Annotated in this window: 49 protein-coding genes, 2 tRNA genes and 1 pseudogene (2 of these 52 cut by a window edge); 28 read left to right on the top strand and 24 right to left on the bottom strand. The window is 66.0% G+C overall.

What is annotated here, in order from left to right; all coding sequences use genetic code 11:
• The 3 genes in view from cysS to D7T59_RS05260 are tightly spaced (at most 54 nt apart) and all read left to right on the top strand, a layout consistent with a single transcriptional unit that may run on beyond the window.
• On the top strand, window positions 1–171 hold the 3' portion of the coding sequence (gene cysS / locus D7T59_RS05270; protein ID WP_164135929.1) for a cysteine--tRNA ligase. It extends 1206 nt beyond the left edge of the window; 171 of the gene's 1377 nt are visible here — the last part of the coding sequence; the start codon falls outside the window, past its left edge; it ends in the stop codon at window positions 169–171.
• A gap of 54 nt (window positions 172–225) precedes the next feature.
• The gene (locus D7T59_RS05265) at window positions 226–678 is read left to right on the top strand and encodes a SufE family protein (RefSeq protein WP_005410372.1); all 453 of its coding nucleotides are present in this window, start codon (window positions 226–228) and stop codon (window positions 676–678) included.
• Complete coding sequence (locus D7T59_RS05260; protein ID WP_164135928.1) at window positions 675–1922, top strand: MFS transporter; 1248 nt, start codon at window positions 675–677, stop codon at window positions 1920–1922. The genes D7T59_RS05265 and D7T59_RS05260 overlap by 4 nt, the downstream gene beginning before the upstream one ends.
• A gap of 539 nt (window positions 1923–2461) precedes the next feature.
• On the opposite strand, the gene dksA is transcribed toward D7T59_RS05260, so the two are convergent.
• Entirely contained in the window at window positions 2462–3691 is a 1230-nt protein-coding gene (gene dksA, locus D7T59_RS05255; RefSeq protein ID WP_180853098.1) for an RNA polymerase-binding protein DksA, read from the bottom strand.
• A gap of 271 nt (window positions 3692–3962) precedes the next feature.
• Here dksA and yidD point away from each other — a divergent pair, with 271 nt between their 5' ends.
• The 4 genes from yidD to D7T59_RS05235 all read left to right on the top strand — a co-directional run bounded on the left by yidD (window position 3963) and on the right by D7T59_RS05235 (window position 8046).
• Entirely contained in the window at window positions 3963–4217 is a 255-nt protein-coding gene (gene yidD / locus D7T59_RS05250; RefSeq protein ID WP_005417723.1) for a membrane protein insertion efficiency factor YidD, read from the top strand.
• 1 nt (window position 4218) lies between these two features.
• Window positions 4219–5565, top strand: coding sequence for a dihydroorotase (locus D7T59_RS05245; RefSeq protein ID WP_164135926.1), 1347 nt, complete (start codon window positions 4219–4221; stop codon window positions 5563–5565).
• Window positions 5565–6413, top strand: coding sequence for a M23 family metallopeptidase (locus D7T59_RS05240; RefSeq protein ID WP_180853099.1), 849 nt, complete (start codon window positions 5565–5567; stop codon window positions 6411–6413). Before D7T59_RS05245 ends, D7T59_RS05240 begins: the two co-directional genes overlap by 1 nt.
• A gap of 112 nt (window positions 6414–6525) precedes the next feature.
• Window positions 6526–8046, top strand: coding sequence for a gliding motility protein (locus D7T59_RS05235; RefSeq protein ID WP_180853100.1), 1521 nt, complete (start codon window positions 6526–6528; stop codon window positions 8044–8046).
• Between the two features lie 100 nt (window positions 8047–8146).
• Here D7T59_RS05235 and D7T59_RS05230 read toward each other — a convergent pair whose 3' ends face one another.
• The 5 genes from D7T59_RS05230 to efp all read right to left on the bottom strand — a co-directional run bounded on the left by D7T59_RS05230 (window position 8147) and on the right by efp (window position 12409).
• Window positions 8147–8851, bottom strand: coding sequence for a squalene/phytoene synthase family protein (locus D7T59_RS05230; protein ID WP_106551228.1), 705 nt, complete (start codon window positions 8849–8851; stop codon window positions 8147–8149).
• Window positions 8852–8862: 11 nt separating this feature from the next.
• Window positions 8863–9558 carry a phosphoglycolate phosphatase gene (locus tag D7T59_RS05225; RefSeq protein ID WP_180853101.1) on the bottom strand — a complete coding sequence of 232 codons (696 nt, stop codon included), beginning with the start codon at window positions 9556–9558 and terminating at the stop codon, window positions 8863–8865.
• Window positions 9555–10271, bottom strand: a complete 717-nt coding sequence (ubiG, locus tag D7T59_RS05220; RefSeq protein WP_180853102.1) for a bifunctional 2-polyprenyl-6-hydroxyphenol methylase/3-demethylubiquinol 3-O-methyltransferase UbiG — start codon at window positions 10269–10271, stop codon at window positions 9555–9557. Before ubiG ends, D7T59_RS05225 begins: the two co-directional genes overlap by 4 nt.
• A 25-nt stretch (window positions 10272–10296) precedes the next feature.
• Window positions 10297–11640 (bottom strand): TRZ/ATZ family hydrolase, encoded by a 1344-nt coding sequence (locus tag D7T59_RS05215; RefSeq protein WP_053460913.1) that lies wholly within the window; start codon window positions 11638–11640, stop codon window positions 10297–10299.
• Window positions 11641–11842: 202 nt separating this feature from the next.
• On the bottom strand, window positions 11843–12409 hold the full coding sequence (gene efp, locus D7T59_RS05210; RefSeq protein WP_006457340.1) for an elongation factor P: 567 nt from the start codon (window positions 12407–12409) through the stop codon (window positions 11843–11845).
• Window positions 12410–12529: 120 nt separating this feature from the next.
• On the opposite strand from efp, the gene epmB reads away from it, so the two are divergent.
• The gene (gene epmB, locus D7T59_RS05205) at window positions 12530–13546 is read left to right on the top strand and encodes an EF-P beta-lysylation protein EpmB (RefSeq protein ID WP_180853103.1); all 1017 of its coding nucleotides are present in this window, start codon (window positions 12530–12532) and stop codon (window positions 13544–13546) included.
• Window positions 13547–13614: 68 nt separating this feature from the next.
• On the opposite strand, the gene D7T59_RS05200 is transcribed toward epmB, so the two are convergent.
• Genes D7T59_RS05200 through D7T59_RS05190 form a run of 3 tightly spaced genes read right to left on the bottom strand, consistent with a single transcriptional unit; the run spans window position 13615 to window position 17487 of the window.
• The gene (locus D7T59_RS05200) at window positions 13615–15741 is read right to left on the bottom strand and encodes a putative bifunctional diguanylate cyclase/phosphodiesterase (protein WP_164135921.1); all 2127 of its coding nucleotides are present in this window, start codon (window positions 15739–15741) and stop codon (window positions 13615–13617) included.
• A complete protein-coding gene (locus D7T59_RS05195; protein ID WP_142806410.1) occupies window positions 15738–16670 on the bottom strand; it encodes a phosphate/phosphite/phosphonate ABC transporter substrate-binding protein in 933 nt (310 codons plus the stop codon). The genes D7T59_RS05200 and D7T59_RS05195 overlap by 4 nt, the downstream gene beginning before the upstream one ends.
• A 46-nt stretch (window positions 16671–16716) precedes the next feature.
• Window positions 16717–17487 carry an RNA methyltransferase gene (locus D7T59_RS05190; RefSeq protein WP_180852053.1) on the bottom strand — a complete coding sequence of 257 codons (771 nt, stop codon included), beginning with the start codon at window positions 17485–17487 and terminating at the stop codon, window positions 16717–16719.
• Window positions 17488–17607: 120 nt separating this feature from the next.
• Between D7T59_RS05190 and D7T59_RS05185 the strand changes: the two genes are divergently transcribed.
• On the top strand, window positions 17608–18435 hold the full coding sequence (locus D7T59_RS05185) for an inositol monophosphatase family protein (RefSeq protein WP_005417749.1): 828 nt from the start codon (window positions 17608–17610) through the stop codon (window positions 18433–18435).
• A gap of 693 nt (window positions 18436–19128) precedes the next feature.
• Here the strand turns inward: D7T59_RS05185 and htpX are convergent.
• Complete coding sequence (htpX, locus tag D7T59_RS05180) at window positions 19129–19995, bottom strand: protease HtpX (protein WP_106551375.1); 867 nt, start codon at window positions 19993–19995, stop codon at window positions 19129–19131.
• Between the two features lie 93 nt (window positions 19996–20088).
• Between htpX and gluQRS the strand changes: the two genes are divergently transcribed.
• The 3 genes from gluQRS to phaR all read left to right on the top strand — a co-directional run bounded on the left by gluQRS (window position 20089) and on the right by phaR (window position 22504).
• On the top strand, window positions 20089–21009 hold the full coding sequence (gene gluQRS, locus D7T59_RS05175; RefSeq protein ID WP_180852054.1) for a tRNA glutamyl-Q(34) synthetase GluQRS: 921 nt from the start codon (window positions 20089–20091) through the stop codon (window positions 21007–21009).
• 17 nt (window positions 21010–21026) lie between these two features.
• The gene (phbB, locus tag D7T59_RS05170) at window positions 21027–21767 is read left to right on the top strand and encodes an acetoacetyl-CoA reductase (RefSeq protein WP_180852056.1); all 741 of its coding nucleotides are present in this window, start codon (window positions 21027–21029) and stop codon (window positions 21765–21767) included.
• 185 nt (window positions 21768–21952) lie between these two features.
• Window positions 21953–22504, top strand: coding sequence for a polyhydroxyalkanoate synthesis repressor PhaR (phaR, locus tag D7T59_RS05165; RefSeq protein WP_164135916.1), 552 nt, complete (start codon window positions 21953–21955; stop codon window positions 22502–22504).
• 73 nt (window positions 22505–22577) lie between these two features.
• Here the strand turns inward: phaR and D7T59_RS05160 are convergent, their stop codons facing one another.
• The 6 genes from D7T59_RS05160 to D7T59_RS05135 form a co-directional block, all read right to left on the bottom strand.
• Window positions 22578–23534, bottom strand: coding sequence for a TraB/GumN family protein (locus D7T59_RS05160; protein WP_180852058.1), 957 nt, complete (start codon window positions 23532–23534; stop codon window positions 22578–22580).
• Window position 23535: 1 nt separating this feature from the next.
• Window positions 23536–24465 (bottom strand): DUF1684 domain-containing protein, encoded by a 930-nt coding sequence (locus tag D7T59_RS05155; RefSeq protein ID WP_180852060.1) that lies wholly within the window; start codon window positions 24463–24465, stop codon window positions 23536–23538.
• A gap of 11 nt (window positions 24466–24476) precedes the next feature.
• Entirely contained in the window at window positions 24477–26381 is a 1905-nt protein-coding gene (gene mutL / locus D7T59_RS05150; protein WP_180852062.1) for a DNA mismatch repair endonuclease MutL, read from the bottom strand.
• A gap of 217 nt (window positions 26382–26598) precedes the next feature.
• Window positions 26599–28161 carry an N-acetylmuramoyl-L-alanine amidase gene (locus tag D7T59_RS05145; protein WP_180852064.1) on the bottom strand — a complete coding sequence of 521 codons (1563 nt, stop codon included), beginning with the start codon at window positions 28159–28161 and terminating at the stop codon, window positions 26599–26601.
• An 82-nt stretch (window positions 28162–28243) separates the two neighbouring features.
• Window positions 28244–28726 carry a tRNA (adenosine(37)-N6)-threonylcarbamoyltransferase complex ATPase subunit type 1 TsaE gene (gene tsaE / locus D7T59_RS05140; protein WP_164135911.1) on the bottom strand — a complete coding sequence of 161 codons (483 nt, stop codon included), beginning with the start codon at window positions 28724–28726 and terminating at the stop codon, window positions 28244–28246.
• Window positions 28723–30207: an NAD(P)H-hydrate dehydratase gene (locus tag D7T59_RS05135; protein ID WP_180852066.1), complete on the bottom strand. Its 1485-nt coding sequence runs from the start codon at window positions 30205–30207 to the stop codon at window positions 28723–28725. Before D7T59_RS05135 ends, tsaE begins: the two co-directional genes overlap by 4 nt.
• Window positions 30208–30230: 23 nt before the next feature.
• On the opposite strand from D7T59_RS05135, the gene queG reads away from it, so the two are divergent.
• Both queG and xseA read left to right on the top strand, forming a co-directional pair.
• Complete coding sequence (gene queG / locus D7T59_RS05130) at window positions 30231–31301, top strand: tRNA epoxyqueuosine(34) reductase QueG (RefSeq protein ID WP_180852068.1); 1071 nt, start codon at window positions 30231–30233, stop codon at window positions 31299–31301.
• Between the two features lie 44 nt (window positions 31302–31345).
• Window positions 31346–32677 (top strand): exodeoxyribonuclease VII large subunit, encoded by a 1332-nt coding sequence (gene xseA / locus D7T59_RS05125; protein WP_180852070.1) that lies wholly within the window; start codon window positions 31346–31348, stop codon window positions 32675–32677.
• Between the two features lie 618 nt (window positions 32678–33295).
• Here xseA and D7T59_RS05120 read toward each other — a convergent pair.
• Both D7T59_RS05120 and D7T59_RS05115 read right to left on the bottom strand, forming a co-directional pair.
• Window positions 33296–34192 (bottom strand): M48 family metallopeptidase, encoded by an 897-nt coding sequence (locus D7T59_RS05120; protein ID WP_100443791.1) that lies wholly within the window; start codon window positions 34190–34192, stop codon window positions 33296–33298.
• 89 nt (window positions 34193–34281) lie between these two features.
• The gene (locus D7T59_RS05115) at window positions 34282–36174 is read right to left on the bottom strand and encodes a formylglycine-generating enzyme family protein (protein WP_164138812.1); all 1893 of its coding nucleotides are present in this window, start codon (window positions 36172–36174) and stop codon (window positions 34282–34284) included.
• Window positions 36175–36258: 84 nt separating this feature from the next.
• On the opposite strand from D7T59_RS05115, the gene rnd reads away from it, so the two are divergent.
• Window positions 36259–37338 (top strand): ribonuclease D, encoded by a 1080-nt coding sequence (gene rnd / locus D7T59_RS05110; protein WP_180852072.1) that lies wholly within the window; start codon window positions 36259–36261, stop codon window positions 37336–37338.
• A gap of 150 nt (window positions 37339–37488) precedes the next feature.
• Window positions 37489–39528, top strand: coding sequence for a DUF4034 domain-containing protein (locus D7T59_RS05105; RefSeq protein ID WP_258013048.1), 2040 nt, complete (start codon window positions 37489–37491; stop codon window positions 39526–39528).
• A gap of 88 nt (window positions 39529–39616) precedes the next feature.
• Here the strand turns inward: D7T59_RS05105 and D7T59_RS05100 are convergent, their stop codons facing one another.
• The gene (locus D7T59_RS05100; RefSeq protein WP_164138816.1) at window positions 39617–41947 is read right to left on the bottom strand and encodes a TonB-dependent receptor; all 2331 of its coding nucleotides are present in this window, start codon (window positions 41945–41947) and stop codon (window positions 39617–39619) included.
• A gap of 208 nt (window positions 41948–42155) precedes the next feature.
• Window positions 42156–42737 carry a TetR/AcrR family transcriptional regulator gene (locus D7T59_RS05095; RefSeq protein ID WP_164138818.1) on the bottom strand — a complete coding sequence of 194 codons (582 nt, stop codon included), beginning with the start codon at window positions 42735–42737 and terminating at the stop codon, window positions 42156–42158.
• A 101-nt stretch (window positions 42738–42838) separates the two neighbouring features.
• Between D7T59_RS05095 and D7T59_RS05090 the strand changes: the two genes are divergently transcribed.
• The 7 genes from D7T59_RS05090 to D7T59_RS05060 all read left to right on the top strand — a co-directional run bounded on the left by D7T59_RS05090 (window position 42839) and on the right by D7T59_RS05060 (window position 49828).
• Complete coding sequence (locus D7T59_RS05090; RefSeq protein WP_180852075.1) at window positions 42839–43894, top strand: sugar phosphate isomerase/epimerase family protein; 1056 nt, start codon at window positions 42839–42841, stop codon at window positions 43892–43894.
• A gap of 21 nt (window positions 43895–43915) precedes the next feature.
• Window positions 43916–44809, top strand: a complete 894-nt coding sequence (locus D7T59_RS05085) for an alpha/beta fold hydrolase (protein ID WP_164138822.1) — start codon at window positions 43916–43918, stop codon at window positions 44807–44809.
• Complete coding sequence (locus D7T59_RS05080) at window positions 44799–45725, top strand: alpha/beta hydrolase (RefSeq protein ID WP_180852077.1); 927 nt, start codon at window positions 44799–44801, stop codon at window positions 45723–45725. Before D7T59_RS05085 ends, D7T59_RS05080 begins: the two co-directional genes overlap by 11 nt.
• A gap of 94 nt (window positions 45726–45819) precedes the next feature.
• Window positions 45820–45895, top strand: a tRNA-Ala gene (locus tag D7T59_RS05075).
• 152 nt (window positions 45896–46047) lie between these two features.
• Entirely contained in the window at window positions 46048–47307 is a 1260-nt protein-coding gene (locus D7T59_RS05070; RefSeq protein WP_128988779.1) for a tyrosine-type recombinase/integrase, read from the top strand.
• A gap of 263 nt (window positions 47308–47570) precedes the next feature.
• Window positions 47571–48845, top strand: coding sequence for an HAD-IA family hydrolase (locus D7T59_RS05065; RefSeq protein WP_180852079.1), 1275 nt, complete (start codon window positions 47571–47573; stop codon window positions 48843–48845).
• A complete protein-coding gene (locus D7T59_RS05060; protein WP_180852082.1) occupies window positions 48842–49828 on the top strand; it encodes a DNA-processing protein DprA in 987 nt (328 codons plus the stop codon). Before D7T59_RS05065 ends, D7T59_RS05060 begins: the two co-directional genes overlap by 4 nt.
• 138 nt (window positions 49829–49966) lie before the next feature.
• Here the strand turns inward: D7T59_RS05060 and D7T59_RS05055 are convergent, their stop codons facing one another.
• Window positions 49967–50296 (bottom strand): helix-turn-helix domain-containing protein, encoded by a 330-nt coding sequence (locus tag D7T59_RS05055; protein WP_235647110.1) that lies wholly within the window; start codon window positions 50294–50296, stop codon window positions 49967–49969.
• A 2321-nt stretch (window positions 50297–52617) separates the two neighbouring features.
• Between D7T59_RS05055 and D7T59_RS05050 the strand changes: the two genes are divergently transcribed.
• The 3 genes from D7T59_RS05050 to D7T59_RS05040 all read left to right on the top strand — a co-directional run bounded on the left by D7T59_RS05050 (window position 52618) and on the right by D7T59_RS05040 (window position 54069).
• Complete coding sequence (locus D7T59_RS05050) at window positions 52618–53214, top strand: hypothetical protein (protein ID WP_128988783.1); 597 nt, start codon at window positions 52618–52620, stop codon at window positions 53212–53214.
• 142 nt (window positions 53215–53356) lie between these two features.
• A complete protein-coding gene (locus tag D7T59_RS05045) occupies window positions 53357–53833 on the top strand; it encodes a hypothetical protein (RefSeq protein WP_128988785.1) in 477 nt (158 codons plus the stop codon).
• Window positions 53834–53993: 160 nt separating this feature from the next.
• Window positions 53994–54069 (top strand) — tRNA-Ala (locus D7T59_RS05040).
• A gap of 61 nt (window positions 54070–54130) precedes the next feature.
• On the opposite strand, the gene D7T59_RS05035 is transcribed toward D7T59_RS05040, so the two are convergent.
• Window positions 54131–54304, bottom strand: a complete 174-nt coding sequence (locus D7T59_RS05035) for a hypothetical protein (RefSeq protein WP_180852084.1) — start codon at window positions 54302–54304, stop codon at window positions 54131–54133.
• 139 nt (window positions 54305–54443) lie between these two features.
• Here D7T59_RS05035 and D7T59_RS05030 point away from each other — a divergent pair.
• Window positions 54444–54665: pseudogene (locus D7T59_RS05030) on the top strand (hypothetical protein); the annotation flags it as partial.
• Window positions 54666–54671: 6 nt separating this feature from the next.
• Here D7T59_RS05030 and D7T59_RS05025 read toward each other — a convergent pair.
• Complete coding sequence (locus D7T59_RS05025) at window positions 54672–55433, bottom strand: SDR family oxidoreductase (RefSeq protein ID WP_180852086.1); 762 nt, start codon at window positions 55431–55433, stop codon at window positions 54672–54674.
• Between the two features lie 132 nt (window positions 55434–55565).
• Between D7T59_RS05025 and D7T59_RS05020 the strand changes: the two genes are divergently transcribed.
• A complete protein-coding gene (locus D7T59_RS05020) occupies window positions 55566–56408 on the top strand; it encodes a bifunctional transcriptional activator/DNA repair enzyme AdaA (protein WP_164138828.1) in 843 nt (280 codons plus the stop codon).
• A 61-nt stretch (window positions 56409–56469) separates the two neighbouring features.
• On the opposite strand, the gene D7T59_RS05015 is transcribed toward D7T59_RS05020, so the two are convergent.
• A protein-coding gene (locus D7T59_RS05015) for an NADP-dependent oxidoreductase (RefSeq protein ID WP_180852088.1) crosses the window boundary here: on the bottom strand, window positions 56470–57311 show its 3' portion. The gene runs 184 nt beyond the window's last position; the window shows 842 of its 1026 coding nt (coding positions 185–1026); its start codon lies off the right edge, out of view; the stop codon is at window positions 56470–56472.

Raw genomic sequence — 57311 nt, 5'->3', positions numbered from 1 at the left:
GGCGATGACGCTGACGATGCGCGCATCCAGGGCCTGATCGACGAGCGCGCTGCGGCCAAGAAGGCGCGTGACTTCGCCCGTGCCGACACCATCCGCGACCAGCTGGCCGCCGAAGGCATCGTGCTGGATGACACCCCGCAGGGCGTCCGCTGGTCGCGCAAGCGCGGCTGACCTGCCCTGCCCCGTGGCCGGCCCGCCGGCCMCGCCCCCACTGTAGAGACTGTTGTGACCGACTCCCCGTTCCCGCTTGAACCCACCGCCGCCGAGGCCCAGACCGCCATCGCCGAGGAATTCGGCTTCTTCGGCGACTGGTCCGAGCGCTACCAGTACCTGATCGACCTCGGCCGCAAGCTGCCCGCCTTCCCGGACGAATGGAAGACCGAAGAGCATCGCCTGCTCGGCTGCCAGTCGATGGTCTGGATCGTGCCGGAAGGCAATGCGCAGTCACTGCGCTTCCACGCCATCAGTGATTCGGCCATCGTTTCCGGCTTGATCTTCCTGGCCCTGCGCGTGTACTCCGGGCGCTCGGCGCAGGAGATCCTGGATACCGAGCCCAGCTACATCCAGGACATCGGCCTGGCCCGCCACCTCTCCCCCACCCGCAGCAACGGCGTGGCGGCGATGCTGGCGTTCATCCGCGAGACCGCTCAGGCCCAGCTGCAGCGCGACCCGTCGTGAGCGAGCCTGCCACAGCCGAGGACACCGCGCTGGGCCTGCTGTCCCGGCCAGGTTTCGCCAAGCTGCTGGCCTACCGCATCTTCGCGATGCTGTCCTACCAGGTGGTCGCGGTCACTGTCGGCTGGCACATCTACGAAGTCACCCGCAATCCGTTCTCGCTGGGCCTGGTTGGCCTGGCCGAGGTGCTGCCGTTCTTCTGCGTGGCGCCGTTCGCCGGCTATCTGGTTGATCACCTGCCACGGCGCCGGCTGGGCATGGTGGCCTGTTCCGGGCTGATCGCCACGGCGCTGGTGCTGACCGGCGTCGCCACGGGTTGGCTTCCGTTTGAAGGGGTATGGCCGATCTATGCGGCCATCGCCCTGACCGGCATGGTCCGTGCCTTCCTGTCGCCGATCTACAACGCACTGTTCGCGCGCGTGCTGGCGCGCGATCAGTTCGCGCGCGGTGCCGGGCTCGGCGCGGTGGTGTTCCAGGCCGGCATGGTCGCCGGCCCGGCGCTGGGCGGCGTGCTGGTCGGCTTCGGCGGCAAGGGCCTGTCCTATGCCGTTGCCACCGGCTTCGCACTGGTGGCGATGGCCTGCCTGGCCACGCTGAAAGTGGAAGAGCCAGTGCACACCGGTCCGGCCGCACCGATCTTCAAGAGCATCGCCGAAGGTGCGCGCTTCGTGGTCGGCAACCGGATCATGGTCGGCGCGATGGCGCTGGACATGTTCTCGGTGCTGCTGGGCGGCGTGGTGGCGATGCTGCCTGCGTTCCTGCACGAAATCCTGCATCACGGCCCGGAAGGCCTGGGCATCCTGCGCGCGATGCCGGCGCTGGGTTCGGTGTGCGTGGGCCTGTGGCTGGCCCGCCACCCGCTGCACCGCAATGCCGGTCGCGTGCTGCTGTTCGCGGTGGCCGGGTTCGGCCTGTGCGTGATCAGCTTCGGGCTGTCGCAGCACTTCTGGCTGTCGGCGCTGATCCTGCTGTTCTACGGGGCCTTCGACGGCGTCTCGGTGGTGATCCGCTCGACCATCCTGCAGCTGGCCACGCCGGAAGAAATGCGCGGGCGGGTATCGTCGATCAACGGCATCTTCATCAGCTCGTCCAACGAGCTGGGCGCGTTCTATGCCGGCACCATGGCGCGTCTGCTCGGTCTGGTACCGGCCGTGGTGCTGGGTGGGTTCGCGGTGCTGAGCGTGGCCGGGATCACGGCGTGGAAGAACCCGACGCTGCGGGAACTGAATTTGCGTGATCTGCAGTGACCCCGCGGAGAGCGCGTTCGGCGGCGCCGGGCGTTTGCCTGGCCACGTCACTTTCCCTCGATGAACGGGTTTGTCACTTTCTTTTCGCGAAAAGAAAGTAACCAAAGAAACGCTCCGCCATCCGCGAGCCGGCGCTGCGCGCCGGTGCCCTGTGCTCCTCGGTGAATCAGGGGGCGGCGCCGAACTCGCTGCGCTCAAACAGCGGCGCCTCTTCGCCCCTGATTCCCCTGCGGTGCTCGGCTCGCTACAAGGCGGACCCAACAGCCGCGAGCGCACGCATGACCGCCCTTGGTAGAGCCAAGCCATGCTTGGCTGCTTTTGCTTTTGCTTTTGCTTTTGCTTTTGCTCTTCCTTGCCCTCCGGCTTCGGCCTGAGCCGAGCATGGGCTCGGCTTTACAGCAACCGCGCACGCAGGAAACCGTCGAGAGCCTGCGGGTGGGTCCGATACCCGGAAGGCGCCGTTCTACCCAGCCAACCACCTCCCAACAAAAAACCCGGCCGAGGCCGGGTTTTTCGCATGACCATACAACGATCAGGAATCAGTCGCCCTGCTGCTTCTGCAGGTGCTCCCAACGCTCCTGGGCGTCGATGGTGCGCTCGGCGGTCAAGCGCGCTTCCAGGCGCTCCAGGCCGATTTCTTCGCCGGTGTCGACGCAGTAGCCGTAGTCGCCTGCTTCCAGGCGCTTGAGGGTGCTGTCGATCTTGCCGATCAGCTTGCGGTAGCGGTCGCGGGTACGCAGTTCCAGCGAGTTCTCGGTCTCGCGGGTCGCGCGCTCGGCTTCGTCGCCGATGTCACGCACTTCCTCGCGCAGGTTCTCGATGGTCTGCTTGGACTCTTCCACCAGGTCAGCGCGCCAGTTCTGCAGGCGCTGGCGGAAGTACTCCTGCTGCAGCGAGCTCATGTATTCCTCTTCCGAGGACGGCTTGTAGCCAGCCGGCAGGATCGGGCGGCCGGTGGCCTCGTCGGTCTTGTACTCGACCACCTTGTACTTGCTGCGCGGGGCCGGTGCCGCCGAGCGGGCGGCGACGGCCACGGCAACCTTGCCGACAGGGCGCGACACGGTCTTCGGGGCGGAATCGGATTTCACGGCGGTTTTGGCAGGCGATTTCGAAACGGGCACGGGATTCTTGGATTGCGGGGCCGTCGAAGCGACAGGAGCGGCGGCCGGGGCCGGCTTGGAGGCCGGTTGGGCTGCCGCCACTGCCACGGTCTTGGCCGGGACAGGCTTGGCCGGAGCCGGCTTGGCAGCAGGCTTCGGTGCGGACTTCACTACTGGGGCCGGGGTCGGCTTTGCGGCCGGCGCGGCAACATTCTTGGCAACCTTCTTTACAGCGGCAGGCGTGGCGACCGGTTTGGCCGCAGCGACCTTCCTGGCCGCCGGTTTGGCGACGGGCTTGGCTGCAGCCTTCTTCACCACCGCCTTCGGCGCCGGCTTGGCTGCTGCCTTCTTCGCCGCCGGCTTGGCGGCGGCCTTCTTGACCGGCGCGGCCTTGCTGGCGGCCTTCTTCACCACCGGCGCCTTCTTGCTGGCAGCGGCGGGCTTGGCCTTGGCAGGCGCAGCGGCCTTCTTCGCCACCGGCTTGGTTGCCTTGACCGGCGTTTTCTTTGCGGTGGCCTTCCTGGCCGCCGGTTGCGAGGACGCTGCCTTGGTCGCCGGCTTGCTGGCCGGTTTCCTGGCAACGGGCTTTGCCGCCAACTTCTTCACAACAGGCTTGGCGGTTTTCTTGGCGGCCGTTGCGGCCTTCTTTGCAGTTTTTTTAGCAGCCACGAAACGCTCTTCCTTGGATTCCCCGGGGCCCGGGAAAGCGGGCCTTTATAGCCTACCCGACCCGCAGCAGCAACCTCGGCACCCTGCTCCATTCAGTCCTGGAGTCAAGGTGCCCAAGGGGCAGTCCGACGAACACGGACCGCCTTGCGCGGTACGGAACCTGGCCAGCACCCGAAGGTGCTGGTACCGGTCGCAGGCCATCGGCGACATGCGACCAACGGCCCATCCTGCACAAATGCGGCCTTCATGCCAACTGGCATAAGATGACTGGGTGATCTCGCGCCTGCTCATTGCCCTGCTGCGCTTCTACAAGCGCTTCATCAGCCCCCTGCTGGGGCCGCGTTGCCGTTTCGTGCCGAGCTGTTCTGAATACGCGATGGACGCCATCTCCCGACACGGTCCGCTGCGCGGCAGCTGGCTGGCTGCGCGCCGGCTGGGCCGCTGCCACCCGTTCCATCCCGGCGGCTTCGACCCGGTGCCCGAATCCACCCACGCCCCCTCTTGCCGTTGCACAGGAAAACACTGACATGTCCTCCACCCTCATCACCAACGCCCGGATGGTCAACGAAGGCCGCACCTTCGACGGCGACCTGCGCATCGAGAACGGCCGCATCGCGCAGATCGGCAGCGGCCTGACGCCGCGCGACGGCGAGCAGGTGGTGGACGCGGCCGGGCGCTGGCTGCTGCCCGGCATGATCGACGACCAGGTGCATTTCCGCGAACCGGGCCTGACCCACAAGGGTGACATCGCCAGCGAATCGGCGGCCGCCGTGGCCGGCGGCCTGACCAGCTTCATGGACATGCCCAACACCAACCCGCCGACCCTGGATTCCACCATCCTGGAAGCCAAGTACGAACTGGCGCGCGGCCGCGCCTGGGCCAACTACGGCTTCTACCACGGCGCCAGCAATGACAACCTGGACGCGATCCGTGCGCTGGACCCGAAGAAGGCCCCGGGCGTGAAGGTGTTCATGGGGGCCTCCACCGGCAACATGCTGGTGGACAACCCGGAAACGCTGGACGCGATCTTCCGCGAATGCCCGACCCCGATCATCACGCACTGCGAAGACACACCGATGATCGATGCCAACCTGAAGGCCTTCCAGGAAAAGTACGGTGATGCGCTGACGCCGGACATGCACCCGGACATCCGCTCGCGCGAAGCGTGCATCAAGTCGACCCGCCTGGCGATGTCGCTGGCACGCAAGCACGGCACCCGCCTGCACGTGCTGCACATCTCCACCGCCGATGAGCTGGCGCTGTTCGAGAAGGGCCCGCTGATCCGCGCCGACGGCAGCCGCAAGCAGATCACCGCCGAGACCTGCGTGCACTTCCTGCACTTCGCGCGCCCGGATTACGCGACCAAGGGCAACCTGATCAAGTGCAACCCGGCGATCAAGGAAGTGTCCGACCGCGAGGCGATCACCGCCGCGCTGGCCGACGACGTGCTGGACGTGCTGGCCACCGACCATGCGCCGCACACCTGGGAAGAGAAGCAGAAGCCCTACGCGCAGGCGCCGTCGGGACTGCCGCTGGTGCAGTACGCGCTGGTGGCCGCGCTGGAGCGCGTGCACGAAGGCAAGCTGACCCGCGAACAGGTGGTGCAGAAGTTCGCACACGCGCCGGCACAGCTGTTCGACGTGGAAGAGCGCGGCTTCCTGCGCGAGGGTTACTTCGCCGACCTGGTGCTGGTGGAAGACGTGCCGTTCACGGTCAAGCGCGAGGACGTCCTGTCCAAGTGCGGCTGGTCGCCGTTCGAAGGCACCACCTTCCGTTCGCGCATCGCCTCCACCTGGGTCAACGGCCAGCAGGTGTGGGACGGCAGCAAGCTGGTGGGTGAACCCGCCGGCCAGCGCATGACCTACGACCGCTGATGCGTCCGGCACTTCTGTTCGGGGCGCTGCTGCTGGCCGCGCCCCTGTTTTCCTCATCCCCGGCGCAGGCGCAGGACGGCATCGGCAGCCTGATCGACAGCCGCGTGGTGTTCCCGGCCAGCGCGTCGCAGGGCGCCCTGGTGATCGGCAAGGTACCCGCTGGCAGCCGCGTGCAGTACGCCGGCCGCCAGCTGCGGGTGAGCAACTACGGCAGCGTAGTGTTCGGCATCGGCCGCGACGAGAAGGGCCCGTTGCGCGTGCAGGTGCAGCGCGCCGACGGCGGCAGTGAAACCGTGACCATCGCGGTGACGCCGCGCGACTGGCCCACCGAGCGGGTCAACGGCGTGCCGCCGAAGACGGTCAATCCGCCGCCGGCGATTGCCGAGCGGATCAAGCGCGAGCAGGCGCAGGTGACCGCCGCGCGTGCCCGCGATGACGACCGTACCGATTTCACGCAGACCTTCATCTGGCCGGTGCAGGGCCGCATCAGCGGTCGCTTCGGCAATGCGCGCGTGTACAACGGGCAGCCCGGCGCCGGTCATTCCGGCATGGACATCGCGGTGCCGACCGGCACGCCGGTCAAGGCACCGGCCGCCGGCATCGTCACCTTCGCCGGCCCCGACCTGTACCTGACCGGCGGCACGCTGCTGCTCGACCACGGTTTCGGGGTCAGCTCCAACTTCCTGCACCTTTCGCGCATCGACGTGAAGGTGGGTGACCGTGTCGAGCAGGGCCAGGTGATTGCGGCGGTCGGCGCCACCGGCCGCGCCACCGGCCCGCACCTGCACTGGGGCATGAACTGGTTCGACACCCGCATCGATCCGTTGCTGGTGCTGGAGCGGAAGTAACGGCAGTGCCGGCCGCGGGCCGGCAATACCATGATCTTCGCGGCGAATCTGGATGCCGGCCAGCGGCCGGCGCTACCGCGATGTTTCGACGCATGGAAACAAGGAGCGTTGCATGCCCGTCGCGGGTGAAATCCACGTCGTCCACAACGCACGCCTGGGCGCCTACGTGGCCTACCAGCTCACCCACCAGAATACGGAGGACGGCAGCTTCGCCATCCTGGCACTGGACTGGGTGGGCAGTGCCCTGCCGGATGCCGCCGCCGTTGCAGCCATGCAACCTGCCCGCTTCAGCCCGTTCCGTGCGGCGCCCGCGATCCTGCACCGCTGGGTAGGCAAGCGCGTCCCGCGCGATTTCCGGCAGGTGGGCTGGCGCGAGCCGCTGATCGCCGATCGTCCGAGAACTTATGGCAGCTGGCCCGATGGCGCCGAATGGGTCGCGCAACGCAAGTGGGATGCACTGGATACCGATGCCGTGCGCGCATTCCACGCCGCGATGTCCGTGCCGCAAGACCAGAGCGTGGTACTGGAAAGCGATGCCTTTCCGGTGCGTCGCTGCACCCGCCAACTGGACAGCGCGACCCTGAACCGTGCGCCGTCACTGTCTGTATTCGATGCCCTGCCGCTGCTCACCCAGCTGGAGATCAGCACACCGGTGCCGGGCCTGCTGCCGTGGCTGCGTACACGACCGTTGATCCATACCTTGCAGATCAGTGGCCAGCAGGAGACTGACGCCGATGTGCGAGGAACCAGGCTCCTGCAGATGACGATCGATGTCACCGGCCTGCGATCGCTCCACCTCAACCCGCAGCTGGATCGCCTGACACTGACCGGCAGCATCGATCCCGGCCTGATCATCCACGCCGAAGACGAAGGCCGCTGGCTGACCCTCATCAGCACCGATCCGCTGCTGCCAGGCCTGGGGCTGCCGCGTCTCGGTGAACTGCAGTTGCGCGAGGTACGCGAACTCGATGCCGCACGCATCGCCGGGCAGTTCCCAGAACTGCAATCACTGACCATCAGCGGCGCCCCCTGCGTGCTGCATCAGTTGCACCACCTGGGCGATCTACGGCAGCTGCATACCCTTGGCGGCAGCGAGCTCTTCCCTCCTGCCGAAGCACTGTTTCCGGCACCGGAATGCTGGCCCCGCTTGTGTCGGCTGTGGCTGCACAGCCTGCCGATCGAACTCGGTACCGCCATCAAGAAGGCCTACAAGGGCGAGGTGGCCAAAGGCCTGGATCTGGACGTGGGACAACTGCGCAGGCCCGAATGGCTGGCCGCCAACCTGGACAACCCATTCCGCAACTGGGAAGGCAGCGCGCATGTCAGTGCCGTGCAGGCGAAGAAGGCCGCCACGCTGTATCGCAAGGCCTGCACCGAGGCATTGAAGCTGAGCACCGGTGGCGGGGACACAACGGGATTGGGCGCGGCACTGGCGCAGATCGGCCGCGACTACACCGAAGGCTTCAACGCACTGGACCGCCACAGCGGATTCATCGAAACCGAAGAGCGCGAGCAGATCTACATGGCGTGGATGAGCATTCTTGATGCAGTCCAAGCGCGGCGCGAGCCGGGCGCTGCGGCGCTTGACCGCGAATTCCTGCGTGCTGCGATGAACGACGTCAGGAAGTTCTGAAACGCCCCAGGGCGGTAGTGCCGGCCGCTGGCCGGCAACTGCATGAATCCTGCAGCGCCCAAGCTGCCGGCCACCGGCCGGCACTACCAGCGGCGATCAATCAGCCGCGCGCCGCCCACCACACGCGCAACAGCGTGCGCACCGGTGTCGCTTCAATCGGCTTGCCTGCGGCCTGCGCGGCCACGCGTGCGCGCGCCAGGCTGGACCAGACGCGGCGCGGGCGCGGGCCGGGTACGCGGCTGCCCCACCCCTTCAACAGGTACTGCGCCCAGCGCTGCGCGGCCGTGCTGGAATCCTCATCCAACAGGCTGCGCGGCACACCGGCCACGCCGGCGTCCTGCAGGCGCTGGGCCAGGGTCTGCAGCTGCACCGCGCGGCCGGCGCCGGTGCGCGGCTTGTCGTTGAACAGCGCCGCTTCCACCGCAGCAACCGCGTCGGCGTAGTTGGCCAGCGCGCGCTCGGCGCTGGCCGCATCCAGCGCGACCGTGCGCGCTTCAACCAGATCCGGCAGGGCCTCGGCCAGCTGCGCCCACGGCGCACGCACCGGCTCCAGCAGGCGGCCCAACGGGTGACGCGACCGGTGCGCAGCCCAGCTGCGCAGCTCCTCGCCCCACCATGCCAGCTTGGCATCGGCTGGCAGCGGGTCGCCACTGGTGTTGAGCATGTCGTCGAATTCCTGCAGCAGCGCGAACCACGCCACTGCAAGCTCGCGTTGCGATTCGGCCACGAACGGGGCGGCCACCGACCATTCCGGCCAGCGGCTGCGCCACTTGTCGAGGAAACTGTCCAGCGCGGTACTGCTCACTACGTCATTCCTTACGGCTGGGCCGGGGTTGCCGGCCGGGTCGGCCAGAGGCTGGCCAGTTGCAGAAGTCCGGCGTTCTCGACCAGCACGTCGGCCTGCCAGGCCAGCGGGTCGTCACTGTGCAGGCGGTAACCCCACAGCGCCGCCACCGACGGCATCGCTGCGGCCCGCGCAGCGATGATGTCGCGCTCGTCGTCGCCCACGTACACGCAGTCTTCGGCGACGATGCCGATCGCCTGTGCAGCGTGCAGCAGCGGCAGCGGATGCGGCTTGCGCTCGGCCAGGCTGTCACCGCCCACCAGCACCGCACAGCGTTGCTGCCAGCCGTACTGCGGCACGATCAGCCGCGCCAGATACTCCGGCTTGTTGGTGACGATGCCCCACACCGTACCGGCAGCATCCAGTGCGGCAAGCATGTCTGCAACACCATCGAACAGTACCGCGTGCTGGCCGATCAATGCTTCGTAGCGCTGCAGGAATTCCGGGATCAGCGCGTCACGTGCGGCAACGTCCAGTTCGGGGAAGGCTGCCGAGACCATCGCACGCGAGCCCTTCGACACCACCGGGCGCAACAGCGCCGGATCGATCGGTGCACGGCCACGCTCGGCCAGCATCGCATCGCAGGTGGCAACGAAGTCCGGCGCACTGTCCAGCAGCGTGCCGTCCAGGTCGAACAGCACCGCACGCGGGAAACCGTTGGAGGTCATACCGGCTTGACCGCGTAGGCCAGGTAGTTGATGTCGGTACGGCTGCTCAGGCGGGCGTGGTTGCGCCACGGCTCGTAGGCCATGCCGCTGACATCCACCAGCTGCATGTCGGCCTCGCGCAGCCAGCGCGCCAGCTCGGCCGGCTTGATGAATTCCTGGTAGTGATGGGTGCCCTTGGGCAGCAGCCGCGCCACGTACTCGGCGCCGACAATCGCCACCGCGAAGGCGGCAGCGGTGCGGTTGATGGTCGACAGGAACAGGTGGCCGCCCGGCTTCAGCAGGCGCTTGCAGGCCTCGATGATCGCGCCCGGGTCGGGCACGTGCTCGAGCATTTCCATGCACGTGACCACGTCGAAGCTGCCCGGCTGCTCGGCGGCCAGGTCCTCGGCGGCCTGGACGCGGTAATCGACCTTGGCACCACTTTCCAGCGCGTGCAGGCGCGCGACCTTGACCAGTTCCGGGGCCAGGTCGATGGCGGTGACGTCGGCACCGGACTGCGCCAGCGCCTCGCTCAGCAGGCCGCCACCGCAGCCGATGTCGAGCACGCGTGCGCCGCGCAGCGGCACGCGGTCGGCCACGTACTTCAGCCGCACCGGATTCAGCGCATGCAGCGGCTTCTGCGGGCCGTCAGCGTCCCACCAGCGGTTGGCCAGCGCGGCGAACTTGTCCAGCTCGGCCTGATCGAAATTGGAGGATGCGTGGGGGGCAGTCATGGGGAAGTCCTTGCAGCGCCGGGGTTCAGGCGCGGATATGACGGATACGCTCGCGCCACTGGCGCGCGTTGGCGATGATGCCCGGCAGGTCCATGCCGACCAGCTCGCGCTGCACCAGCTTCGGCTTGCCGGCAATCCAGACATCGCTGACCTGCTGGCGGCCGGTGGCGTACACCAGCTGCGACAGGACGTTGTGCAGCGGCTGGGTTTCCAGCGCCGACAGGTCGACGCAGACCAGGTCGGCCTGCTTGCCGACTTCGATCGAGCCGATGCGATCGCCGAAGCCCAGCGCGCGCGCGCCACCCAACGTGGACGCGCGCAGCGTGGTGGCCGCGTCCAGCGCGGTGGCATCGTCGGCCACGGCCTTGGCCAGGATCGCCGCGGTGCGGTTCTCGCTGAACATGTCCAGGTCGTTGTTGCTGGCGCAGCCATCGGTACCGATCGCCAGGTTCACGCCGGCGCGCTGCAGGGCGCAGGCCGGGCAGAAACCGGAGGCCAGCTTCAGGTTCGATTCCGGGCAGTGCACCACGCTGACGCCACGTTCGGCGCACAGGTGGATTTCCGCATCGGTCAGCTGGGTCATGTGCACCGCGATCAGGCGGTCGTTGACCAGGCCGAGCCGGTCCAGCCGCGCCAGCGGGCGCTGGCCGTGCAGCTTGATCGAATCGTTGATCTCCTGCGCGGTCTCGTGGGTATGCAGGTGCACCTGCATGTCGAGCTGGTCGGACAGCATCCGCACCCGCTCGAAATTGGCATCGTTGACCGTGTAGGGCGCATGCGGCGCGAACGCGGTGCCGATCAGCGGATCGGTGCGCCACTGGTCGTGCAGTTCACCGGCCTTGGCGAAGTACTCGTCGTCGGTCTTGGCCCAGGCGGTGGGGAAATCGATGATGACCGCGCCGACCAGCGCGCGGAAACCGTGCTTCTTGTAGACCGCGGCCTGCACGTCGCCGAAGAAGTAGTTCTCGTTGGCGCAGGTGGTGCCGCCGCGCAGCATCTCGGCGATGGCCAGGGTGGTGCCGTCGGCCACGAATTCCGGCCCGATCACCGCCGCTTCCACCGGCCAGATGTGCTGCTGCAGCCAGGTCATCAGCGGCAGGTCGTCGGCGACGCCGCGCAGCAGGGTCATCGGATTGTGCGTGTGCGCGTTGACCAGGCCCGGCATCAGCGCCGCCTCGGGGCGGCTGACCACCTGCGCGGCACGGAAGCGCGCGCGCGCCTCGGCACGCGGCAGGATGGCGACGATCTCGCTGCCACGCACGGCAACGGCGTGGTCTTCCAGCACCACCGCATGCGGCTCGATCGGAACGACGTAACCGGCTTCGATGAGCAGGTCGCAGGCTTCGGGGAGGTGCGGGCTATCGCTCATGCGGGCTCACTTGGCTGTGGGGGCGGCGAGATACTTCTGGGGGACACGCCCCTGAGTCAGGGGCTGCCGCGAAGCGGCGGGGTCTGGAGACTCGTGAAGCGGAGCCCATGATCTGCCGAAGCAGATCATGGGAGCGCCAGCGCGAATGCGATGGCGCGTACCCGGCCAGCGGCCGGTACTACCGTAATCCGGCTGCGCCGGATTACTTGACGCGTGCGGAGTACTCGCCCGAACGGGTATCGACCTTGATGATTTCATCCTGGTTGACGAACAGCGGCACGCGGACCACGGCGCCGGTTTCCAGGGTGGCCGGCTTGCCGCCACCGCCCGAGGTGTCGCCACGGACGCCCGGATCGGTTTCGGTGATCTTCAGCTCGACGAAGTTCGGCGGCTGCACGAAGATCGGCTCACCGTTCCACAGGGTCACCACGCAGGACTCTTCGCCCTTCAGCCACTTCTCGGCGCCGCCCATGCCGGCCTTGGTGGCCTGGACCTGCTCGAAGGATTCCGGGTCCATGAAGTGCCAGTACTCGCCATCGCTGTACATGAAGTTCATGTCGGTATCGACGACGTCGGCTGCATCCAGCGAGTCGGTCGACTTCATGGTCACTTCCTGGGTGCGGCCGTCCTTGATCAGGCGGTACTTCACGCGGGTGAAGGCCTGGCCCTTGCCCGGCTTGACGTATTCGGTGTCGATGATGACGGCCGGTTGGTTGTTGACCAGGATCTTCATCCCGTTCTTGACGTCGTTCATGCCGTAGCTGGCCATGCGTAAACTCCTGAGTGGCAAAAACGCCGCGGGTGCGGCGAGCCGTTAGAATGGAAAGCCCACCGGATGCCGGTGGGCGACTGTTTTTCTGCCCCCATGATAACCGCAGGCCCCCTCTCCATGCAGCTTTCCGCCTTCCCACGGCCCCAGTCGCCAGGTGCGCCCGCGCGCTGGCAGCAGCTCTGGCGCCAGGCGCTGCGCGACCCGCAGGCCCTGCTGGCCCGGCTGCAGCTGGACCCGGCCGCGCTGGGCGTCTCGGACGCGGCCATGGCCCAGTTCGCGCTGCGCGTGCCGGAGGGCTTCGTGGCCCGCATGCGCAAGGGCGATCCGGCCGATCCGCTGCTGCGGCAGGTGCTGCCGATCGACGAGGAAATGCGCCCCGCGCCCGGGTTCAGCTTCGATGCGGTGGGCGATGGCGCGGCCAAGAAGGCCACCGGCGTCATCCAGAAGTACCGAGGCCGCGCCCTGCTGGTGGCGACGGGCAGCTGTGCAATCAATTGCCGCTACTGCTTCCGCCGCCACTTCGACTATGGCGCGGAGAATGCCGCCAAGGGGGGCTGGCAGGAGGCCGTAGCCGCCATCGCGGCCGACCCTGACATCGACGAGGTGATCCTGTCTGGCGGCGATCCGCTGTCTCTGGCCACGCACAAGCTGGTCGAGCTGACCGATGCCCTGCGCGCGATTCCGCACATCCGCCGCCTGCGCATCCACAGCCGCCTGCCGATCGTGCTGCCCGAGCGCGTGGACGAGGAACTGCTGGCCTGGCTGGGCAGCCTGCCGTGGCCGCTGGCCATCGTGGTCCACGCCAACCATGCCAACGAATTCGACGCCGGCGTGGACGCGGCGATGGGCCGCCTGCGCAGCGTCGGTGCCCAGCTGCTGAACCAGGCCGTCCTGCTGCGCGGGGTCAACGACAGCGTGCAGGCTCTGCAGGACCTGAGCGAGCGCAGCTTCGCCGCCGGCGTGCTGCCCTACTACCTGCACCAGCTGGACCGGGTCGAAGGCGTGGCCCACTTCGAAGTGGACGACACCCAGGCCAAGGCATTGATTGCCGGCCTGACCGCACGCCTGTCCGGTTACCTGGTTCCCAAGCTGGTGCGCGAACTGCCGGGCGACCCGAGCAAGCGCCCGGTGTAAGAGCACTACCGGGGTCGGATCCCTTTTCCTGCGGAAAAGGGATCCGACCCCAGCACAACGTCAATCGGTCAGACGCCCGACTCGATCATCCGCACCACTTCGGTGGCGGTGACCGGGTGGCTCAGCCAGTAGCCCTGCCCCAGATCGCAGCCGCGCTGCGCCAGCAGTTCGAACTGCGCCTGCTGCTCGATGCCCTCGGCCACCACCGTGATGCCCAGCGCGTGGGCCATGGCGATGATCGCCGTGGTCAGCGCGAGGTCATCGGGATCACGCTGCATGTCGGCGACGAAACTCTTGTCGATCTTCACGCCGTCCACCGGCACCTGGCGCAGGTGGCTGAGGCCGGAGAAGCCGGTGCCGAAATCGTCCAGCCAGACCTTCACGCCGGTGCGATGCAGCTTGTCCAGCAGCTGCGCGGCGACCATCTCGTCACCGATCACCGCGGTCTCGGTCAGCTCCAGATGCAGGCGCGACGCTGGCAGCCCGGATTCATGCAGGCATTGCGCGACCAGCGCCGGCAGTTCGCCGCCGCGCAGCTGCCGCGGTGACACATTGACCGATACGAACAGGTCGTCGCCTGCCACGCCACGTGGCCATTGCGAGGCCTCCATGCAGGCCGCACGCAGCACCTTCGGGCCGATGATCTCGATCAGCCCGCTCTGCTCGGCCACTTCGATGAACACCGACGGCGGAATCGTGCCCAGCGTCGGATGCTGCCAGCGCAGCAGCACTTCGACGCCGACCATGCGACGGTCGCGCATGCGGAAGATCGGCTGGTAGGCCAGGCGCAGTTCGCCACGCTCCCAGGCCCCGCGCAGCTCCTGCTCCATGTGCACGCGGCGCTCGACCGCATGGTCCATCGCCCGGCTGTAGTAGCGGTAGCAGTTCTTGCCCGCCATCTTCGCCTGGTACATGGCGATGTCGCCGTTCTTCAGCAGCGTCGTCGCGTCGGCCGCATCATCGGGGAACAGGGTCACGCCGATCGAGGTACCAAGGAACAGCTCCCGCCCCTGCACCACCAGCGGCCTGCCCAGCTCACGCACCAGCACCTCGGCCAGCAGCCGTGCGTTGGCGGCCACGTCACCGTCGCCGACCAGAATCACGAATTCATCGCCACCGAAGCGGGCCAGCAGGGCCTCGTCACCGCCCGCTTCCGCGACCGCGCGACCGATGCGCTGTGCGAACTGCAGCAGCGCCTCGTCACCGGCCTCATGGCCAAGCGTGTCGTTGACCCGCTTGAAATCGTCGATGTCGGCGAACAGCAGGCCCAAGCGATGGTTGGCGGCACGCGCCGCCATCAGCCGATGATCCAGCGCTTCGCGGAACGCCAGCCGGTTGGTCAGCCCGGTCAAGGCATCGGTGTAGGCCATGTGCCGCACTTCACGGTCATGGCGGGCGATCGCATCGCGCATGCGGGCGAAGCCGCGCACCAGCTCACCCACTTCGTCGTCACGGGTGTTCTCGGCCAGCGGTGTCTGATAGTCCCCCGCCTCGATGCGGCGCGCGGCCGCGGCCAGGTCGCGGATCGGCGCGACCAGCGTGCGCTGCACGTACAGGATCACCACCACGCCAATCACCACCAGCAACCCCAGCATCAGCAGCAACCATCCCAGGTGGCGGCTGCCGACCAGTTGCAGGCGCTCGCCAAGGGTGGCATTGGCCGCCTGTTCGCGTTGCTGCACCTCGTCCAGCGCCATCCCGACGCGGACACCGCCGATGCGCTGGTTGCCGACCATGATCGGCATCGTGTTGTCCAGCACCTTCGGCGATTCCTGCACCAGCAATGCCTGCGCCGCCGCAGCCTTGGGCGCCAAGGGATCGGCCATCGGCTGGCCGAATCCCGAGACCTCGACCGAGCCGTCGTGCACCAGCCGGCCACGCTCGTCAAACACCAGTACATAACGCACCACCGGCTGTCGCGCCGTGCTGCGCACCAGTACGCCCACCTGGTCCAGGTCGCGGTAATACAGCGGGTTGGCCAGCGCATCGGACAACTCGCGCGCCATCGCCTCGCCGCGGCTGCGCACGCTGCGGTCGAACAGTTCATGGATGACGCCACCGCTGAGGGTGCGCACCTCGCTCTGCATCGCCGTCTGGCGCCCCAGCAGCACCGCCAGGATCGCGACCACCACGACCATCGCTCCGCCCATCGCCAGCAGGAACCGGGCCTGCATCCCCGAGCCGAGCCACTTCATTCCACTTCCATCCGCACGCGCGTCAATCCTTGTTTCAATTCATCCAACCGCTGCTGCGCATGCGCATCGACACGGTGGAAACCGGAAGTGCCAAAAAAACGATGCAACGCGCCCTGCGCCTGCGGGTCGCTGGCTGCCTGGAGCAGGACTTCCTGCAGGCGATCGCGCACCCGGGCATCGAGGTCGGCGCGGACCATCTCCACCGCACGCGGGTACGGTTCGGTGCGCAGCAGCTCGCGGAAGTCGCGCCGGAATGCAGCCGGCACCCGCCGCTCGTCATTCCAGTCCACGCTGCTCACCGCCCCCACATCCGCCATCCCCTTGTGCACGTACGTCGCGATGTTCAACTCGCTGCGCGCGAACACATACCCCACGCTGTCGCGCCCTGGCACGTCCCAGACCCCGGCCAGGATCTGTGGCGACAGGCCATGGTTCAGCAGGGTCATCACCGGCACCAGGTAGGCGCTGGTGGAAGCCGTGTTCTGCAGGGCCAGGCGATGGCCGCGCAGATCCTGCACCCGCTGGATGGGACTGTCGCTGCGCACGAAGAACACCGTCTGGTACTCGCGCACCCCGTTGCGTTCGGTCAGCAGCAAGGGGCGAGCACCGCTGCGCTGACCCAACGCCACCGCCGTACCGGAGGTTTCCGTGACCCAGTCGACCCGTCCCCGCCGCAGATAGCTGGCCATCTGCTGCGGGTCGCGGGCCATCAGTATCCGCCCCTCCTGGATGCCGACGTCATGCATGCGAGCCACAACGTAGTCCAGCAGCGGTTGCAGCTGCTCGTAGTGGGCCTTGGGATCATCGCTGATCCGGCCCAGCACCAGCACCGGATCCGGCGCTGCATGCACGGCTCCGGCCAGCAGGACCATGGCCAGGCTCAGCAGTCCCCCCTGCATTGCCTTTCGCAGACCCGACACAGACGTCATCCCCCCTGGGTATCCAGACAGACTACCCGAAAAAATGAGAACGTCGTCAGCTGTCCTTGCTACCGGCCTGGGCCAGACGCGCCATGCGCTGGGTGTCGGCGAGGATGCCGCGCAGCAGGCGCACTTCCTGCTCGCTCGGTTCGCTGCGCAGGAACAGGCGGCGCAGCTTGCGCATCGCCGATTCCGGAGCACGCCCCTTGTGGAAATCGATCTCTTCCAGGGTGTCGGAAAGCTGGGCGAAGAAGCTCTCCATCTGCTCATGGCTGGCCGCCTGCTCGCGGAAGCTGGGTTCGGTTCCTGCAACCGGCTGCGCCCCGAGCAGCTGCATGCGCGTTTCGTACGCCAGCACCTGCACGGCGGCGGCCAGGTTGAGCGAGCTGAACTCCGGGTCCGACGGGATGTGCACTGCGGCGTGGCAGAGCTGCAGCTCCTCGTTGGTCAGGCCGGTGCGCTCGCGGCCGAACACCAGTGCCACCTCGGCACCTTCGCCCGCCTTGGCCACCGCGCGGGCGGCAGCATCGGCCGGCAGGTACTCCTCCAGCTGGACGCGGCGGGCACGGGCCGTGCAGCCCAGTACCAGGCGACAGTCAGCCACGGCCTCGGCCAGGGTAGCCACCACCGGGGCGTCCCCCAGCACGTCTTCGGCACCGGCCGAGCGGCGGAAGGCCTCTTCGTCGAGCGGTTTTTCGGGGGCGACCAGCACCAGGCGGGCCAGGCCCATGGTCTTTAGGGCGCGGGCGGCAGCCCCCATGTTGCCGGGGTGCTGGGTACCGACCAGGACGAATCGGAGGCGGGTGGCGGCAGGAAACTGGGACATGAACAGGGAAAAGGTCGAGCTGGACGATGACCAATGGTAAACTGTGCGGCCGGCCACTGCGCCGGACCCGCTCTTTTCCCCCGCCAGTCCATCTCTTCTGCCTTTCCGGGAGCCCACGCCATGCAGAAACCCGCCGTCACCGTCATGGTCAAGGCCGCCCGCCTCGCCGGCAACGTCCTGTTGCGCAACATCAACAAGCTCGAGGCACTGAACGTGGTGCAGAAGGGCCGGATGGACTACGCCAGCGAAGTGGATGCGGATGCGGAAAAGGTCATCGTCAAGGAACTCAAGCGCGCCTACCCGGACTACGGCATCTTCGGTGAAGAAGGTGGCGTGCAGGGCGAGCGCCGCCAGATGTGGGTCATCGACCCGCTCGATGGCACCAGCAACTACCTGCGCGGAGTGCCGCACTACTGCGTGTCGATCGCCCTGGTCGAGAACGGCGAGCCGACCGACGCGGTCATCTTCGACCCGCTGCGCAATGAACTGTTCACCGCCAGCCGTGGCGCCGGTGCCGTGCTGAACGACCGCCGCATCCGCGTGGCCGATCGCAAGGACCTGGAAGGCACCATGATCCACACTGGCTTCGCCCCGCGCGAGCGCAGCCGTGCCAGCGCCCAGCTGAAGGCGGTCGACGCCCTGCTGGTGCACGGCGAGGACATCCGCCGCACCGGTTCGGCCGCGCTGGACCTGGCCTACGTGGCCTGTGGCCGTGCCGATGCCTACTTCGAAGCCGGCGTGAAGGCCTGGGACATCGCTGCCGGCCTGCTGCTGGTCCGCGAGGCGGGCGGCAAGGTCTGCGACTTCAAGGGCGCGACCCTGGGCCGCATGGACAACCGCGGTCCGGAGACCCACCAGATCGTGGCCGGCAACCTGAAGGTAGCCGAGTCGCTGCAGAAGGTGCTGGTGAACACCGGCTACGCCGCCGAGTTCGACGCGAAGTTCTAAGCGTCCCGGCAACGTGGCTCACTGAAACGGCACCTGCGAGGGTGCCGTTTTCGTTTGTGCGCCGACGCATTGGCGCGCCAGGCGATGCCTGGGGATCATTTCCGCGACCGCGGTGGGGTGTCACTTTCTTTGCTCGTGCAAAGAAAGTAACCAAAGAAACACGCCGCCAGGGCGCGAGCCGATGCTGCGCATCGGTACCCTGCGCTCCTCGGCCCGCCGAGGGACGGTGCGGGAACTCGCTGCGCTCAGACACCCGCACCTCTTCGCCCTCGCCGGACCTGCGGTGCTCGGCTCGCTCAAGGCGGGTCCCAAGGTCAAATGCCACAGCTGCACCCAGTAGATCCACGCCACGTGTGGATGCTGTTGATCTTGATCTTGATCTTCCAGTCCGCCTTGAGCGAGCCGAGCATCGCAGGGGAATCAGGGGCGAAGAGGCGCCGGTGTCTGAGCGCAGCGAGTTCGGCGCCGTCCCCTGATTCACCGAGAAGCGCAGGGTACCGGCGCGTAGCGACGGCTCGCGACCGGCGGAGCGTTTCTTTGGTTACTTTCTTTGCGCGCAAAGAAAGTGACACTCCTCCGCGGTCGCGGAAACGACTCTCGCCGGGTCGTACCCGGCGCCACCAATGCGTGCGCGCACATACAAAAACGCCCGGCGCGGGGCCAGGCGTTCCTGCACTAACAAGGAGCGAAGACTTACGCCACCGTCGACGCCCGCAGCGCGGCGATGCGCTCTTCCAGCGGCGGATGGCTCATGAACAGCTTCTTCGCGGTCGAACCCGCAATACCGAAGGCGGCGATCTGGGTCGGCAGCGTGCTCTGGCCGTGGTTGAGCTGCAGGCGCTCCAGCGCGGCGATCATCTTCTGACGACCCGCCAGCGAGGCGCCACCGGCGTCGGCGCGGAACTCACGGTGGCGCGAGAACCACATCGCGATCATCGTGGCGAACAGGCCGAACACCATCTCCAGCACGAACACGATGATGTAGTAGGCGAAGCCGCGGCCACCACCTTCGCGGTTGCCCGACAGCGCGCTGTCGATGATGCCGCCGACCACGCGGGCCAGCACGATCACGAAGGTGTTCAGCACACCCTGCAACAGCGCCATGGTGATCATGTCACCGTTGGCGACGTGGGCGATCTCGTGGCCCAGCACCGCTTCGGCCTCGTCCTCGCTCATGTTGTGCAGCAGGCCGGTGGACACCGCCACCAGCGCGTTGTTGCGGTTGGCGCCGGTAGCGAAGGCGTTGATCTCCGGGCCTTCATACACCGCTACCTCCGGCATGCCGATACCGGCCGCCTTGGCCTGGCGCTCGACCGTGGCCAGCAGCCAGCGTTCGGTCTGGTTGCGCGGCTCGGTGATCACCACAGCACCGGTGGAACGCTTGGCCATCCACTTGGACAGCAGCAGCGAGATGAAGGAACCACCGAAACCGAAGATGCCGGCCATGATCAACAGACCGCTCATCTTGCTCGGGTCGGTTCCCGCCAGCGACATCACGATGCTGGCGAGGATCAGGACCGCGAAGTTGGTCGCCAGGAACAGGGCAATGCGGGTAAACATGGGAAAATCCGGCTCGGAAGGGGTCGATACCGGTCAATTTGCGGTGTGGTCAGCTTGAATTCAAGCGCCAACCTGACCGACGATTCAGCCAGCATGACCGCCCCCATTCCCTGCGGCCGCTTCGCGCCCTCGCCGACCGGCCTGCTCCACCCCGGATCCCTGCTCGCCGCCTTCGGCAGCTGGCTGCTTGCGCGCCATCACGGCGGCCTGTGGCGGCTGCGCATCGAAGACGTCGACCCACCGCGCACCGTGCCCGGCGCCGCCGAGTCACAACTGCAGGCGCTGGCTGCGTTCGGGCTGGCCCACGATGGTGCGGTCCTCTGGCAGAGCACGCGCGGCGAGGCCTACCAGGCTGCGCTGGACGTGCTGCTGGCCAGCGACCAGGCCTTCGTCTGCCACTGCAGCCGCAGCGACCTGGCTGCCAGCGGTGGCATCCACCATCGTTGCGTCGCCCGGCAACCCCGGCCGGACCCCGCCGTCCGCTTCCGTATCCCACGTGGCAGCATCGTGCGCTTCACCGATGGCCTGCGTGGACCGCAGCAGCAGGACGTGCATGCCGAGGTCGGCGACTTTGTGCTGCGCCGTGCGGATGGCTGCTGGGCCTACCAGCTGGCAGTCGTGGTCGATGACGCCGCACAGGGCGTGACCGAAGTGGTGCGCGGTGCCGACCTGCTCGACTCCACCGCGCGGCAGATCCTGCTGCAGCAGGCATTGGGGCTGGCGGTGCCGCACTACTGGCACCTGCCGCTGCTGCTGGATGCGCCGGGCCACAAACTGTCCAAGTCGCTGGCCGCACTGCCGGTGGACAGCTCGCGCCCGCTGCCCGTGCTGCGCCAGCTCTGGCAATTGCTGGGCCAGGCGCCTGCGGCCCTGGACCACGCGCACGATCTGGACGCGCTGCTGGCCGCGGCTCGACAGGCCTTCGACCCCACCCAGCTGCCGCGCGCCGACATCCTGATGCCGGCCGGCGCACTTTCCGCGCCGATGTTGCAGAATCACCCCTCCCCCACCTGATTTCCGGACAGCATTCCATGACATCTCGCGTCGCACTGGTCACCGGCGGAACCGGCGGCATCGGCACCGCCATCTGCCAACGCCTGGTCGACCAGGGCCACCGGGTCGCCACCAATTACCGCGACGAGGCCAAGGCCCGCGCCTGGCAGCAGGTGATGGCCGAACGCGGTTACAGCGTGTCGATCTTCCCGGGTGATGTCTCCGATCCGGACAGTGCCGAAGCACTGGTGCGTGCAGTCGAGGCCGAACTGGGCCCGGTCGAGATCCTGGTCAACAACGCCGGCATCACCCGCGACACCACCTTCCATCGCATGCGCGCGGACCAGTGGCACGATGTGATCAACACCAACCTCAATTCGGTGTTCAACGTCACCCGCCCGGTCATCGAGGGCATGCGCCGGCGGGGCTGGGGCCGGGTCATCCAGATCAGCTCGATCAACGGCCTGAAGGGCCAGTACGGCCAGGCCAACTACGCGGCCGCCAAGGCTGGCATGCATGGCTTCACCATCTCGCTGGCCCGCGAGAACGCCGGCTTCGGCATTACCGTCAACACCATTTCGCCCGGCTACGTGGCCACCGACATGGTGATGGCGGTGCCGGAAGAAGTGCGCGCCAAGATCGTCGCCGACATTCCCACCGGGCGCCTCGGCAAGCCGGAGGAAATCGCCTACGGGGTGTCCTTCCTGGTGGCGGAGGAAGCCTCGTGGATCACCGGCAGCAACCTGGACATCAATGGCGGCCACCATATGGGTTGGTAAGCCGCGCCGGCGGCCGCAGCGGCGCACACCCGCCGCCCCTGCCGATGGTCATGCTGCGCAGCACGCAAACCCTTGTTGCGCAACATGATCCCCTGCGAAAGCCAAGCCTGGCGGGGGCTGAGGCGGTTGCAACGGCTGCTGCACTGCGCCATGCTGCGCATCTACTGTGACGAGTGACCGCTTCAATGGCTGCGACCCGCATCATCAAGAAGTATCCGAACCGCCGTCTCTACGACACCGAGATCTCCAGCTACATCACCATCGAGGACGTGCGCCAGCTGATCCTGGACGGTGAAGACTTCGAAGTCCGTGACGCCAAGAGCGGCGACGACCTCACCCGTTCGGTCCTGCTGCAGATCATCGCCGACCAGGAACAGGACGGCGAACCGATGCTGTCCACCCAGCTGCTGAGCCAGCTGATCCGCTTCTACGGCGACTCCCTGCAGGGCTTCATGGGCAACTACCTGGAGCGCAGCATGCAGGTCTTCCTCGACCAGCAGCAGCAGTTCCGCCAGCAGATGGGCAACCTGCTGGGCCAGACCCCGTGGGCGATGATGAACCAGCTGACCGAGCGCAACCTGGAGCTGTGGCAGGAATTCCAGCGCAGCATGGGCACCGGTTTCGGTGGTCCGCGCCCGGGTGGCACGGGTACCGGTACCGGCACCGGCGCAGGTACCGGCAACAAGCCCAACGAACCCGGCACCGGTACCGGCACCGGCGGCAAGACCCGCCGCTGAGCCGCTGTACCGGCGGATACGAAAACGGCGCGCCCTGTGGCGCGCCGTTCTGTTTTATGCCCCCGGCGGAGCATCAACGTTTCGCCTTGCACCCCGTGCATACGCGTTCGACCTTGTAACCCTTCGCCTTCAGCTTCTCGACCACGCCGTCACTGCCCAGCAGGTGCAGCGTACCGACCACCACCAGCGTGCCACCCTGCCCGGCCTGCAGGTACGGTAGCAGCTTCGGTACCCACGCATCGTTGCGCCCGGTGTTGATGCGCTGGTAAAGCTGCGGGTACTGCTGGCGCATTTCCGCGGCCATCTTCGTCCACAACACGCGCTCGTCGCCGCGCCGCCATGCGTCGTGCAGCTGGCGTGCCTGCTCATCGCCCTTGCCCGCCTGGTCCAGCGCCTCGGACAGCATCTGTCGCTGCTCCTGCACGGTCATGCCGTCGAGCATGCCGATCTGGGTATCGATGTCCTCCAGGCCGGCGGTCCTGCGGCCGGTCTTCTGCGCGCGCTCCATGAAATGACGGTCCAGGCCCAGCGCCGGGTCCAGGCCCATCTTCTGCATCTGCCCGACCGAAATGCTCAGACCGACGAACCAGGGCTTCATGCCCTGCATCTGTGCCAGCGGAAGCTTGTTCCCGGATGCAAACGCCTGCAGCTTCTGCCAGGTGGCCGCGTCAAGATCGCGCTTGAGCTCGCTGCCATCGGTGCGGACTGCAGCCTGCACCATGCGGCTGGCCAGCTGCGGCGACTGCATGTCCTCCGGCGACAGTTCGAACACGACCCGCTGCGAGGCCTCGAAGGCCTGCTCGACATCGGGCGACAGCGGGTAGTCCTGCGGCTTCAACAGATGGAATGATCCAAGCAGGTACACGCGTGAATCACCCGGGCCGGTCACCTTCCACAGCAACGGCACCGGCGGCTTGCCCGCCGTCGTGGCAGCGGCGTCGGTGGCCGGTGCATTGCGCGCCGGTGCCAGCGGTGCGATTGCAAACGCCGCCATCAGCAGCGTTGCACGGAACAGTCGCTTCAACGGCATCTCAGCCTTCTCCTTCAGACAGGTGGTAGGCCTTCTCGCCCGCTTCCACGCGCAGGTCCAACCGGTTTTCCGGCGGCGCCAGCGGGCACGTGGCATAGGCGGTGAATGCACACGGCGGGTTGTAGGCATGGTTGAAATCGATGCGTACCGTGCCGTCGGCAGCGGGCGCATCGGTATCCAGATAGCGCCCGGCCGGATAGCTGCCACGGCCACTGGTGCGGTCGGCAAAGATCAGGAACAGCGGCTGCCCGGTGGCTCCGATCGCTTCCAGCCGCCAAGTGCGGCCGTCGCGTTCGAATTCGACCGTACCCGCATTGGGCATCTCGGTGGTCAGGCCGGTGATGTCGACAATGGGCAGGGTCTTGCCCGCCGGATGCGGGATGAAACGTGCCTGCACCTGCCAGTCCGGGCCACCGGGCCAGTATTCGAGCCCGGCAAAATCACGGCGCGCCGGCGCATCGGCATGCTTGACCCGCAACGCATCGCGCGGCCCACGCCGGATGATGCTGAGCTGGCCCTTGCCACCGTCGAAGGCCAGCAGGGTCGGTTGCGGATCCTTGTCGGTGTCGATGCGGATACGGCCGCGTACCGCCTGGCCGTCATGGCCGACGTCCACGCCGGCTTCGGGCGTGAACCACCACTGGCTGCCCTCGCGACGCAGCAGGCCCAGCTTGTCCGGGCCGACCGCCAGGCGGATGCCATTGGTGGCGCCGCTACCGACGAAGTGTGATTTGTTCTGCAGCCAATGCAGGCCGACCAGGGCCGTCCAGCCATCGGGCCGGGTCAGGTCCTGGTAGCGGGCCACCCGCCATTGCTGCTGCGCGGCCGCATAGGCCGGATCTTCAGTGACCTTCGGCGCCGGCGGTGTCGCCGGGCTGCACGCGGCCAACAGCAAGGCGGCCAGCAGGCCGCCCATTCCCCGATAACGCATCGATGCTCCCCTCAACGTCCGCGCAGGAACCAGCGGTCGATCTCCGCCAGCGAAAAACGGGCCCAGGTCGGCCGGCCGTGGTTGCACTGGCCGGACCGCTCGGTGATTTCCATGTCGCGCAGCAGCGCGTTCATTTCCGGTACCGTCAGGCGCCGGTTGGCACGCACCGCACCGTGGCAGGCCATGGTCGACAGCAGTTCGTCACGTGCGCTGGCCACGCGGCGGCTCTGGCCATGCTCGCGCAGGTCGGTCAGCACATCGCGCAGCAGCCCCTCCGGTTCGGCATGTGCCAACAGCGCTGGAATACTGCGCACGTGCAGCGATCCGGGACCGGCACGGGTCACCTCGAAGCCGAGCGCCGCCAACGTTTCGGCTTCACTTTCGGCAGTGTCGGCCTCGCGCTCGCCCACTGCCAGCGTGATCGGCACCAGCAGCGGCTGCGACTGCAGGCCGATACCGTCGTGCGCGTTCTTCAGGCGCTCGTAGCCGATGCGCTCGTGCGCGGCATGCATGTCGACCACGATCAGGCCTTCTGCATTCTCGGCCAGGATGTAGATGCCGTGCAGCTGCGCGATCGCATAGCCCAGCGGCGGCACACCGGCATCGGCACGGGTGACCGGCAGGCCGTTCTCAGCGGGCATCGGCGGCAGCACCGCCCCGCGTTCGGCACCGGCCGGGGCGGCATACAGCGCGGCGTAGGCCGCCGGTGCATCAGCCACCTGCAGCCCAAGGGGCTGCTGCGGGCGCCAGCCGGAAAAACCACCACCACCGCCGCCTGAACCGGCACCGGGCGCAGGCCCACGCGCCAGCCCGAAACCCGACGCGCCCGCGCTCGATGCCATCGGTGCAGCAGCGGCGTCCGCCGGATGCACCGGACCCGCACCGATCTCCTGCGCCGACATGCCGGCGCGGGTGTCAGCCAGGGCGTCCTTCAGTGTGCGGTAGACGAAGTCATGCACCAGCCGCGAATCACGGAAGCGCACTTCATGCTTGGCCGGATGCACGTTGACATCGACGCGGGTCGGGTCCAGCTCCAGAAAAAGCACATAGGCCGGCTGCCGGCCGTGGTACAGCACATCGCCGTAAGCCATCTTCACTGCGTGGGCGACACTGCGATCGCGCACCGAACGGCCGTTGACGTACAGGTACTGCTGATCAGCGCTGGCCCGCGAGTAATGCGGCTGCGCGATCCATCCATGCAGGCGCAGGCCCGCGCCACTGTGGTCCACGCGCACGGCCTGTTTGGCGAAGTCCTCGCCCAGCGTTTCGGCCAGCCGTGCATCGGAGTACAGGTCGCCCGGCTTGTAGCGGCGCGAGGCCTTGCCGTTGTGCGACACGCGCAGCTCGACATCCGGTCGCGCCAGCGCCAGCGAACGCAACCATTCTTCGATATGGCCCAGTTCGGTACGCTCGGCGCGCAGGAACTTGCGTCGCGCAGGTACGTTGTAGAACAGCTCGCGCACTTCCACCGTGGTGCCCGGTGCATGCGCACGTGGCATGACATCGCCGATCTTGCCGCCTTCGATCTGCAGCGCCGAACCGTGTTCGTCATGCGCGCGACGCGAGGACAGGGTGAAACGGCTGACCGAGGCGATCGAGGGCAGTGCTTCGCCACGGAAACCGAGCGTGGCCACCGATTCGAGGTCGTCGAGGTCGGCGATCTTGCTGGTGGCATGGCGCGATACCGCCAGTGGCAGCTGTTCCGGTGCGATGCCACTGCCGTTGTCGCGGATGCGGATCAGGCGGACACCTCCCTCCTCGAGGTCGATATCGACACGGCTGGCGCCGGCATCGATCGCGTTCTCGACCAGCTCCTTGACCACCGATGCAGGACGTTCGACCACTTCGCCGGCGGCGATCTGGTTGATCAGGATTTCCGGCAACGGCCGGATCGGACGCGGGCCGGGCGCGCTCATGGGAGAGGATGGGCAGCAGACTTCATGGGTCGATGATAGCGGAGCCGCCCTGTGTAGAGTCGACTGTCAGTCGACTGCCCTTCGCCGGGCACCGAAACCCCCGCGCTGCGCGGTAGAGTCGACTGTCAGTCGACTGCTCCTCGCCGGGCACCGAGAACCCCGCGCTGCGCGCGTAGTCGACTAACAGTCGACTCTACCGCGCCCTACGGGAAGCGGATTATTTGCTGCCGCCGGCCATGGTCCCGGCGGCATCGATCTCGGCCTGGGCGCGGGCGGCGTACAACGTGCCCGGCGGCGGCTGGCGGCTGAAGAAGGTGTGCACACCATCGAGTACGGCACCGGCGATCTTGCGCTGGTAGGCCGGGTCGATCAGGCGGCGTTCTTCGTCCGGGTTGGAGATGAATGCGGTTTCCACCAGCATCGCCGGCATGTCCGAGGTGCGCAGCACGGCGAAGTTGGCGCGTTCGATGTTCGGCTTGTGGTTGTTGCCGATCCGCTTCAGGCCGCCCAGCACGTGGCCGGCGGCATCTTCAGACGCCTTCATGTAACCGCTCTGGGCCAGGTCCAGCAGCACGTTGGCGAGCGTGCCCTCGGTCTGCTGCAGGCGTACGCCACCCACCAGATCGGCCGCGTTTTCCTTGTCCGCCAGCCAGCGGGCGCGCTGCGAAGAGGCGCCCTTGGTCGACAGCACGTACACCGACGAGCCGGTGGCCGAACGGTTTTCGGCCGCATCGGCGTGAATCGAGATGAAGATGTCGGCCTTGTTCGCACGCGCCTTCTGCGCGCGCATCGGCAGCGGGATGAACACGTCGCTGTCGCGGGTCAGGTACGCCTTCAGGCCCGGCGTCGCGTTGACCTGGCGGGCCAGCTCACGGGCCACCGCCAGGGTGACATCCTTTTCGCGCTTGCCGGTCGGGCCGATCGCGCCCGGGTCCTGGCCACCGTGGCCGGGATCGATGGCGACCACCAGATGACGCATGCCGGCCTGCATGCGGATGCGCGAGGCATCACTGGGCATGGCCGGACGCGGTGGCACCACCGTGGTCGGAACCGGTGCAGGCGCTGTGGCCGACGGCGTGGTTACCACGGCGGCGGTACGCTGGCCGGCAAGGATTGCAGCCGGCGATGCGGGCGGCGTGCTGCTGGCAGCCGTACCCGCTGCCGCGACCTGGGCCGGTGCGGTGGACGGGGCCGGGGTCGGTGTGGCCGGTGCGGCAGCGGCGGCGCTGGCCTGCTGTTGCACCTGTGCGGTCAGCAGCGCGGTGGCGCGCGCGGCATCGTTGCGCGACTGCGCGCTTTCGGCCGGGGTCGGCGCGGGCGTGGCCACCGGTGCCTGCGGCTGCACCGCCGGCGTCGCTGCCGGGCGGCTGGCGGCCACGGCCGGGCCATCGCCCGGCCATTCGATCACCAGCTTGGATTCATTGCCCTCGCGCTGCATCTGCGGGCGGAATGGCGCCACCGATTCGGCGAGGTCGAAAACGACACGGAACGTACCCGGGACCGGTTGTCCGGTACGCACCGCCGTGACCACGCCCTGCGCGGCCGGCATTTTCAGGTTGCGTATGGCGCTGGAGTCCGGGAAATCGACCACCAGGCGGTTCGGTCCGGCCAGTGACAGGGTCTTGTAACCGCCACTGCCGACCAGCGAGATCTCGGCACGGGTGCCGGTGGCGCCCGTATTCAGCAGGACCTGGCGGACTTCACCGGCCCACGCACTGACGCTCGCCAGACCCAGTCCGACGGCGGCACAGATGGCGATGAGACGGTTCCCCGGGCGCATGGCTCAGGATTCAATCACCGCGCTGAACGGAATGCAACACCTTTTTCCTTAATAATCCGTAACCTGCCGGTGTTTGTTCTCGTCAGCCGACAGAAATGGCCTGCAAGTCGCCCCCTTGAGGGAGCCGTTTCAGCCATTCACTGCCCACGTCGCTGGACCCAGTGAGACGCACGCGACGCCCTTGGCCCTCGATTTCCAGCGCCACCACCAGGTCGGTCGGTGGCAGCGCGCCGGCGCCCCGTTCCGGCCATTCCACCAGCCACAACACTGCGCTGCCCTCGTCCAGGCCGAGGAAATCCAGCTCGCCGGCCTGGCCGATGCGGTACAGGTCCAGGTGCCAGGCCTCGCCGCCACTGGCCAGCGGATAGCGCTCGACAAGGGTATAGGTCGGGCTGCGGATGGCGCCCTGCACGCCCAGCGCGCGCAACAGTGCACGGGCCGTGGTGGACTTGCCGGCGCCGAGGTCGCCGCGCAGTTCGATCAGCGCCTGCGGCGGTCGGGTCGCCGCCAGCCACTGCCCGAGCAGTTCGGTTGCGTCGCTGTCGGCAAGGAAGAATTCAGTCATGAAGAGCGTTCCGGGTTGGCCAGTCGCCGCAGCGGCACCAGCAGATCAGTGGGAAGCAGGCCGCGCGCGCCGTCGGCGGCCGCGGCGTCGCCTGCGAGCGCATGCAGCAGTGCACCAGCGGCGGCAGCGTCGAAGGCGGCCAGCCCCTGCGCGCGCAGGCTGGCGATGATGCCGGTGAGCAGGTCGCCCATGCCGCCCACGGCCATGCCGGGATTGCCTGCAGCGATCAGCCGTGGCGCCTGCCCGGGGGCCGCCACGATGCTGCCTGCGCCCTTCAGCACCACCACGGTGTGGAAGCGTTCGGCCAACGCCTGCGCACAGCGGTAGCGATCGGCCTGGATGTCAGCGGTGCTGCAGCCTAGCAGGCGCGCGGCCTCGCCCGGGTGTGGCGTAAGGATGGCGTCCGGCAGCGCGCGCGGATCCTGCGCCAGCAGATTCAGTGCATCGGCATCAACCACAACCGGTTTGTCGCTGGCCAGCACCCGCGCAAACAACGCGTGCGCCCATTCGTCCTGGCCCAGGCCGGGGCCGATCGCCACCACCCTGGCCTTGTCCAGCAGCGCCGGCAGCACATCGCCATCTTCAAGCGCATGGGTCATGGCCTCGGGCAGCCGGGCCAGCAACGGGCCGACGTGATCGCGCCGGGTGCCCAGGCTCAACAGCCCCGCACCGGCACGCAGTGCCGCTTCGGCCGCCATCGCGATGGCCCCACCGCTGCCATGGTTGCCGCCGACGCACAGCACGTGCCCGGATTCGCCCTTGTGGGTATTGGCGCGGCGCGGTGGCAGCAGTGCCGGCAAACGAGCCTGTGTCCAGTGCTCCGCAGTGGGTGACACGCCCTGCCATGCAACCGCTGGCAGCTGCAGCGGTGCCAGCGCCTTCTGCCCGCAATGATCCAGCGCATCCCCGGTATACAGCCCACGATGCGGCACGATGAACTGCAGGGTCAGCGCGGCGCTCACCGCCACACCCGGCACCGCGCCGCGGTCAGCATCCACGCCACTGGGGACGTCCAGCGCCAGCACCGGTGCTGCCTGTGCGTTGAGGGCGGCGATCAGCGCCTGCGCGGCGCCTTCGGGCGCGCGGTCGAAGCCCAGCCCGAACAGGGCGTCGACCCAGATATCGGCCTCGGGCAGCGCGCCGTCGAAATCGGTGATGGTGCCGTCGTCGGACTTGAAATCCGATGCTGCACGCTGTGCCAGCACGGTTGACGGTGGCTTGCCCGGCAAGGCGATCACCGTCACCACGCGCCCCACCTGCCGTGCATGGCGGGCCAGCACCAGGCCGTCGCCGCCGTTGTTGCCCGCGCCGACCACCACGCCGATCCGCCGCGCCTGCGGCCAGTGCTGCAGCAGGCACTGCCAGGCGGCGTGGCCGGCCTGGGCCATCAGGCCCCAGCCGCCATCGGCAGCCAGTGCCGAGGCCTGCGCATCAAGCGCACGCGCAGCGGCGGAATCGAACAGATCGGCAAGGTTGGCCATGCAGGGATTTTATACTGGTGCACATGTCCCCTGCCCCCACCCCTGTCGATCCGGCCCAGGCCGTGCAGCGCATCCGCGAACTGGCGCGTGCGCATGGCTTCCAGCGCTGCGGTATCGCCGGCATCGAGCTGGGCGAGGATGAGGCGCACCTGGCCGACTGGCTGGGCCAGGGCCTGTACGGCACGATGGACTGGATGGCGCGCCACGGCACCCTGCGCGCGCGTCCCGCAGAGCTGCTGCCCGGCACGGTGCGGGTGATCTCGGTAGGCATGGACTACAGCCACAAGGACGACACCGAAGCCTGGGCGACCCTGGCCGACCCGGGACGCGCCTACGTGGCGCGCTACGCGCTGGGCCGCGACTACCACAAGCTGATGCGCAACCGGCTGCAGAAACTGGCCACGCAGATCAACGACGACGTGGAGCCGCTGGGTTACCGCGTGTTCGTCGATTCGGCCCCCGTGCTGGAACGCGCACTGGCGCGCAACGCCGGGCTGGGGTGGATCGGCAAGCACACCTGCCTGATCGATCGCCACGGCGGTTCGTGGTTCTTCATCGGCGAGATCTACATCGATATCCCGCTGCCGATCGATACGCCGGCCACTGCGCACTGCGGCACCTGCACGCGCTGCATCGATGTCTGCCCCACCCGTGCGATCACCGGCCCGCAGCGACTGGACGCACGGCGCTGCATTTCCTACCTGACCATCGAGCACGATGGCGCCATTCCCGAAGACATGCGGCCATTGATGGGCAACCGCATCTACGGCTGCGACGACTGCCAGCTGGTCTGCCCCTGGAACAAGTTCGCCAAGCGCACCGACGAAGCCGACTTCCGCGCACGCAACAACCTCGACACGGCCCGTCTGGACCAGCTGTTCGCCTGGGACGAAGCCGAGTTCCTGCGCCGCACCGAAGGCAGCCCGATCCGCCGCAGCGGCCATGAGCGCTGGCTGCGCAACATCGCCGTGGCCCTGGGCAATGCGCCGACCACGGCCGAAACGCTGGCCGCACTGCACACCCGTGCCGACGATCCCTCACCCCTGGTGCGCGAACACGTGCAGTGGGCGCTGGGCCAGCACGCACCGCGCTGACGTGCGATCCTGAGCACCCGCTCCACCTGCCTCACGCCGTTCCCATGCAGCCACGCAACGACCACATCCTCACCCCCAGCCAGCTCAATACCCTGGCCCGCGACCTGCTGGAAGGCAGCTTCCCGGCGATCTGGGTCGAGGCCGAACTGGGCAGCGTGGCACGCCCCGCCTCCGGGCACCTCTACTTCACCCTGAAGGATGCCCGCGCCCAGCTGCGTGCGGCGATGTTCCGGATGAAGGCGCAGTACCTGAAGTTCGTGCCGCGCGAAGGCATGCGTGTGCTGGTGCGCGGCAAGGTCACCCTGTACGACGCCCGTGGCGAGTACCAGATGGTGCTGGACCACATGGAGGAAGCCGGCGAAGGCGCACTGCGCCGCGCGTTCGAGGAGCTGAAGGCACGGCTGGAGGCCGAGGGCCTGTTCGACCCGGCACGCAAGCGGCCGATGCCGGCCCACGTGCAGCGCCTGGCGGTGATCACCTCGCCCACCGGCGCCGCCGTACGTGACGTGCTGAGCGTGCTTGCCCGGCGCTTCCCGCTGCTGGAAGTGGACCTGCTGCCGACCCTGGTACAGGGCAGCACGGCCGCCGCGCAGATCACCCGCCTGCTGCAGGCCGCCGATGCCAGTGGCCGCTACGACGTGATCCTGCTGACCCGCGGTGGCGGTTCGCTGGAAGACCTGTGGGCCTTCAACGATGAAGCGCTGGCCCGCGCGATTGCAGCCAGCCGCACGCCAGTGGTGTCGGCGGTGGGCCACGAAACCGACTTCAGCCTCAGCGACTTCGCCGCCGACCTGCGCGCGCCGACACCGTCGGTGGCCGCCGAACTGCTGGTCCCGGACCAGCGCGAACTGGCGCTGCGCCTGCGCCGCACGGCCGCACGCATGGTGCAGCTGCAACGGCACGCGATGCAGCAGGCGATGCAGCGCGCCGATCGCGCCCTGCTGCGCCTGAACGCGCAAAGCCCACAGGCGCGACTGGATCTGCTGCGTCGCCGCCAGCTGGACCTGGGCCGGCGCCTGCATGCTGCGTTCAACCAGCAGCAGGAACGTCGTGCCGCGCGCCTGCGTCATGCAGCGGCGGTGTTGCGCGGGCACCATCCACAGCGCCAGCTCGACACGATGCAGCGCCGCCTGGCCGCCCTGCGTGGGCGTCCGCAGGCGGCAATGCAGCGCCTTCTGGAACGCGATGCGCTGCGCCTGCGCGGGCTGGCGCGTTCGCTGGAGGCGGTCAGCCCGCTGGCCTCCGTGGCCCGTGGCTACAGCATCCTCACCCGCAGCGACGATGGCACCCTGGTGCGGAAGGTCGACCAGGTGCAGGCGGGGGATGCACTGCAGGCACGCGTCGGCGACGGCGTGATCGACGTGCAGGTCAAGTAAAGGGGTGTTCGGCAGGGCTGCGCCCTGCACCTGCAGAGGCTTCAAGCCAAGGCAACGGCAACAGCGAAAGCTGGCATTCCGTGGGTTGGCGGGGCGGTGCCGGAGTGCGGGGACGCCGTAAACCCGTCCATGGGGGCTTGGCAGCCGCATCCATGCGGCTGACACCCCGCACTCCGACACCGCCCCACCTCTGACAGTTTTCCGCGATCGGGTAGATCCACGCCATGCGTGGATGAATCTCCATCGGAATCGAATATTTCGAATCAAGATCGAAAAGCATCCACGCATGGCGTGGATCTACCGTGTCGACCAAGGTCGACACCTACCAACAGCAGCAGAAATCTGTCGAAGGCGGGGCGGGTCCGGTTGCGGGAGTGTCCGCGGCATGGATGCCGCGGCCAAGCCCCCATGGGTGAGGGCGCTTTGCTTGCGAAGCACTGCTTCGCAAGCGCCCGAACGCACAGCCGCCAGCGGCTGGGCCGGTCTGGGGGTTTACGGCGTCTCCCGCAACCGGACCCACCCCGCCACCCCACGGATAGCCAGCTTTTGCTTCGGCTGTTGCTGTTGCTGTTGCTCTGGCTTCGGCAGGTGCAGGGCGCAGCCCTGCCGAACAACCCCCTACTTTGCCTGCTCGCAGAACTTCTGCCGGTACTCGAGCGCCTTCGGCATCAGCGCCTGCAGGTTCTGGATGCGGGTGCCCGGGTTCGGGTGGGTGGAGGCGAACTCCGGCGGTGCCTGGCCGCCACTGGCCTGGCCCATGCGCTGCCACAGCGGCACCGCCTCGCGGGGATCGAAGCAGGCCGCTGCGGCCAGCATCAGCCCCACTTCATCCGCCTGCGTCTCGTGGCTGCGCGCATAGGGCAGCAGATACCCATAGCCCATCGCCGACATCATCATCTGTTGCTGCTGCGCATCCATGCCACTGGCGGCACCGGCCACCTGCCCGATCTGGGTCAGCTTCTGCTGGGCCATGCGCTGTGCACCATGGCGCAGCAGCGCATGGGCGATCTCATGGCCCATCACCACCGCCATCGCATCGCGGGTGCGCGCTACCGGCACCAGCCCGGTGTAGACCGCCATCTTGCCGCCCGGCAGGCAGAACGCATTGGCCTGCTCGGACGGGATCACGTTCACTTCCCACTGGAAATCCCGCGCGAAATGCGCCGGCTGCACGCCATGCTCCTGCGCCAGCGCGGTCTCCACCACGTCCACCTTGGCGATCAGCCGCTGGGCGATGTCGCGCACATCGCGTGCGATCGGTGCATTGGGGTCCATCGGCCGTTCCTGCGACAGGATCTGCTGGTAGGCCTGCAGCCCCAGCGCGGTTTCCTGGCGCGCGTCCAGGCTGCTGTCGATCATCACCTTCTCGCCGGTGTACGGATCGACCGTGCGGTTGGAGAACCAGTAGAACAGCGCATAGCCGGCAGCCAGCAGCAGCACCCACCAGCGGATGTTGCCGAACAGGCCACGCCGCTGCGGGCCTTGCGACGAGCGGGAGAAGGGATCGTTGCGCATCGGGGGGACTTCCTGCTGGCCCCGCCGGCCGGCGGGCACGGCGCAATCTTAGTGCGCCGCTGCCCGCAGCGGGTGAAGCCGGGTGCCGCTCAGATGCCGCGCACCAGGCGGAAGCCGATGCGGGCGTTGGTGGTATCCGAATCCTGGGACTGCCGCCAGGCCGCACGGGTCTGCTCGGGGGCATTGGCCCAGTTGCCACCGCGGATCACCCGCGATCGGCAGCCCGGGTTGAACCAGGCGACGCCATCGGACGGTGCGCGGCGGTAGCTGGCATGCCAGCAGTCGGCCACCCATTCACTGAGGTTGCCGCCCATATCGTGCAGACCAAAGGCATTGGCCTGGAAGCTGGCCACCGGCGCCGGCCCCCACCAGCCATCGCCGTACCCGATGAACGCGTTGTGCCAGTGCCGGCCCGAAGGCGAAACGTCCTTGCTGCCGGTGAAGTTGCCGCTGCCTGGCGGCGGCACGCCGGCATCGCCCCACGGATAGCGGCCACTGCTGCCAGCGCGCAGCGCGTACTCGAACTCGGCTTCGCTGGGCAGCCGGTAACTGCGGCCGGTCTGTTCGGACAACCACGCCGCATAGTTCTCGGCATCACGCACACTGACGTGCATCACCGGCGAGTTGCCCAGCGCGCGGCCGCCGTCATAGTCCGAGCGCCAGTCCACGCCACTGCGGCGGATGAAATTGCCGCTGCGTTCGTCGTAGACCACCGAATGGCCACGCCGGGTCGCGCGTGGACGCGCATTGGACGCTTTCACGTAGCGCTCGAAATCGCTGACCGTGACCTCGGTGATCGCCATCGCGAAGCCGCGATCAAAGCGTACATAGTGCGATGGACGCTCGGCATCACTCGAGCCCGGCTCGGCATCGCCCGCGCCCATCTGGAAGCCACCGTGAGGCACCACCACCATCTGCGGCCCGCGCCCACCATCGCGCATCGCATCACTGAAGACCTGTCCCGGACGGAAGCTGCCGTAATGGGTGGCCAGGTCGATGCGCTCGCGCAGCTGGCCCACCACTGCATCACCCGGCAGAGCGATGCGAAGCGCCTCGGCCAGTTTCTCGCGCGCCGGCTTCAGGCCCTGCGGCGTGGCAAGGTCACGCAGGCCGTCATCACGCAGCTGCAGCAGCGTGGCGGCACGGATCTGCTCGATGCGCTCGAACGCGTCGGCAATCGTCGGCGATGAATCGCGCACTTTGCTGGCTTCGGCCAGCCAGGTACCCGCGCTGGCGAAATCGCGCGCCCGCGCGGCGTCTTCGGCACGGCGGATCAACCCGCTCTCGGCTGCGGCCAGGCCCTGCCGCGCGCGGCTGTTGTCTTCATCCAGCGCCAGCGCCTCACGGAAGTTGCCGATGGCGCCGTCGCCATCCTCGCCGATCCGGTCCGAGCGCAGGTCCTCCTCGCCAGCCCGGTTGTAGGCCACCACGCGCTGCGCCAGCTCCACCCGCGCCTGCAGCGCACGCACCTTCTCATCCTTCGGTGCCAGGGTCAGCAACACCAGTGCCTGGCGGCTGGCCTCGGCCAGTGCCTCGCGCTGCTTCAGCGGCCGCTCCAGCAGGGCATCGGCCAGCTGCTGCAGTCGCTGGCGGGCACGCTGCAGGCCCAGCCGGGCCTGGCGGTCATCCGGGTCTTCTTCCTGCACCGCCAGCCACAGCGGAATGGCAGCGTCCGCATCTTCATAGAGCCGTCCTTCGGCGAACGCCTGCTCGGCGGCGCGCCGCAACTGGGCCAGGCTGCGGCCCTGGCGGTCCACCCGTGGCGGCGTCCACTGCTGTACGTCCTCGGCGGCATCTTCACCGGCGATGGTCACGCTGCCCTGCCCGGCCTGCGGACTGGCATCGGTGCCGGTGTCGGCCCCCTCGGCCGCGGGCGCCTCTCCGCTGGCGGCCCTGTCCGCCGGCGCGGACGGCGACGGCGTGCAGCCGGCCAGGGCCACGGCCAGGGCGGTGCACAGCACGGGCGACAACGGAAAACGCAAGCAGAGCCTCCTTCGGCACGGACGCGGACCGACGTTAGGCTATTCTCCCCTGCCTGAGCAAACCCGAGTAGTAGGCCCTGACCCGTGGCAACCTGGATCACCACCCCCGCCGAGCTGGATGCGTACTTCCAGCAGCGCCCGACCCGCATCGGCCTGGACACCGAATTCATCCGTGAACGCACGTTCTGGCCGCAGCTGGCGCTGGTGCAGATGGCCGTTGGGCAGGACATCCTGCTGATCGACCCGCTGATTCCCGGCATGACCGAGGCGCTGGCGCCGTGGCTGGCCGATGAATCCATCACCAAGGTGATGCACAGCGCCAGCGAAGACCTGGTTGCCTTCAAGTGGGCCTGTGGCGTGCTGCCGCGACCACTGTTCGACACCCAGATCGGGGCATCGCTGGCCGGCATCGGCGGCGGCATGGGCTACCAGAAGCTGGTGGCGGAGATCACCGGGGTGGCGCTGGCCAAGGGCGAGACCCGCTCGGACTGGATGCGCCGCCCGCTGTCCGAGTCGCAGCTGCAGTACGCCGCCGACGACGTCGAGCATCTGTTCGCACTGCACGACGCCATCGATGCCAGGCTGCAGGCGCTGGGCCGCCAGCAGTGGCTGCACGACGATGGCGAGCGGCTGCTGGCCAGCATCGCCAATGATGAAGACCGCTGGCCGCACCTGGCGATGCGCTCGGCACAGTTCCTCGATGCCGCTGCACAGCGCCGCCTGCTGCGCCTGCTGCGCTGGCGCGATGTGCAGGCACGCAGCAGCGACCGCCCGCGCAGCTGGATCCTGGATAACGAGCTGGCCGCCACCCTCGCGCGCACGCCTCCGGCTGACGCGGCGGCGCTGGGCAAGCTGTTCGAGCAGTTCCCGAAGGCACCGCGCAAGCTGGCCGGCGCCGTGTGGCAGGCACTGGAGACGCCGCTGGCCGATGAAGCCGACGCGCCGCTGGCGCTGCCGGCCAACGACAGCAACAAGCAGGCCCTGAAGAAACTGCAGGATGCCGTCGCCGAGCGCAGCCGTGAGCTGGGGCTGCCGGATGGCATCCTCGCCTCGCGCAAGCATCTGGAAAGCTATCTGGAACGTCGCCAGTGGCCGGCCGCACTGGCCGGCTGGCGCCAGCAGGAACTGGAGTCGCGGCTGCAGGCACTGTTGCCCGCGCACTGAGATCAACCGGCGCCGGGCAAACCGGCGCCGGCACCGCAAACATGAGCATCTGCCACGCTTGCCGGCGCGCGCGTGGACCTGTCCAATAGCGTCCCCGCTATTGTTGGATTGCATCAGATGACAAATGGACTTGCGAAAGACGGCCTTTCCTTGGACGACCTGGCCTGGCGCGCGCAGGCGCGCAGCGCACTGCGGGAACACGACCATGCAGCACTCGAGGCGCTGCTTGCCCCACACGAACAGGCCTGGCTGAACGGCACCCGGCCGCTGCCCGGCATCCGCTGGCGCCTGCGCAACCTGCAGGACGCGGCGCTGCCCCTGGATGAACGCCTGCAGCAGGCGCAACGATGGGTTGCCGCCGCTCCGCACAGCTACTACGCGCACCTGCGCCTGGGTGCCTGCTGGGAATCGGCCGCTGGCGCCCTGCGCAGCGCCGATGTGGCCGCACTGGTGGAAGACAGCCAGTGGCTGGCCGCACAGCAGGCACGCGACCACGCCGTGCATGCCTACCTGCAGGCGATCGCGCTGTCGCAGCGCCCGGCGCTGGCGCTGGATGGCATCAAGCGCATCACCAGCTACCTGCGCGAGCCGAACTGGCTGCGCGCGCTCCAGGCGGGGCAATCGCCGGAATCCGATGAAGCCGCCTTGGCCGAGCACTATCCGCAGGCGTGGCCGCAGGCGTTGCAGCTGCTGTCACGCTTCGGTGCGCCCCTGCAGCGCATGCCGGAAAGCCTGCCGCCGCTGTTGCGCGATCGCAGCGAGGACGATTTCGATGCCCCTCTCGCATACTGGATGCGCCTGGTGCTGGAACAGCGTCCGGACGACCTGGACACGCTGGAAGACACCCTCTACTACCTGTACCCGCGCTGGGGCGGCAGTCACGAAGCGATGGAGGATTTCATCGAAGGTGGCTGGTGCCGTGGCCTGGAGCTGGCGCAGCGCAATGCGTTGCGCTGGTGCAAGGAACAGGACTGGATGGGCGAGCTGCCGCGCCGCGGCGATGCCGAAGCGGTAGCCGTGCACGAGCGCGCGTATGAACAGATCCTTGACTGGCACCTGGAGGGCTACGTGCGTGCAGAAGTCCTGACCCAGCGTGCCGCACTCCGCTTTCATCTCGGGCGCATCGAGGAGATCGAAGACCAGGTGCAATGGGACACCGGATTCATGCAGGCCGCGCTTGAGGACCTGCAGCACGCGTGGGCACTGGATCGTGACATGGTCCTGCACGGCGGTTTCAGCAGCCTGGAGGCCTGCACCTGGTTCGCCCATGTCGACGGCGCCGAAGCGCTGTTCGCGCAGGTCGTGGACTACGCTGCACGCGAAGGCGATTCGGCGCTCGGCCTGCTCTGGGCGGCCACCGCCATCGAGCATGGGATGCTGGGCCAGACCGCCGATCCGGCACGTGCGCAGCCCCTGCTGCAGCGCGCCCTGAAACTGGCGGCGCAGCAGAAGACGTCCACGGTCACCTTTGCGTCCAACCTGTTCTGCGATGTCTCGCAGGACGCGGGCCTGTCGTTGTTGCAGCGCATGGCCGACGACGGCGACGCCGGTGCGATGGCCGCGCTGTGCGACCTGTACAAGGGCCGGCTGGGCGGCCGCGACCAGCCGGACTTCGTTGATGCCCAGAAAGCCCTGTACTGGCAGGAGCGTGCCGTCGAGGGCGGCGACCTGATCGCCACCTACAACCTTGGCGTGCGCCTGGTTGCCGCCGGTGGCGCTGACAACGAAGCGCGTGCGCGCGAACTGTACCTGCGCTGCCTGCGCGAAGCCGACGCCGGTGAGCGCGTGTGGGGCCCGACCTGCCGCAACCTGGCCTGCCTGGCCTTCGATGGCCAGAACGACGCGCACAAGCGCGATGCGGTCGAACGCGCCTTGATTCCGCTGTGGTGGCGCGGTGAGGACGACGACAAGCTGTGGGCCGCCGGCTACCTGGCCGACGTCTACCACTTCGGCAACGGCGTGCCGGCCAACGCCTTCCTTGCCCTGACCTGGCTGCAGCGCGCCAGCGAGATCGATACGGAGTACGTGGATGTGGTGCGCATGGCGCCGCTGATCAACGGTGAAGGCCGCTGGTTCGGCGCCAGCCGCGCGCGCAAGCAGCAGGCGCAGGACCGCCAGCAGGTGGACAGCGCCACCTGGGCGCTGACCTTCGGCCAGCGCAGCCAGGACAGCGACCTTACCGCGGTCTGAAACAACGAAAAGGGCGGCCCGKAACTCCGGGCCGCCCTTTGCATTCCAGCAGTGCGATGACGGGAGAACCCGCCACCGCGCCAGCGCCTTACCAGTTCATGTTCAGCGAGACACCCACGGTGCGCGGTTCGTTGTAGACCGCGGCCATGTAGTTCTCGATCACGCCCTTCAGGTTCTTCTCGTTGGTGATGTTGCGCGCGAACAGCGCCACTTCGTAGGCACCGTAGTTGCCCGAGTAGCCGATCTTCAGGCCGCCTTCGAAGTCACCCTTGGAGTTGAACTCCTTGCTGTCGTACAGCACGAAGCTGGTGTAACCCTGCTTGTTCCAGTCGGTGGAGACGAACATGGTGCCAGCGTCACTGACCGGGAAGTCGTAACGGGCCGCCAGGTTCACGTTGTACTTCGGCGCGTTCGGCAGCGGGTTGCCGTCGATCTGCGCGAAGGTGTTGGCGCCGACCTTGATGGTCGGGTCATTCACCGTGCAGACCACCTGGCCATTGAGGCCGCAGACCTGCGCGTACACGCGCTTGTCCTTGATCTCGCTGTGCAGCAGGCTCAGGCCGGCGCTCAGGGTCAGGTTCGGGATCGGGCGCAGCTCCATGTCCGCTTCGAAACCGTAGGCCTTGGCCTTGTCGGCGTTGAACAGCACGCCATTGCCGTCCGAATCGTTGCCGTTGAGCTGGATGTCGTTGACGGTGTAGGTGAACGCGGTGGCGTTCAGGCGCAGGCGGTTGTCCCACAGGCTGCTCTTCACGCCCGCTTCCCAGGACAGGATGGTCTCGGAATCGGCGGTGGTGAAATCGGCATTGAACACCGCCGAACGACCCTGGATGGTCGGGCCGCGGAAGCCGCGCGCGACCTTGGCATAGACGCTCACGTCCGGGGTGATCTGATACATCGCGCTCAGATCCCAGCTCGGGGTGGTGTCGGACATCTTGACGTCGGTGCGGCCCTTGTAGGTGACCACACCAGCAGCGGTATCGGCGGTCTTCAGCAGGCGGGTGTGCTTCTCGTCCTTGGTCTGGCGCAGGCCCGCGGTGACGGTGAACCTGTCGGTGAAGGCGTAGCTCAGCTGGCCGAAACCGGCCCACGAGGTGTTCTTGTTGCGCAGGCGCACCCAGTTGTTCGGGTTGCGGGCGGCGCCCTGCAGGAACCACGCGCGCTGGTAGAAGTCGGTGGTGTCGCTGCCGTTGAAGTAGAACGCACCGGCCTGCCACTGCAGGGCGCTGTCGTCATGGCTGGCCAGGCGGAACTCCTGGGTCCACTGGTCCAGGTCACGGATGCGGCCCATCGACTGGCCGTAGCCGTTCGGCACGCCGTTCACCGGGAAGTTCGCTGCTGCGCCACCGTCGGTGTCGCCACGGCTGTAACCGGAGGTGGTCTCGTAGGCGGTGATCGAGGTGAAGTCGATCGCGCCGAAGTCGTAGCGTGCCTTCACCGAGCCGCCGTAGGTCTTGTACGCCTGCGGGTTGTTGTCGGCTTCGTCGTAGGCGACCTTGTCGCGCGGCACGTCGGTCTTGTTCGAGCCCTTGGTCAGCGCGCCGCGCAGGAACAGGGTCGAGGTGCCTTCATAATCGCGGGCGTGGGCCGAGGCCAGGATCGAGAACTGGTCGCTCGGGGTCAGCAGCAGCTGCGCGCGCACGTTGCGGTCATCGAAGCCGCCCATGGCGTTCTTCTTCGGGCTGACCGTGCCATCGGCACTCGGGCCCTTGTAGGTGTTGTCGACGTAGTCGTCGCGGTGCTGGTACAGGGCCGACACGCGGAACGAAGCGATGTCGTTGATCGGGCCGCCGAAGCCGCCGTCGATCGACACGCTGTTGTAGGTCGCATAGCTGGCACTGACGCGGCCGGTGTAGTCCTGGGTCGGCTTCAGGGTGTCGAACTTGACGATGCCGGCGGTGGTGTTGCGGCCGAACAGCGAACCCTGCGGGCCGCGCAGCACTTCCACCTGGTCGACGTCATAGACCGGGTTGGACTTCAGCACCACGTGCTCCAGCACCACGTCGTCCTGGATGATCGACACCGGCTGCGAGGCACCTAGGTAGAAGTCGATGTTGCCCAGGCCGCGGATGTAGAAGCGCGGGAAGATGCGGCCGGTGGTGGTTTCCGCATACAGGCTCGGCACGCGGCCGGACAGCGCCAGCAGGGTGTCGTCGCCGCCGGCGGTGAAGTCGCGCATGCGCTCGCCCTGCACCACGCCGACCGAGACCGGCACTTCCTGCAGGTTCTGCTCGCGGTGTTCGGCGGTCACGGTGATCGTGTCCAGCCCGGTCGGGGTCGGCGCGCTGTCCTGCGCGGCGGCACCGAAGCTGCCGACCAGGGCCAGACCGGCACAGGCCAGTGCCAGCGGGTGGCGGCGGAAGGAAACAAGGGAAGACGACAGACCCGACAGGCGGCGGGAATCGGTATGGGAGGGCATGCAATGCTCTGAGGAGGCGTCCGTGCGGCCTGCGCGAGCCGGGCGGCAAAAAGGAGGAAAACTGCGCAAGCGGCCATTATCCCCCAAATTGTTACGATTTCGTTGCGCGGCACCCAAGCCCGACGAAACAAGCGGTTTCGGCACAGTCAGCCAGCACCGCCTGGGGTCAGATCCGTTTCCCCTGGGKAAACGGATCTGACCCCGGAACTCAGGGCAACGGGGTCAGCGCGATATCGACCATCGCCAGCAACCGCTCGCGGCTGATGCCGTCACGTGCCTGCACCGAGATGCCATGCAGCACCGTGGCGAAGTGGTCACCCAGCGCCTGCACCGCCGCGTCGTCGGCCAGCTCACCCTCGGCCTGCGCCTGCTGCAGCCGCACGATGATCGCCGCCGTGCGCTGGCGACGATGGCTGGCCAACCAGTCCCGCACGCCTTCGCCATCAGGCGAAACGCTGCTGGCCGAGGACACCACCAGGCAGCCATGCGGACGCCCACGACGGGTGTAGGTCAGCACCGCCTCGCGCAGCATGGACCCGATCGCCTCACGCAGCGTGGCCTGCTCCAGCGCGCGCGGCGCGAAACCACCCTCGCCCTCTTCGTACAGCGCCACGGCTTCGCGGAACAACTGCTCCTTGCTGCCGAACGCGGCGTAGATGCGTGCAGAGGCAATGCCCAGTGCTTCGACCAGTGCCGACATCGACGTGCCTTCATAGCCGTGCTGCCAGAACAGCAGCATCGCCTTGCGCAACGCCTGGTCCCTGTCGAATTCGCGCGGTCGCCCTGCCATCTGCCTGCCTGCTCCAGTGAGGCGCGCAGTGTAACGCGGGTGTTGACCACCGCGAGGGTCGCTCCTATTCTTTGTCGACCGACAAACAATTGGAGCAACACATGCAGACCCTCAAGGGCCCCAGCCTGCACCTGGCGCAGTTCGCCGGCGACCAAGCCCCGTTCAACAGCCTCGCCGGCATTGCCGCGTGGGCCGCCGGCCATGGCTTCAAGGCCCTGCAGATTCCTGCCTGGGATGCACGCCTGTTCGACCTGGCCACCGCCGCCGACAGCCAGGACTACTGCGACGATATCCGCGGCACCCTGGCCGAGCACGGCCTGCAGGTCAGCGAGCTGACCACCCACATTCTCGGTCAGCTGGTGGCCGTGCATCCGGCCTACGATGAACTCTGCGATGGCTTCGCGCCGGAAGCACTGCGCGGCAACCCGAAGGCGCGCAGCGAATGGGCGCAGCAGCAGCTGCACCTGGCCGCCCGTGCCTCGCGCCGGCTGGGCCTGCAGGACATGGGCACCTTCTCCGGCTCCTTCGCCTGGCCCTACCTGTTCCCGTTCCCGCAGCGCCCACCGGGCCTGATCGATGCCGCCTTCGATGAACTGGCACGACGCTGGCGGCCGATCCTCGATACCTGTGAGGACAACGGCATCAACCTCTGCTACGAGATCCATCCCAGCGAAGACCTGCATGACGGCACCAGCTTCGAGCGCTTCTTCGAACGCGTCGGCCAGCACCCGCGCTGCCGCATCCTGTTCGATCCCAGCCACTTCGTGCTGCAGCAGCTGGACTACCTGGAGTACCTGGACATCTATCACCCGCTGATCCGCATGTTCCATGTCAAGGATGCGGAGTTCCGTCCCAGCGGCCGCCAGGGCATCTATGGCGGCTATGCCGACTGGACCGAACGGGCCGGTCGCTTCCGCTCGCTCGGCGACGGCCAGGTCGATTTCAAGTCGATCTTCTCCAAGCTGGCCCAGTACGACTACCAGGGCTGGGCGACGCTGGAGTGGGAGTGCTGCCTGAAGGACCAGGAAGCCGGTGCGCGCGAAGGCGCTGCGTTCATCCGCGATCACATCATTCCGGTCACCGACAAGATCTTCGACGACTTCGCCGGTGCACCGATCAGCACCGCACAGATGCAGCACATGCTCGGCATCGCCTGAGCCGCAACGGAGCACTCCCCCATGACGACTTCCCTTCCCGCTGGCACCGCCGGCGATACCGCCCTGCGCCACCACTACCTGCGCATCGATGGCCAGCGCGTGCATTGCGTCTCCGCCGGCCACGGCGAACCGGTGTTGCTGATTCCCGGTTGGCCACAGACCTGGTACGCCTGGCGCCACGTGCTGCACGCCCTGGCCGAAGCCGGCTTTGAAGCGATCGCGGTCGATCCGCCGGGCATCGGTGAATCCGACCGTCCTGCCCACGGCTACGACACCGGCAGCGCCGCCACCGTGCTGCACCAGACCATGCTGGCGCTGGGCCACGACCGCTACCAGGTAGTTGGCCATGACATCGGCATGTGGATCGCCTATGCCCTGGCCAGCGACCAGCCGCAGGCGGTGCGCCAGTTGGCGGTCACCGAAGCGGTGATTCCCGGCCTGGCGCCGGAACCTGGCATCTTCGCCGCACCGGCCGACAACATTTTCCTCTGGCACTTCATGTTCAACCAGGTCGCCGATCTGCCGGAGGCTCTGATCAGCGGCCGCGAGCGCGCCTACCTGGAGTTCATGTTCGATCGCTGGTCGTATCGCCGCGACGCGGTGGCTGCCGATACCTACATCGCCGCCTACAGCCGCCCCGGCGCACTGCGGGCCGGCTTCGCCTGGTACCGTGCGATTCCGGAAACCATCCGCCAGAACAAGGAACGTGCACAGCGGCGGCTGGCGATGCCGGTGCTGGCGATCGGCGCCGAGCACGCCACCGCCGATGCGCCGATGCTGACCCTGCAACCGCATGCCGACAACGTGCGCGGCAGCATCGTGCCGGGCTGTGGTCACTTCATCATGGAAGAAGCGCCGCAGGCGTTCCTGGCACAGCTGCTGCCGTTCCTGCAGGAGGCTCGCCATGCTGCTTGAACCGGCGCTGCAGCAGTTCGTCGACGCCGTCGCCGCCCATCCGCTGCCGGAAGACCTGCGCGAACTGCGGGCGATCAGCGAGAGCGCGCTGCCACAGCTGCAGGGCGCGCCGCAGCCGGTTGCGCATGTGATCGAACATGCGGTGATCGCACGCGACGGTCACGCGTTGGACGTCCGCCTTTACACACCGGAAGGGCTGCCCGATGGACTGGCGCCGGCGTTGTTGTTCGCCCATGGCGGCGGCTGGTTCCAGTGTTCGCTGGCGGTCTATGACGGCCCCTGCCGCGCGCTGGCCAATGCCAGCGGTTGCGTGATTGTCGCCGTGGGTTACCGGCTGGCGCCGGAACACCCGTTCCCGGTACCGCTGCACGACGTTGCCGATGCGTGGTCGTGGCTGCAGGCCAACGCCGAAGGCCTTGGGCTGGACCCGCAGCGGCTGGCAATTGGCGGCGACAGCGCCGGTGGCAATCTGGCCGCCGCCTGCTGCCTGCTGCTGCGCGATCTCGGCCTGCCGCAACCATGCCACCAGTTGTTGCTGTACCCGGCACTCGATGCCGGGATGGGCAGCGATTCCTACCGCGACTACGCAAACGGCTACTACCTCAGCGCCGAATTGATGCAGCGCTGCTGGCAGGCCTATCTGCGGGGTCTGGCTCCGCCGCCAGCATTGGCCTCGCCAGCCCATGCAACGGACCTGCACGGACTGGCGCCGGCTTCCGTCCTCAGCTGTGAGCACGACCCGCTGCGTGACGAGGCCGAGCAGTATGCGCGGCGGCTGCAGGCGGCCGGCATCGACTGCACGCTCGAGCGGTTGCCCGGAATGATCCACGCCTGCATCCACCTGCAGGGCGTGGCAGTTTCCACCGGCGTGGCGGTACAGCGCGCAGGCGATCTGCTGCGCCAGGCCCTGTCCTGAACCGGTCCGGGACGGTGGTGGACCCTGTGCAGCCGCCGTCCCGGCCCGGCGCTTGGCAAGCCCGGAAGGCAGCGCTACACTGAAAGCCTGCCGTGGGGCCATAGCTCAGCTGGGAGAGCGCGTCGTTCGCAATGACGAGGTCAGGAGTTCGATCCTCCTTGGCTCCACCACTATTCAGACAAAACAGCGTGCCGCGAGGCGCGCTTTTTTGTTTTTCAAGGGTTTAACCGGCATCTGCGTGAATGCGGATGATCCGTGTCCGACCATCTTTCGACCCGTTTTCCTACGTTTGGCTTAAGCCGAACTTACGGAAACAAGCCCGATGCGGATCGCCCTCACCAAGAAAACCGTTGCTACTGTTCTACCGAAGGATCGCCCCTACGAGCTCAGGGACGCGCAGGTGCGCGGTCTACTGCTCCGGGTGCAGCCCTCTGGATACAAAGCTTGGATTGTCACTTGGGCGCACGGAAAGCGTCGTACGCTTGGGTCTACCGATCATATCTCGCTTGACCAGGCTCGAGATATTGCCCTCAAAGTGATGGCCGAGTACGTCCAATCGGGCTTACCCAACATCGCAAAGCCAGAGCTCCCAAGGATCACGCTCCGAGCGTATCTGGACGACCACTACGCCCTTTGGGCCAAAACAGAGCTTAAGCGGGCGGACGACGCGCTGCGGCGCATCGAGCAGGCCTTCGCTGACCTGCTGCCTATGACTTTAAAAGACATCAACGCCAAAGTCATCGAACGATGGTGGGTCACGCGACTGAAGGACACTGTTCGACCCGGTGCTAGACAAACCATCACAAAGGCCACCGCATCGCGGAATTTGGCTACCCTACGGTCAGCCCTGTCCAAGGCAGTTAAGTGGGGAATGCTGGAAGCCAACCCCGTCACGGAAGCTGCACTGAAGGTCTCGAAGCCTCGTAGCGTGGTCCGTTTCCTCAGTCCCGCTGAGGAGCACTCCTTGCGTGCTGCTCTCACATCCCGCGATTGTGCCGTCTCGCTGGCACGTAAGTCGGGAAACAGGTGGCGTGCAGATCGTAAACGCGCATTGCTCCCGGAAATACCTACAGGAGCCTATGCCGATCATTTGCATCCATTGGTGCTACTAGCCATGAATACTGGTCTCCGCAAAGGCGAACTACTTTCGCTGGACTGGTCGGATATCAACATGCAAGCGCGGCTTCTGACTGTTCGACCTGAACATGCCAAGTCTGGGAGGCAACGCCATGTACCGCTAAATGGCGAGGCGATGACCGTACTGCGCCAGTGGGTATCGCAGTCAACGGGCAATGGAGCTGTGTTTGGGGTTGCTGGCATGAAATCATCGTGGGAGAAGCTCTTGATCGATGCCAAGATCATCAACTTCCGTTTCCACGATCTGCGCCATCATTTTGCCAGCAAGCTAGTTATGGCGGGGGTGGATTTAAACACTGTCCGGGAACTATTGGGTCACGCTGACTTGACGATGACCCTGCGTTACGCACACCTTGCGCCAGAACATCTTGCAGCGGCAGTGGCAAAGCTAACTTACGGGCAGCCACGCCCAGCCAGCGCCCCGCAATTCGGGGAACCTCGATAATCTGCATGCAGGCGGCGCAAAGCGAGACCCGCTTCAGAACCAGCTCAATTCGAGCCCCCCTGAATACACATACATGTCTCTCAGGGCCCTTATCGCAGATGCCCTCGACCTGAACTGCAGGCCGGCAGGTCCACACTATGCACTAGATGTACTAGCACGCCCTCTAAGTGTCATTCATAGCGCGACATACCACTCGCCATTCCCACAAGGCATCGAGTATTCTGGTTATGCCATCAGGGGGATGGCTGATAAGGATTTCGACAATGATTGACCTGTGCCTTTTCGACCTGGATAACACCCTACTTCGCACCGATGACCTGGATGTAATTCGGCCACAGGGCGTCGGGAAACAAGCGGATCAAGCATACGCGGCTGAGCTGCTGCATAGCTTCGGAGATCCAGCGCCGCGATACATTTACGCACCAGCGCACTTAGATGCACTGAAGGCACGATGGCCTCAAATGAAGATGGGTATCTTCACTCGTGCACCACGCGCTTATGCACAAGTACTGTTACAAGCCGCATATCCCAACATGCACTGGGATGTGGGAATTGGCTATGAAGATGTGGCTTATGGCCTATGGAAGCCAAATGGAGAAGGAATCAGGCTGGCAATGCAGCGAATGGGTATTGCTGACCCTCGCCGCGTGGTTATGGTCGGCGACGAATCTGCCGATGTAAAAGCCGCCTACAATGCTGGTTGCTACACGGTCCTGGACAAGGCCTCGTGGCCTAATGACTGGCGGAACTGGGACAACTATAAGCACTGGGACGCATTGAAGCTTCTTCCTGACGCAGTCATCGAGTTCCCAAGAACGCTCCACCAAGTTCTTGAAGACATTGAGTCGTATGCCCTGAACCTAGAGTGGCAGTTCAACAATTCGATGGATGATTCGCATCAACCCAGCTTTTGCGAGTTCAGCCACATCTTTCCGCGCGAAGTAGGTGAAGGCAACACGAGGGTCAAGATTAGCTTCGCGGGGCGACACTTCTCAAACTGGCCCTCCGTCGCAGCACGCCTGCAATGGCACGCCCTTACACACAACATCCACGCTCACAAGGATGCTCAGCAGTTCCCGGCGCAGTGGTGCAATTCCGTATACGCCTATGTCCGCAGGACCTTTCCACTGCTGTCGTTCCTCGACAGCACAGTGACCGTGGCCGCCATACCTGCACGCCCCGGACGCAGTCCACGCATGCAATACTTCATCGCGCAGCTACAAAACGACTTTAGACAGCGAGAACCACTGGGCACAACGCACGATGCAGTGCAATTCAGCACCACACTACTGTCTTACAGGAATGGCGTCCGATCACACAGCGGGGAGCACCTCAAGCGGGTTCCGCGCTTTGAGAACGTGCGCGATCACCTGGTGGTCACCAATCCAGCCGATGTAGGGGGCAAGGATTTTGTTATCCTTGACGATGTTTGCACCAGCGGCGCGACCCTGATGTACGCCCACAAGCGCTTGATGGATGCGGGCGCCCGCAGCGTGGCGCTGTTCGCCCTTTCCAAGAACGTGAGCAATGTGCTGTGACCGTCATTTCCCCAGGCACCGGAAAATTGCTGGCGCTGTCCATGCTAAAAGGCGTGGGTCCTGCTTCGCTGCGAATGGCCGTTAATGTAGCCAACTTTGCCTCGGCCCCTATAGAATCGATCGCGAAGCAGGTTCCTCGCTTGGCGTCCGTCACTCACACTACGCTGTGGGCGGAGGCATTGGAGAAGGCCGAAGTACAGGTAGAACAGGCGGAAAAGACGGGCGCACAAATCTTGTCGGTGCTCGACCCGTCCTACCCAGCGCTACTCAGAGCCACCAGAGACGATCCGGTCATTTTGTACGTCAAAGGCTCTCTTGCGGACAACCCTAACCATTCAGTCGCAGTGATTGGGACCCGTCAGCCAACCAAACACGGGGTGATGATCGCCGAGCGCATCTCCCAATTTTTGGTCGCTCATGGCTGGTCAGTGGTCAGCGGCCTAGCCCTTGGCTTGGATGCCGTCGCCCACCAAACTGCATTGGAAGCGGGAGGACATACTGTGGCAGTTATGGCCCATGGCCTGCACACCGTGGCGCCCTCCAAGCATAAGACCTTAGCCCAAGAAATCCTGGACAAGGGCGGAGCATTGGTCTCCGAGTATCCATTCGGCGTGGAAGCGCGACCGGAGTTTTTCGTCAAACGAGACCGTATCCAGGCCGGATTGGCGCAGGGCGTCGTGATGGTCCAGTCCGATGTGAAGGGCGGCAGCCTACACGCTAGCCGCGCCGCCCTGGACTACGGACGCTGGTTGGCCGTGCCTGAACCTACCAGATTGGATGCGGAAAACATGGAGCCGAAGGTACAGGCGAACATGCTAATTGCATCTGGCAAGCACGATCAGATATCCGAGCTCCTGGGCTGCTCGCCAATTGCGCTGCGAAAGGTGCTCATACTTAAGGGGCGAGACGACTATTCGCAACTTCTCGAAATGCCCCCGCCCGAATGGGGGCAAAGGCCACAGAACCAAGCAGGGCTCCTATGAGACAAGCATCCATGGCGATCTTTATGCGATGCTCGCCACGACTGCCAACAGCACTACTCAAGGCCTAGTGCCAGCGCCCAACACCTAACCGCCCTCAGACGTTCCGTTAAAGGAGACGTAGCTGTTGCCGTGCAATCGTTACTCCATAGTTTGCGCAGCCAGCGACTTCATGTGGTCGAGTATGCGTGCACGCTGATCGGCTGGTAGCTTGGAGAAAGCCAGAATTGCCTCCGCCAAGTCATCGTCCTCTGCAAACAGAAACGCCAATGGAACGCCCAAAGCCTTCGCCATCGCTGCAGCCGTGTCCATGTCAGCACGAGACGTCTGCTGCTCATATCTATTGATACGCGTGCTACCGGCCTGCTTGGTCATCCCGATCTTGGCTCCCAGCGCGCGCTGCGATACGCCCCGCATCGCACGGGCCTCCTTCAATCGCTGCGCAAATATGGCCGTTGCTTTGTCGGACAAGTGAAATCAGCAGTGGGGAACCACTGGCATCTTCACACTTGCGCTTCACTATGCGTAGACTCTACATTTACTGAAGTGGGTCGTAAAGGGCATTCGATGCGGACGACCCGCATTCGTCGCTATAGGGGTCTGTATGAAGCACCACCCGTTACCCGCCGTGGCCAGGCGGGGGACTAGCGTGATCCAGGATGCCGCGCCCCAGATCACCCCATCGTGCATTGAGGCCTACCCATGAACATCAAAGTGTTTAGCTGGTGGCTCATCTTGCTGGGCGTGCTGGGCACACTAGGAACAGGAATCGGCTACCTCTCTTTGAAGGACCGGGCAAACCACGCATACATGCAGAGTGTCATGACGTTCGGAAGCGCCCGATCAGCCGAATGGCAACGCGAAGCACACGAAGCAAAACGCTCACAAGAGCGACTAGTCGCGCTGATGGCTGGAAGCGGGGTCACCCTGCTCTTCGGGATCGGAATGTGCCTTGCTAGTGGGGGTACGACTGGCCGAAAAAGGCCCTGCCCGCAATGTGCTGAAATCGTTTTGGCGGCAGCCTTCGTTTGCAAACATTGCGGAGCCAAACTCGCACCCCAACAGCCCGAGTCTCGTGCCACTAGCTCCTACCGGGCTTTGGCGAAAGCCACAGAAGAAGCGGAGCGACGAACTTCAAGACCGTAGCTCCCCCCTTCAGGGTCATCAGTAGTCGCCACAATCCCCAAGGCCATGGCGCTCGAAATTTGAGGAGCACAATAATTCTCGCGCCAGCATGACACCCAAGAAGCCCCCACACTTCATACATGGCCCCATGTACCAAAAAAATGCCATCAGGATTGAATGTGGAAGGAAGCGCTAGTCATAGCGATCAAGAAGATAATGCGTCTTGACGAGCAACGACTTGAGGTTGGCATGTGGTTGACACGATGAAGCTACCGGATGACAGGCCTCGCGACGCTGGCGGCGGTAGAGTACCGCTGCCCGCAGAAAACCATCATCGAGAGTGCGTTGGATATCAAGAGCATTGAGGAACATTCTGCGTCGCCAGAAGGCTTGCAATAAAGCTCACCAGACTTACCAGCCCCGCTCCCTCCTACATCTACTCTTCAAACCCTCCCCCCCTACCTTCTCTTTCAGGAGGCAAACCGCCCCCAACCCCACACAGAAGCGGGGATTGGAGGCAGCCTGCTGAAATGAGAAGGTCTTCTCTCTCAGACACTCGATCCTTGCGGCACTGATCTGTAGCTCGGCTTCGTCTGATCGTCAGGCAACGAAGCTCGCATCACCGGCGCGGCTGCCACGACCCCCTGGGAGGGAACCGCACCGCTTACCCCTGAGCCGGATATCTTCTGGGGCGAGCCAAGCACTGCGCTTGGCTGATTTACCATCCCGAACGTAGGCGTCCCGATAAAGATGGCAAATGCCTGCCTCAACTAGCAGACAAACTAATCATCCAACATTGAAGAAAAATTGTCAACACTGTGTTTCGATAATAGAACACACGGCCTGTATGGAGTTTTTGTAATGACTCCCTTTTTTCGGCATTGATCGGAAGCGACGCCCCGGTGCGTGTCTAGGACTTCCAGATTGCAACGCGCGACGCTAGCAGTAGCCGCCTGCAAAAGCCCCTCGCAGGAGCTCCTGTACGCACTCCTGGCGCGCATCTAGCGATAGCACCCCTACCCCTACGCGCCGCACCCCGCATCGCGCGCAGAGCACGGCAGAGCACGCAAATAGCGAGCCTCACCAGAGATTCCTTCACAAGTCGGTAACCCGGCCCAGCGCGACACCGCACCCCACTCGCTCGGCATCGGCTTAGGCGGCACTTAGCCTCCACCGTACCGAGGATCACCCCTGACCTATCCAGTTGAATCACAAGCCCCGAAGCGACAGCCCAGCGGAGAGGGCGCGTCATCCTGAGTGACAGGGCTGCACGCACCCTCAACCTGACTTACAGCGCCCCCGCTGGGACTGCTTCACGCAAGGCAATAGGTGACGCTTATCACATAACAGAACATGAATGAACAGCGAATTTCAACTTCGCGACATCTTGCACAAGCGCAAATAACAACTCATACTGTTAAATGAGGGCATTTAAATTTCTAATTTTTATGAGGCCTCAAAAGGAAAGCCAGCAGCCCATTCGAGTGAGCCACTGGCATCATCAGCAATCAAGCAGATGTGGGTTCAGTTCACCCTGAACACCAAATTCAACCCAAAAATTATAGAACGCACGAGGCCGAGTGTAAAGAGCCTACGCATCTATGACGTACAGGTTGAGCGGAACCCCTACTGCATCTATTCATATAGGAGGTTCAATGAAGCCAAAAATGACCGTACGCAAGGCAAGCAAGCTCTTTGCAGCGACCGAAGAAGAACTGGCGGAAGAGGCGTTGAAGTACTCCAAGGTCAAGCAACGCGAAGGGATGTCGTTCCCCTTGTGGTACACAAATTGCTTGAAGCTTGGTGCTAGGGATATCTGCGAAGGGAAGAGCGCAGAGGATGCATTTCTGAGGGTTACAAACTTCCCAGACGCCCTGAAGGCGAAGGCACACGGGCTGATCCGAAGCTTTCAGGAAATTGTCGCTGCAAACGACGATATAGACTTCACCCCACAGGAGAGCCCCAAAGGTTGCAATACGTCGATCGAGGGCGTGACGCTCAGCACCCGACAGGATCTGGTTGCATCGAAAAAGTCGGACGGCCGACTACTGCTTCTCTACTTCCACGTTGTGGACACGCCGATGAAGGCTCAGCAGGCCGAGACACTGCTCCAGTTGGCGCAGTACATCGCCGATGCTAGGCAGATCAACGCTGACGTTGCCATCGTCGATATCCCGCGTAAGCGCCTTATCCGGGTCTACGATGACTACGATCCGGAACAGATGAAGGCAACAGTCGCTAACGCGATGAGCAAGCTGCACTAAGCATTGTGGCGCTGGTGGTGTTCGTCCTCAAACGAACACCACCATCTCTCACAGAGGATCAAAAACACCCGGCTAGTCTTCTTTGAGTGCTACGCAAATTGCACAGCTAAGTGCTGCCGCGTGATCCGCAATGGAGGAGCAGATGGCAAAGCAAAGCAAGTTCTTGGGCGTAGATGGCAAGTACCACCCAGTCGGCTGGTTCTTAGGTATGGACGGCAAGTATCACGCCCCGGGATCATTCCTCGGCGCTGATGGTAAATATCATCCTAAGGGTTACGTCCTTGGCATCAATGGGAAGTACCACAAGCCCGGAGCCGCCCTAGGCTTCGACGGCAAGTACCACGAAAAGGGCTCCGTTCCTGGGCTTGATGGCAAGTACCACAAGAAGAACGAGGTTCTAGGTCTCAATGGGAAGTACCACCCGCAAGACTGGGTGCTTGGTCTTGACGGGGAGTATCATCCGAAAGATCACTTCTTGGGCATGGATGGCAAGTACCATCCGAAGGGAAGCGTTCAGGGAATCAATGGCAAGTACCACCCTCCCGGATACTTCATAGGAGTTGACGGCGAGTACCACCCTCCTGGCTCCGTATTAGGTGTTGACGGGAAGTATCACTGACGGAAGCAAGGCAAGCTTGCGCACAGTGGACACTTAGGGGCGGCTCCTACCAGATAGGACTTGGGGATCTAAGCCGTACGGCTTCCCAATCACTTACAGGAATGCCCGACATCAAGCGAGACCAGCCAATCCATTGATTAGTAAGGACTTATTTCTCCGTGGGGCCATAGCTCAGCTGGGAGAGCGCGTCGTTCGCAATGACGAGGTCAGGAGTTCGATCCTCCTTGGCTCCACCACTATTCAGAAGAACCCGCAGATCCTCGCGATCTGCGGGTTTTTTCTTTTCTGGATTCCGCCTCAGGCGGACTCCAGGCCGCCATCCTTGCGTTGCGGACTGCGCGAATGCGCATCGCGCACCTGTTCATCACGCTGTGCCGGCCGGCGCTTTGCCACGTCATCCTGCTTCCGGTCCTGGCGGCTTTCCTGCACGCCCTGCTTCGGGTCGCCCTGATCGTTGTCGCGCTCACTCATTGAAATCTCCCGCATTGGCGAAGGTCCAACCTGCCAGCAGGCTAGGGGCTGCAGAGTGATCTGCCGGTCAGCCTGGCGCGAACAGGGCGTGCAGCCTCGGCTTGCCGACGCTGTTCCCGCGCCTCCAGAATCCGATCCATCCGTTTCAGTCGATCTGCCCGGTGCAGCACTGGAAGACGGCTGGCCGACCCAGGCAGCGATCGACGCCGAAGTTGCGTTCATGAAGCGCGCGCTGGGCGCGGCACTCGGGCGCAAACTGGCCGGTGGCCGCGCCCGGTTCAATTGGGGCGAAGCCTGGGCCCGGTTCGATCCGAAAGGCTTCATGGCAAGCAGCGGCATCCGCTACTTGCCACGCTCGTGACCCCACTCAGGTACGGGTAATCGACACCCCACCCTCCACGCGCATCGCGGTACCGGTAACGAAACTGCTTTCATCGCTGGCCAGGAACAGCGCCGCATTGGCGATCTCCTCCGGCTCGGCGAGGCGCTTGAGTGCGTGCAGCGAGCGCACGAAGTCGCGGGCATCGCCAGTGGGTGCGGCCTGCCGTCCCATCTCGGTATCGGTGCCACCCGGCAGCAGCACGTTGCTGCGCACTCCGCGCGCACCGTATTCGGCAGCGATCACCTGGCTCAGGCCGATCAGCCCGGCCTTGCTCGACGCATAGGCCGCCATGCCCGGGAAGCCCACGGTGTGGCCGACGAAGGTGCCAACGAACACCAGCGAGCCACCGCCGCGTGCCAGCAGTGCCGGCAACTGCGCGCGTGCGGCATGGAAGGCCGCATCCAGATTGGTCGCCATCACTTCGCGCCAGGCGTCCACCGGGAACTTCGCCGCCGCTACGCCCGGGCCGAGCATGCCGGCATTGTTGAGCGCGATGTCCAGGCCACCGAATGACTGCTGGGCCAGATCGACCAGCGCCTGCGCCGTGCCCGGGTCGGCCACGTCGGCGGCATGCACCACGGCGTCGCCACCGGCGGCGCGAATCTGCTCGGCGAGCGCCTGCAGCGGCTCCGGCCGCCGTGCGTTGAGCACCAGCTTTGCCCCTTCGGCAGCGAAGCGCAGCGCGCTGGCGCGGCCGATGCCGGCGCTGGCTCCGGTGATGAGTGCGATCTTGTTGTTCAGGCGCATGGGCGTGGCATCCGTTGTGAAGTGGCCACAACGATGCCTTGCCTCCGGACTGCCAACACTCCGTTTCCGGGCCAGGCCGATCGGTGCAGGAAACGGAGTTTCCGCAGCACCGGCACATGCCAGAATCCAGCCATGGACAGCACCGCCTTCCCCACGACCGACGCCCGCGTCGAACGGGTCTGCCGCCACCTTCAGGCCAGCCTTGACGAACCCTCGCTGCAGGAACTGGCCATGATCGCCGGCTGCAGCCCCACCCGGCTGCACCGCCTGTTCAAGCAGGCCACCGGGCTGACCCCGAAGCAGTACGCCTCCGCACTGCGCGCTGACCGCCTGCGCACCGGGTTGCAACAGCAGGAACGCATCACCGATGCCTTCCACGACGCCGGCTTCGGTTCCAGCGGGCGCTTCTACGAGAACGCACCGAAACTGCTGGGCATGACCCCGAAGCAATGGCGCGCCGGTGGTCGCGGCGAAGTCATCCACTTCGCGCTTGCCGAAAGTTCACTGGGCAGCGTGCTGGTGGCCAGCAGCACCACCGGCGTGGTCGCGATCCTGCTCGGCGATGATCCGGAAGCGCTGCTGCAATCACTGCAGCAACGCTTCCGCCAGGCCGAACTGGTCGGCGCCGATGGCGGTTATGAACAACTGGTGGCACAGGTGGTTGGGCTGGTCGAGGATCCGACGCGGGGCGCCACGCTGCCGCTGGATATCCGCGGCACCGCCTTCCAGCAGCGCGTGTGGCAGGCGTTGCAGCAGATCCCACGTGGCCAGACCGCCTCGTATGCCGACATCGCCGCGCGCATCGGCGCCCCGCGATCAAGCCGCGCGGTGGCGCGCGCCTGCGCCAGCAATCCACTGGCGGTGGCCGTCCCATGCCACCGCGTCGTACGCCGCGACGGCGACCTGTCCGGCTACGCCTGGGGCGTGGCGCGCAAGCGCGAACTGCTGCGCCGGGAAAAGGCCTCGACTGCCTGAAGTGGGTGCCGACCTTGGTCGGCACGCCCTGCGGTAGCGCCGGGCCGTGCCCGGCGAACACTCAATCCAGCTTCACCACCAGCTTGCCGAAGTTCTGCCCCTTCAGCAGCCCGAAGAACGCCTCCGGCGCATTCTCCAGCCCTTCCACCACATCCTCGCGGTACTGGATGCGGCCTTCGCGCAGCCATTGCGGCATCTCGCGTTCGAAGTCCGGCCACAGGTGGTTGAAGTCGTGCACGATGAAACCCCGCACGGTCAGGCGCTGGCGCAGGATCTGGCTGAACAGTGCCGGCAGCCGGTCCGGGCCGGGTTGTTCAACGCCACGCTCGTTGTAGGTGGCAATGGTGCCGCACACCGGAATCCGGGCGAAGTCGTTGAGCAGCGGCAGCACTGCATCCAGCACGTGCCCGCCCACGTTCTCGAAATACACGTCGATACCCGCGGGCACCGCCGCGCGCAGCCGTTCGGCAAAGTCGGCCGCACGATGATCCAGCGCCACGTCCACGCCCAGCGTCTGCAGATAGGCACGCTTGGCTTCGCCACCGGCGATGGCGACCACGCGCGCCCCCTGCAGCTTCGCGAGCTGCGCAACAGTTGCGCCCACCGGACCAGTCGCGGCCGCGACCACCAGCGTCTCGCCCGGCTTCAGGCGGGCGATCTCATGCAGGCTGGAATACGCAGTGAATCCTGGCATGCCATACACGCCCAGCGCCGTGCTCAGTGGCAGCCCGGCCGGATCGAGGCGACGCCCCAGTGCCTTGGCCGGCAGTACCGCATGGGTCTGCCATCCGCCTGGCGCCAGCACCAGGTCACCCACCGACACGCCGTCAGCCTTCGACTGCAGCACCTCGGCCACGGTCTGGCCTTCCATCACCGCATCGATGGCCACCGGCGCAGCATACG

This window comes from Stenotrophomonas maltophilia, assembly GCF_013464915.1.
Classification (GTDB): domain Bacteria; phylum Pseudomonadota; class Gammaproteobacteria; order Xanthomonadales; family Xanthomonadaceae; genus Stenotrophomonas; species Stenotrophomonas maltophilia_AT.
Note: the sequence above shows the minus strand (reverse complement) of the source record. Positions and strands in the feature narration are given on the sequence as shown.

Coding starts and splice junctions, on each gene's coding strand:
- D7T59_RS05245 (WP_164135926.1), top strand. CDS start 4,219: ATGTCCTCCACCCTCATCACCAACGCCCGGATGGTCAACGAAGGCCGC.
- D7T59_RS05240 (WP_180853099.1), top strand. CDS start 5,565: ATGCGTCCGGCACTTCTGTTCGGGGCGCTGCTGCTGGCCGCGCCCCTG.
- D7T59_RS05235 (WP_180853100.1), top strand. CDS start 6,526: ATGCCCGTCGCGGGTGAAATCCACGTCGTCCACAACGCACGCCTGGGC.
- D7T59_RS05225 (WP_180853101.1), bottom strand. CDS start 9,558: ATGACCTCCAACGGTTTCCCGCGTGCGGTGCTGTTCGACCTGGACGGC.
- ubiG (WP_180853102.1), bottom strand. CDS start 10,271: ATGACTGCCCCCCACGCATCCTCCAATTTCGATCAGGCCGAGCTGGAC.
- D7T59_RS05215 (WP_053460913.1), bottom strand. CDS start 11,640: ATGAGCGATAGCCCGCACCTCCCCGAAGCCTGCGACCTGCTCATCGAA.
- efp (WP_006457340.1), bottom strand. CDS start 12,409: ATGGCCAGCTACGGCATGAACGACGTCAAGAACGGGATGAAGATCCTG.
- epmB (WP_180853103.1), top strand. CDS start 12,530: ATGCAGCTTTCCGCCTTCCCACGGCCCCAGTCGCCAGGTGCGCCCGCG.
- D7T59_RS05200 (WP_164135921.1), bottom strand. CDS start 15,741: ATGAAGTGGCTCGGCTCGGGGATGCAGGCCCGGTTCCTGCTGGCGATG.
- D7T59_RS05195 (WP_142806410.1), bottom strand. CDS start 16,670: ATGACGTCTGTGTCGGGTCTGCGAAAGGCAATGCAGGGGGGACTGCTG.
- D7T59_RS05190 (WP_180852053.1), bottom strand. CDS start 17,487: ATGTCCCAGTTTCCTGCCGCCACCCGCCTCCGATTCGTCCTGGTCGGT.
- D7T59_RS05185 (WP_005417749.1), top strand. CDS start 17,608: ATGCAGAAACCCGCCGTCACCGTCATGGTCAAGGCCGCCCGCCTCGCC.
- htpX (WP_106551375.1), bottom strand. CDS start 19,995: ATGTTTACCCGCATTGCCCTGTTCCTGGCGACCAACTTCGCGGTCCTG.
- gluQRS (WP_180852054.1), top strand. CDS start 20,089: ATGACCGCCCCCATTCCCTGCGGCCGCTTCGCGCCCTCGCCGACCGGC.
- phbB (WP_180852056.1), top strand. CDS start 21,027: ATGACATCTCGCGTCGCACTGGTCACCGGCGGAACCGGCGGCATCGGC.
- phaR (WP_164135916.1), top strand. CDS start 21,953: ATGGCTGCGACCCGCATCATCAAGAAGTATCCGAACCGCCGTCTCTAC.
- D7T59_RS05160 (WP_180852058.1), bottom strand. CDS start 23,534: ATGCCGTTGAAGCGACTGTTCCGTGCAACGCTGCTGATGGCGGCGTTT.
- D7T59_RS05155 (WP_180852060.1), bottom strand. CDS start 24,465: ATGCGTTATCGGGGAATGGGCGGCCTGCTGGCCGCCTTGCTGTTGGCC.
- mutL (WP_180852062.1), bottom strand. CDS start 26,381: ATGAGCGCGCCCGGCCCGCGTCCGATCCGGCCGTTGCCGGAAATCCTG.
- D7T59_RS05145 (WP_180852064.1), bottom strand. CDS start 28,161: ATGCGCCCGGGGAACCGTCTCATCGCCATCTGTGCCGCCGTCGGACTG.
- tsaE (WP_164135911.1), bottom strand. CDS start 28,726: ATGACTGAATTCTTCCTTGCCGACAGCGACGCAACCGAACTGCTCGGG.
- D7T59_RS05135 (WP_180852066.1), bottom strand. CDS start 30,207: ATGGCCAACCTTGCCGATCTGTTCGATTCCGCCGCTGCGCGTGCGCTT.
- queG (WP_180852068.1), top strand. CDS start 30,231: ATGTCCCCTGCCCCCACCCCTGTCGATCCGGCCCAGGCCGTGCAGCGC.
- xseA (WP_180852070.1), top strand. CDS start 31,346: ATGCAGCCACGCAACGACCACATCCTCACCCCCAGCCAGCTCAATACC.
- D7T59_RS05120 (WP_100443791.1), bottom strand. CDS start 34,192: ATGCGCAACGATCCCTTCTCCCGCTCGTCGCAAGGCCCGCAGCGGCGT.
- D7T59_RS05100 (WP_164138816.1), bottom strand. CDS start 41,947: ATGCCCTCCCATACCGATTCCCGCCGCCTGTCGGGTCTGTCGTCTTCC.
- D7T59_RS05095 (WP_164138818.1), bottom strand. CDS start 42,737: ATGGCAGGGCGACCGCGCGAATTCGACAGGGACCAGGCGTTGCGCAAG.
- D7T59_RS05090 (WP_180852075.1), top strand. CDS start 42,839: ATGCAGACCCTCAAGGGCCCCAGCCTGCACCTGGCGCAGTTCGCCGGC.
- D7T59_RS05085 (WP_164138822.1), top strand. CDS start 43,916: ATGACGACTTCCCTTCCCGCTGGCACCGCCGGCGATACCGCCCTGCGC.
- D7T59_RS05080 (WP_180852077.1), top strand. CDS start 44,799: ATGCTGCTTGAACCGGCGCTGCAGCAGTTCGTCGACGCCGTCGCCGCC.
- D7T59_RS05070 (WP_128988779.1), top strand. CDS start 46,048: ATGCGGATCGCCCTCACCAAGAAAACCGTTGCTACTGTTCTACCGAAG.
- D7T59_RS05065 (WP_180852079.1), top strand. CDS start 47,571: ATGATTGACCTGTGCCTTTTCGACCTGGATAACACCCTACTTCGCACC.
- D7T59_RS05050 (WP_128988783.1), top strand. CDS start 52,618: ATGACCGTACGCAAGGCAAGCAAGCTCTTTGCAGCGACCGAAGAAGAA.
- D7T59_RS05045 (WP_128988785.1), top strand. CDS start 53,357: ATGGCAAAGCAAAGCAAGTTCTTGGGCGTAGATGGCAAGTACCACCCA.
- D7T59_RS05035 (WP_180852084.1), bottom strand. CDS start 54,304: ATGAGTGAGCGCGACAACGATCAGGGCGACCCGAAGCAGGGCGTGCAG.
- D7T59_RS05025 (WP_180852086.1), bottom strand. CDS start 55,433: ATGCGCCTGAACAACAAGATCGCACTCATCACCGGAGCCAGCGCCGGC.
- D7T59_RS05020 (WP_164138828.1), top strand. CDS start 55,566: ATGGACAGCACCGCCTTCCCCACGACCGACGCCCGCGTCGAACGGGTC.